At 71.9% G+C, this 56,189-nt stretch carries 56 protein-coding genes (2 of these 56 running past the window's edge); 29 read left to right on the top strand and 27 right to left on the bottom strand.

The window, feature by feature from the left end:
• Positions 1-12 carry the beginning of a response regulator gene (locus FLL47_RS17455; RefSeq protein ID WP_144121547.1) on the bottom strand. The gene continues 381 nt to the left of window position 1, outside the view, so only the first 12 of its 393 coding nucleotides appear in the window; it begins with the start codon at positions 10-12; the stop codon falls past the left edge of the window.
• The gene (locus tag FLL47_RS17450; RefSeq protein WP_425457717.1) at positions 9-1,016 is read right to left on the bottom strand and encodes a cytochrome c oxidase assembly protein; all 1,008 of its coding nucleotides are present in this window, start codon (positions 1,014-1,016) and stop codon (positions 9-11) included. Before FLL47_RS17450 ends, FLL47_RS17455 begins: the two co-directional genes overlap by 4 nt.
• Before the next feature lie 129 nt (positions 1,017-1,145).
• Between FLL47_RS17450 and ctaE the strand changes: the two genes are divergently transcribed.
• The 5 genes from ctaE to FLL47_RS17425 all read left to right on the top strand — a co-directional run bounded on the left by ctaE (position 1,146) and on the right by FLL47_RS17425 (position 6,981).
• Positions 1,146-1,751, top strand: a complete 606-nt coding sequence (ctaE, locus tag FLL47_RS17445) for an aa3-type cytochrome oxidase subunit III (RefSeq protein ID WP_144121545.1) — start codon at positions 1,146-1,148, stop codon at positions 1,749-1,751.
• Between the two features lie 8 nt (positions 1,752-1,759).
• Complete coding sequence (gene qcrC, locus FLL47_RS17440; protein ID WP_144121544.1) at positions 1,760-2,572, top strand: cytochrome bc1 complex diheme cytochrome c subunit; 813 nt, start codon at positions 1,760-1,762, stop codon at positions 2,570-2,572.
• A complete protein-coding gene (qcrA, locus tag FLL47_RS17435) occupies positions 2,569-3,645 on the top strand; it encodes a cytochrome bc1 complex Rieske iron-sulfur subunit (RefSeq protein ID WP_144121543.1) in 1,077 nt (358 codons plus the stop codon). Before qcrC ends, qcrA begins: the two co-directional genes overlap by 4 nt.
• 2 nt (positions 3,646-3,647) lie before the next feature.
• Positions 3,648-5,237, top strand: a complete 1,590-nt coding sequence (gene qcrB / locus FLL47_RS17430) for a cytochrome bc1 complex cytochrome b subunit (protein WP_144121542.1) — start codon at positions 3,648-3,650, stop codon at positions 5,235-5,237.
• 541 nt (positions 5,238-5,778) lie between these two features.
• Positions 5,779-6,981 (top strand): cytochrome P450, encoded by a 1,203-nt coding sequence (locus FLL47_RS17425; RefSeq protein ID WP_144121541.1) that lies wholly within the window; start codon positions 5,779-5,781, stop codon positions 6,979-6,981.
• Positions 6,982-7,008: 27 nt separating this feature from the next.
• On the opposite strand, the gene FLL47_RS17420 is transcribed toward FLL47_RS17425, so the two are convergent.
• From FLL47_RS17420 to FLL47_RS17395, 6 genes are all read right to left on the bottom strand, one after another.
• Positions 7,009-7,845 (bottom strand): alpha/beta hydrolase family protein, encoded by an 837-nt coding sequence (locus tag FLL47_RS17420; protein ID WP_144121540.1) that lies wholly within the window; start codon positions 7,843-7,845, stop codon positions 7,009-7,011.
• An 89-nt stretch (positions 7,846-7,934) separates the two neighbouring features.
• Entirely contained in the window at positions 7,935-8,210 is a 276-nt protein-coding gene (locus FLL47_RS17415; protein WP_144121539.1) for an Lrp/AsnC family transcriptional regulator, read from the bottom strand.
• 108 nt (positions 8,211-8,318) lie between these two features.
• A complete protein-coding gene (locus FLL47_RS17410; protein ID WP_144121538.1) occupies positions 8,319-9,146 on the bottom strand; it encodes a nucleotidyltransferase family protein in 828 nt (275 codons plus the stop codon).
• Positions 9,143-9,688: an NUDIX hydrolase gene (locus FLL47_RS17405; protein ID WP_425457708.1), complete on the bottom strand. Its 546-nt coding sequence runs from the start codon at positions 9,686-9,688 to the stop codon at positions 9,143-9,145. The genes FLL47_RS17410 and FLL47_RS17405 overlap by 4 nt, the downstream gene beginning before the upstream one ends.
• Before the next feature lie 40 nt (positions 9,689-9,728).
• Entirely contained in the window at positions 9,729-11,669 is a 1,941-nt protein-coding gene (locus FLL47_RS17400; protein ID WP_425457707.1) for a RelA/SpoT family protein, read from the bottom strand.
• A 290-nt stretch (positions 11,670-11,959) separates the two neighbouring features.
• Positions 11,960-13,627, bottom strand: coding sequence for a DEDD exonuclease domain-containing protein (locus FLL47_RS17395; protein ID WP_246158115.1), 1,668 nt, complete (start codon positions 13,625-13,627; stop codon positions 11,960-11,962).
• Between the two features lie 179 nt (positions 13,628-13,806).
• On the opposite strand from FLL47_RS17395, the gene FLL47_RS17390 reads away from it, so the two are divergent.
• The 3 genes from FLL47_RS17390 to FLL47_RS17380 all read left to right on the top strand — a co-directional run bounded on the left by FLL47_RS17390 (position 13,807) and on the right by FLL47_RS17380 (position 17,798).
• On the top strand, positions 13,807-15,171 hold the full coding sequence (locus FLL47_RS17390) for an NYN domain-containing protein (RefSeq protein WP_144121536.1): 1,365 nt from the start codon (positions 13,807-13,809) through the stop codon (positions 15,169-15,171).
• A gap of 132 nt (positions 15,172-15,303) precedes the next feature.
• Positions 15,304-16,545, top strand: a complete 1,242-nt coding sequence (locus tag FLL47_RS17385) for a M48 family metallopeptidase (protein ID WP_144121535.1) — start codon at positions 15,304-15,306, stop codon at positions 16,543-16,545.
• 122 nt (positions 16,546-16,667) lie between these two features.
• A complete protein-coding gene (locus FLL47_RS17380) occupies positions 16,668-17,798 on the top strand; it encodes a glycosyltransferase family 4 protein (protein WP_144121534.1) in 1,131 nt (376 codons plus the stop codon).
• 188 nt (positions 17,799-17,986) lie between these two features.
• Here the strand turns inward: FLL47_RS17380 and FLL47_RS17375 are convergent, their stop codons facing one another.
• From FLL47_RS17375 to FLL47_RS17355, 5 genes are all read right to left on the bottom strand, one after another.
• Positions 17,987-19,465, bottom strand: coding sequence for a glutamate-cysteine ligase family protein (locus tag FLL47_RS17375; RefSeq protein WP_144121533.1), 1,479 nt, complete (start codon positions 19,463-19,465; stop codon positions 17,987-17,989).
• A gap of 151 nt (positions 19,466-19,616) precedes the next feature.
• Positions 19,617-20,135, bottom strand: coding sequence for an HIT family protein (locus FLL47_RS17370; RefSeq protein ID WP_144121532.1), 519 nt, complete (start codon positions 20,133-20,135; stop codon positions 19,617-19,619).
• The gene (locus FLL47_RS17365) at positions 20,135-20,806 is read right to left on the bottom strand and encodes a response regulator transcription factor (protein WP_120316171.1); all 672 of its coding nucleotides are present in this window, start codon (positions 20,804-20,806) and stop codon (positions 20,135-20,137) included. Before FLL47_RS17365 ends, FLL47_RS17370 begins: the two co-directional genes overlap by 1 nt.
• 53 nt (positions 20,807-20,859) lie before the next feature.
• The gene (locus FLL47_RS17360) at positions 20,860-22,575 is read right to left on the bottom strand and encodes a sensor histidine kinase (protein WP_144121531.1); all 1,716 of its coding nucleotides are present in this window, start codon (positions 22,573-22,575) and stop codon (positions 20,860-20,862) included.
• On the bottom strand, positions 22,556-24,340 hold the full coding sequence (locus FLL47_RS17355; protein WP_144121530.1) for an AMP-dependent synthetase/ligase: 1,785 nt from the start codon (positions 24,338-24,340) through the stop codon (positions 22,556-22,558). The genes FLL47_RS17360 and FLL47_RS17355 overlap by 20 nt, the downstream gene beginning before the upstream one ends.
• A 194-nt stretch (positions 24,341-24,534) precedes the next feature.
• Here FLL47_RS17355 and FLL47_RS17350 point away from each other — a divergent pair, with 194 nt between their 5' ends.
• From FLL47_RS17350 to FLL47_RS17325, 6 genes are all read left to right on the top strand, one after another.
• Entirely contained in the window at positions 24,535-24,978 is a 444-nt protein-coding gene (locus tag FLL47_RS17350; RefSeq protein ID WP_144121529.1) for an SRPBCC family protein, read from the top strand.
• 47 nt (positions 24,979-25,025) lie between these two features.
• Positions 25,026-25,517, top strand: coding sequence for a hypothetical protein (locus FLL47_RS42985; protein ID WP_186315775.1), 492 nt, complete (start codon positions 25,026-25,028; stop codon positions 25,515-25,517).
• Positions 25,518-25,641: 124 nt separating this feature from the next.
• On the top strand, positions 25,642-26,586 hold the full coding sequence (locus FLL47_RS17340) for an ROK family glucokinase (protein WP_144121528.1): 945 nt from the start codon (positions 25,642-25,644) through the stop codon (positions 26,584-26,586).
• Between the two features lie 126 nt (positions 26,587-26,712).
• Positions 26,713-27,384, top strand: coding sequence for an endonuclease/exonuclease/phosphatase family protein (locus FLL47_RS17335; RefSeq protein WP_186315774.1), 672 nt, complete (start codon positions 26,713-26,715; stop codon positions 27,382-27,384).
• A gap of 73 nt (positions 27,385-27,457) precedes the next feature.
• Positions 27,458-28,870, top strand: a complete 1,413-nt coding sequence (locus tag FLL47_RS17330; RefSeq protein ID WP_144121526.1) for a flavin-containing monooxygenase — start codon at positions 27,458-27,460, stop codon at positions 28,868-28,870.
• A gap of 5 nt (positions 28,871-28,875) precedes the next feature.
• Positions 28,876-29,649, top strand: coding sequence for an alpha/beta hydrolase (locus FLL47_RS17325; RefSeq protein ID WP_144121629.1), 774 nt, complete (start codon positions 28,876-28,878; stop codon positions 29,647-29,649).
• Positions 29,650-29,741: 92 nt separating this feature from the next.
• Here the strand turns inward: FLL47_RS17325 and FLL47_RS17320 are convergent, their stop codons facing one another.
• Positions 29,742-30,314 carry a DUF308 domain-containing protein gene (locus FLL47_RS17320; protein ID WP_144121525.1) on the bottom strand — a complete coding sequence of 191 codons (573 nt, stop codon included), beginning with the start codon at positions 30,312-30,314 and terminating at the stop codon, positions 29,742-29,744.
• A 195-nt stretch (positions 30,315-30,509) separates the two neighbouring features.
• Between FLL47_RS17320 and FLL47_RS17315 the strand changes: the two genes are divergently transcribed.
• On the top strand, positions 30,510-31,196 hold the full coding sequence (locus FLL47_RS17315; protein WP_144121628.1) for a lysophospholipid acyltransferase family protein: 687 nt from the start codon (positions 30,510-30,512) through the stop codon (positions 31,194-31,196).
• On the opposite strand, the gene FLL47_RS17310 is transcribed toward FLL47_RS17315, so the two are convergent.
• The gene (locus FLL47_RS17310) at positions 31,193-34,576 is read right to left on the bottom strand and encodes an AAA family ATPase (RefSeq protein ID WP_144121524.1); all 3,384 of its coding nucleotides are present in this window, start codon (positions 34,574-34,576) and stop codon (positions 31,193-31,195) included. The genes FLL47_RS17315 and FLL47_RS17310 overlap by 4 nt on opposite strands.
• Positions 34,577-34,834: 258 nt before the next feature.
• Here FLL47_RS17310 and FLL47_RS17305 point away from each other — a divergent pair, with 258 nt between their 5' ends.
• Positions 34,835-35,143, top strand: a complete 309-nt coding sequence (locus FLL47_RS17305) for a hypothetical protein (protein WP_144121523.1) — start codon at positions 34,835-34,837, stop codon at positions 35,141-35,143.
• Between the two features lie 96 nt (positions 35,144-35,239).
• On the opposite strand, the gene FLL47_RS17300 is transcribed toward FLL47_RS17305, so the two are convergent.
• Complete coding sequence (locus tag FLL47_RS17300) at positions 35,240-36,913, bottom strand: cellulose binding domain-containing protein (RefSeq protein ID WP_144121522.1); 1,674 nt, start codon at positions 36,911-36,913, stop codon at positions 35,240-35,242.
• A gap of 218 nt (positions 36,914-37,131) precedes the next feature.
• The gene (locus tag FLL47_RS17295; protein ID WP_144121521.1) at positions 37,132-37,824 is read right to left on the bottom strand and encodes a Crp/Fnr family transcriptional regulator; all 693 of its coding nucleotides are present in this window, start codon (positions 37,822-37,824) and stop codon (positions 37,132-37,134) included.
• A gap of 311 nt (positions 37,825-38,135) precedes the next feature.
• Here FLL47_RS17295 and FLL47_RS17290 point away from each other — a divergent pair, with 311 nt between their 5' ends.
• The gene (locus FLL47_RS17290) at positions 38,136-38,906 is read left to right on the top strand and encodes a phosphotransferase enzyme family protein (protein ID WP_246158052.1); all 771 of its coding nucleotides are present in this window, start codon (positions 38,136-38,138) and stop codon (positions 38,904-38,906) included.
• A 138-nt stretch (positions 38,907-39,044) separates the two neighbouring features.
• Here FLL47_RS17290 and FLL47_RS17285 read toward each other — a convergent pair whose 3' ends face one another.
• The gene (locus tag FLL47_RS17285; protein ID WP_144121519.1) at positions 39,045-39,872 is read right to left on the bottom strand and encodes a DUF1028 domain-containing protein; all 828 of its coding nucleotides are present in this window, start codon (positions 39,870-39,872) and stop codon (positions 39,045-39,047) included.
• 64 nt (positions 39,873-39,936) lie between these two features.
• Between FLL47_RS17285 and FLL47_RS17280 the strand changes: the two genes are divergently transcribed.
• The 4 genes from FLL47_RS17280 to FLL47_RS17265 all read left to right on the top strand — a co-directional run bounded on the left by FLL47_RS17280 (position 39,937) and on the right by FLL47_RS17265 (position 43,200).
• The gene (locus FLL47_RS17280; protein ID WP_144121627.1) at positions 39,937-40,473 is read left to right on the top strand and encodes a polyadenylate-specific 3'-exoribonuclease AS; all 537 of its coding nucleotides are present in this window, start codon (positions 39,937-39,939) and stop codon (positions 40,471-40,473) included.
• 264 nt (positions 40,474-40,737) lie between these two features.
• On the top strand, positions 40,738-41,763 hold the full coding sequence (locus FLL47_RS17275) for a 6-phosphofructokinase (RefSeq protein ID WP_144121518.1): 1,026 nt from the start codon (positions 40,738-40,740) through the stop codon (positions 41,761-41,763).
• 107 nt (positions 41,764-41,870) lie between these two features.
• A complete protein-coding gene (gene proC, locus FLL47_RS17270; protein WP_144121517.1) occupies positions 41,871-42,677 on the top strand; it encodes a pyrroline-5-carboxylate reductase in 807 nt (268 codons plus the stop codon).
• A gap of 154 nt (positions 42,678-42,831) precedes the next feature.
• Entirely contained in the window at positions 42,832-43,200 is a 369-nt protein-coding gene (locus FLL47_RS17265; RefSeq protein WP_144121516.1) for a hypothetical protein, read from the top strand.
• On the opposite strand, the gene FLL47_RS17260 is transcribed toward FLL47_RS17265, so the two are convergent.
• A complete protein-coding gene (locus tag FLL47_RS17260; protein WP_144121515.1) occupies positions 43,149-43,652 on the bottom strand; it encodes a hypothetical protein in 504 nt (167 codons plus the stop codon). The two genes, FLL47_RS17265 and FLL47_RS17260, sit on opposite strands and share 52 nt — an antisense overlap.
• A 187-nt stretch (positions 43,653-43,839) precedes the next feature.
• Between FLL47_RS17260 and FLL47_RS17255 the strand changes: the two genes are divergently transcribed.
• Positions 43,840-45,267, top strand: a complete 1,428-nt coding sequence (locus tag FLL47_RS17255; protein ID WP_144121514.1) for a class II 3-deoxy-7-phosphoheptulonate synthase — start codon at positions 43,840-43,842, stop codon at positions 45,265-45,267.
• A 200-nt stretch (positions 45,268-45,467) separates the two neighbouring features.
• Here FLL47_RS17255 and FLL47_RS17250 read toward each other — a convergent pair whose 3' ends face one another.
• Positions 45,468-46,079, bottom strand: a complete 612-nt coding sequence (locus tag FLL47_RS17250) for a hypothetical protein (protein WP_144121513.1) — start codon at positions 46,077-46,079, stop codon at positions 45,468-45,470.
• A gap of 92 nt (positions 46,080-46,171) precedes the next feature.
• Here FLL47_RS17250 and FLL47_RS17245 point away from each other — a divergent pair, with 92 nt between their 5' ends.
• From FLL47_RS17245 to FLL47_RS17235, 3 genes are read left to right on the top strand one after another with little or no spacing between them, the layout of a single operon-like run.
• On the top strand, positions 46,172-47,203 hold the full coding sequence (locus FLL47_RS17245; RefSeq protein WP_144121512.1) for a threonine aldolase family protein: 1,032 nt from the start codon (positions 46,172-46,174) through the stop codon (positions 47,201-47,203).
• 45 nt (positions 47,204-47,248) lie between these two features.
• A complete protein-coding gene (locus FLL47_RS17240; RefSeq protein WP_144121511.1) occupies positions 47,249-47,443 on the top strand; it encodes a type II toxin-antitoxin system VapB family antitoxin in 195 nt (64 codons plus the stop codon).
• Positions 47,431-47,850 carry a PIN domain-containing protein gene (locus FLL47_RS17235; protein ID WP_144121510.1) on the top strand — a complete coding sequence of 140 codons (420 nt, stop codon included), beginning with the start codon at positions 47,431-47,433 and terminating at the stop codon, positions 47,848-47,850. Before FLL47_RS17240 ends, FLL47_RS17235 begins: the two co-directional genes overlap by 13 nt.
• A gap of 96 nt (positions 47,851-47,946) precedes the next feature.
• Here FLL47_RS17235 and bfr read toward each other — a convergent pair whose 3' ends face one another.
• The 5 genes from bfr to FLL47_RS17210 form a co-directional block, all read right to left on the bottom strand.
• Positions 47,947-48,426 carry a bacterioferritin gene (gene bfr, locus FLL47_RS17230; protein WP_144121509.1) on the bottom strand — a complete coding sequence of 160 codons (480 nt, stop codon included), beginning with the start codon at positions 48,424-48,426 and terminating at the stop codon, positions 47,947-47,949.
• A 57-nt stretch (positions 48,427-48,483) separates the two neighbouring features.
• Complete coding sequence (locus tag FLL47_RS17225; RefSeq protein WP_144121508.1) at positions 48,484-48,672, bottom strand: (2Fe-2S)-binding protein; 189 nt, start codon at positions 48,670-48,672, stop codon at positions 48,484-48,486.
• 81 nt (positions 48,673-48,753) lie between these two features.
• Positions 48,754-49,593: a deoxyribonuclease IV gene (locus tag FLL47_RS17220; protein ID WP_425457706.1), complete on the bottom strand. Its 840-nt coding sequence runs from the start codon at positions 49,591-49,593 to the stop codon at positions 48,754-48,756.
• Positions 49,590-51,575 (bottom strand): Stk1 family PASTA domain-containing Ser/Thr kinase, encoded by a 1,986-nt coding sequence (pknB, locus tag FLL47_RS17215; RefSeq protein WP_144121506.1) that lies wholly within the window; start codon positions 51,573-51,575, stop codon positions 49,590-49,592. The genes FLL47_RS17220 and pknB overlap by 4 nt, the downstream gene beginning before the upstream one ends.
• An 84-nt stretch (positions 51,576-51,659) precedes the next feature.
• Entirely contained in the window at positions 51,660-52,301 is a 642-nt protein-coding gene (locus FLL47_RS17210; RefSeq protein ID WP_144121505.1) for a hypothetical protein, read from the bottom strand.
• Positions 52,302-52,385: 84 nt separating this feature from the next.
• Between FLL47_RS17210 and FLL47_RS17205 the strand changes: the two genes are divergently transcribed.
• Genes FLL47_RS17205 through FLL47_RS17195 form a run of 3 tightly spaced genes read left to right on the top strand, consistent with a single transcriptional unit; the run spans position 52,386 to position 53,370 of the window.
• Positions 52,386-52,745, top strand: coding sequence for an Rv2175c family DNA-binding protein (locus FLL47_RS17205; protein WP_144121504.1), 360 nt, complete (start codon positions 52,386-52,388; stop codon positions 52,743-52,745).
• A gap of 2 nt (positions 52,746-52,747) precedes the next feature.
• A complete protein-coding gene (locus FLL47_RS17200; RefSeq protein ID WP_246158050.1) occupies positions 52,748-53,065 on the top strand; it encodes a lycopene cyclase domain-containing protein in 318 nt (105 codons plus the stop codon).
• A complete protein-coding gene (locus FLL47_RS17195; protein ID WP_144121503.1) occupies positions 53,062-53,370 on the top strand; it encodes a lycopene cyclase domain-containing protein in 309 nt (102 codons plus the stop codon). The genes FLL47_RS17200 and FLL47_RS17195 overlap by 4 nt, the downstream gene beginning before the upstream one ends.
• Here the strand turns inward: FLL47_RS17195 and mptB are convergent.
• The gene (gene mptB / locus FLL47_RS17190; protein ID WP_144121502.1) at positions 53,315-54,919 is read right to left on the bottom strand and encodes a polyprenol phosphomannose-dependent alpha 1,6 mannosyltransferase MptB; all 1,605 of its coding nucleotides are present in this window, start codon (positions 54,917-54,919) and stop codon (positions 53,315-53,317) included. The two genes, FLL47_RS17195 and mptB, sit on opposite strands and share 56 nt — an antisense overlap.
• Positions 54,920-54,976: 57 nt before the next feature.
• On the opposite strand from mptB, the gene FLL47_RS17185 reads away from it, so the two are divergent.
• Positions 54,977-55,417 (top strand): guanyl-specific ribonuclease, encoded by a 441-nt coding sequence (locus FLL47_RS17185; protein WP_246158049.1) that lies wholly within the window; start codon positions 54,977-54,979, stop codon positions 55,415-55,417.
• A gap of 1 nt (position 55,418) precedes the next feature.
• On the opposite strand, the gene FLL47_RS17180 is transcribed toward FLL47_RS17185, so the two are convergent.
• Positions 55,419-56,189: the 3' portion of a polyprenyl synthetase family protein gene (locus FLL47_RS17180; protein WP_144121501.1), read on the bottom strand. Its footprint extends 300 nt past the window's final position; the window shows 771 of its 1,071 coding nt (coding positions 301-1,071); its start codon lies off the right edge, out of view; the stop codon is at positions 55,419-55,421.

Genomic DNA, 56,189 nt, shown 5'->3' with positions numbered 1-56,189 from the left:
CTTGGTACTCATGCGCTCATCCTAAGCGGTGGAGTGATCTCGTGGTCGTGCGGTGCGCCGTCCGCGTCGGCCTGCGCCGACACGGCCCGCGACACGCCATGCGCGGCGGCCTCGGCGGCGGCCTGTGCGGCCTCCTCGCGGTCCAGCTGGCGGTCGATGCGGGCGGCCTCCTGGCGGGACTGTTTGATCCACTGGACGACGAGGACCGCGAGCATGGTGACCGAGACGAGCTCGCCGCCCGCCCACAGCACGCCGCCCGCGGTCACCTGGTCGGCCCAGGGATCCATCCAGGACAGGCCCAGCGACGGATACCAGTCGCCGCCGAGGAGGGTCTTCTGCTGCATGATGGTGAGCCCCAGCACGGTGTGAAACGGGACACTCAACAGCATCAGCAGCGCGCGGGCCGGATACGGCCAGCGCCCCGGCAGCGGGTCGCGGCCCAGCAGGGGCCAGAAGAACAGGCAACCGGTGGCGATGAAGTGCGCATGCATCACCTCGTGCAGCCACTCGTGCCGCAGCGTCTGCTCGTACAGGCTGGTGAAATACAGCGCGAACGGGTTGGCCACGAAGATGCCGAACGCGACCAGCGGGAACGCCAGCACCGCGGCGACCTTGCTGTGCAGCACCGCCAGCAGCGTGCGGCGGGGGCGGGCGGGCAGCGTACGCAGGGCGAGGGTGACCGGCGCGCCCAGCGCCAGGAAGATCGGCGCGACCATGGACAGCGCCATGTGCTGCAGCATGTGCACCGACAGCAGCGTGGTGTCGTAGCCGCCGATGCCACTCACCGTGACCAGGGCCAACGTGCCCAGGCCGGGTCCGAGGAAGGCGATCGTGCGCCCCACCGGCCACCGGTCGCCGCGCACCCGCAGCCGGTGCGTGCCGTAGAGATACAGCGCACCCGCCAGCAGCAGACCGACCGCGAGCCACGAGTCGAGCCGGGCCCCGGTCACCAGGGTCGCCACCGTGAACGGCGGAGTCTCAGCGGTCAAGGTCGCAACGTTCGAGGTCAGCGCGATGAAATGATCGACAGGCGGCACCACCCGAGGCTAGACCGTGGACTTGTACGGCAGTTCGCCGGGTCGCGACACGCCGCCAACCAGGCACCCCGACGCTCGCCGATGCAGGTAGGGGGCAATAATGACCGCGTGACTGCCGCCTCAGCCATCGACAAGAGCAGGATCCACTCCCTGACCAGGCCCAACATGGTCAGCGTCGGGACGATCGTGTGGCTCTCCAGCGAACTCATGTTCTTCGCCGCGCTTTTCGCGATGTTCTTCGCGATCCGCGCCGCGGACTACGATCAGTGGATCCAGCACTCCCACGTGCTCAATCTCCCGTACGCCGCGACCTTCACGCTGATCCTGGTGCTGTCTTCCATCACCTGCCAGATCGGCGTCCTGCGCGCGGAGCGGGGTGACGTGTACGGGCTGCGGCTCTGGTTCACCATCACGTTCCTGATGGGCCTGACGTTCGTGCTCGGCCAGGTGAACGAGTACCGCGTGCTGGTCAGCGAGGGCATCAAGATCAACGCTGACGGGTTCGGGTCGATGTTCTACCTGACCACGGGCTTCCACGGCCTGCACGTGACAGGCGGTCTGATCGCCTTCATCATCTACTTGATCCGCACCACCATGGGCCGGTTCACGCCGGCGCAGGCGACCTCGGCGATCGTCGTGTCGTACTACTGGCACTTCGTCGACGTGGTCTGGATCGGCCTCTTCTTCATGATCTACCTGCTGGAGCGGATGTGAGCTCGGCCATGACATCAGACACCCCACGCCCGGCGGCGGGTGCGCCCAAGCAGCGCGGCCGGGCACGCCGGCGGCTGAACTCGGCGCTGCGCATGTTCGCCGCGCTGGTCTTCGCGGGCGGCATCTACGCGATCGTCGCACCCGGTGGAGCCCAGGGCGCCGCCCCGCTCACCCCGGCCGCCGAGGCCGGCAAGGCGCTGTACGACGTGAGCTGCATTACCTGCCACGGCGCGAACGCGCAGGGCGTGCCCGGCCGCGGCCCGAGCCTGATCGGCGTCGGTTCTGCGGCCGTCGAGTTCCAGGTGGAGACGGGCCGCATGCCGGCCGCCCGCCAGGAGGCGCAGGCCGAGCGCAAGGACCCGCATTACAACGTGGACCAGGCCCGGCAGCTCGGCGCCTTCATCCAGGAGCTGGGTGGCGGCCCGCAGCTCCCGGAGGGTGAGGACTTCGCGTCCAAGGGCAAGATCGCCCGCGGCGGTGAGCTGTACCGCATCAACTGCTCGTCCTGCCACGCCTTCTCCGGCGGTGGCGGCGCGCTGTCCAGCGGCAAGTACGCGCCGAGCCTGGAGCTGGCCACCGACCGGCAGATCTACGCGGCGATGCTCACCGGACCGCAGAACATGCCGGTCTTCGGTGACAACGAGCTGTCGCCGCAGGACAAGTTCGACATCATCGCCTACGTGCAGAACCTGAAGACCGACAGCGACCCGGGCGGCTGGGGCCTCGGCCGGTTCGGCCCGGTCACCGAAGGCCTGGCGATCTTCCTGGTCGGCGTCGTGGCTCTGGTTTTCGCAGCGCTGTGGATTGCGGGTAAGTCATGAGTGAGACGAACACCCAGGTGCGCGACGCCGCGGGCGTCGACCTGGCTAACCCGAACCTGACCCGGTTCGACATCGTGCGTGAGGGTGCGCGGCGCGACGGCGTGGAGATCGTCCACTACGAGCCGCAGTACCCGGCGGGCTCGAAGGGCGAGCGGCGCATGACCCGCATCGTCGCCTTCTTCTTCCTGTTCACCGGCATCATGTCGACCCTGTTCGTGGTCGCCTTCATCTGGTGGCCGTGGGAGTACGAGCTCGGCCCGCACGCCAGCAAGTACTACACCCCGGTCCTCGGCCTGACCCTGGGCCTGGCCCTGGTCGGCGTCGGTCTGGGCATCCTGACCTGGGGCAAGAAGCTGCTCCCGCACGAGATCGCGATCCAGGAGCGGCACGACGGCCCGTCGTCGCCGGAGGAGCAGAAGCTCACCGGCACCACGCTGCAGTTCATCGGCGAGGAGATGGGCCTGACCCGGCGCCCGCTGCTGAAGTTCTCGCTGCTGGGCCTGCTGCCTCTGGGCGCCGCGGCGGTGGCCGTTCCGGTGGGCATGCTGATCAAGGACCCGCACCACCCGGATGTGCTGTTCAAGACCGGGTTCGCGGGTGCCACGCCGACCAACCCGATCCGCCTGATGCACGACGACGGCACCCTGGTGCGGCCGGAGGAGGTGAGCACCGGTGGCCAGATCACGGTGTTCCCGAACATCCCGGGCGGCGCCAGCAACCACTACGCCGACTCGCCGACGCTGCTGATCCACCTGCGGGAGGACGACGCGGCAAAGCTGAACGGCCAGCTCTACACGATCAACCAGGGCAGCACCTGGAGCAGCTTCGTGGCCTACTCGAAGATCTGCACCCACGCGGGTTGCCCGGCGAGCCTGTACGAGCAGCAGACGAACCGCCTGCTCTGCCCGTGCCACCAGTCCCAGTTCCTCATCACCGACAACGCCCGGCCGATCTTCGGCCCGGCGACGCGGTCCCTGCCCATGCTGCCCATCAGCGTGGACAAGGAGGGCTACCTCGTGGCCACCGGCGACTACAAGGTGCCGGTCGGGCCGGCGTTCTGGGAGAAGGACTGACCATGAAGCGTCGCAAGCTTGACCTGAAAGCCCTACCGGGCAAGTCCGCGCAGGAGGTGGACACCCGGCTGCCGGTCGCGACCCCGTTGCGCGGCGTGCTGAACAAGGTGTTCCCCGACCACTGGTCGTTCCTGCTGGGCGAGATCGCGCTGTTCTCGTTCATCATCCTGCTGCTGACCGGCACGTTCCTCGCGCTGTTCTTCGAGCCCTCGCTGCAGGAGGTGCACTACGACGGCTCGTACCTGCCGCTGCAGGGCGTGCAGATGTCGCGGGCGTACGAGACGGCCCTGGACCTGTCGTTCGACGTGCGCGGCGGCCTGATCATGCGCCAGATGCACCACTGGTCGGCGCTGCTGTTCATGGCCGCGATCGTGGTGCACATGTTCCGGGTCTTCATGACCGGCGCGTTCCGCAAGCCGCGTGAGATCAACTGGATCATCGGCCTGAGCATGTTCTGGCTGGGCTTCACCGAGGGCTTCGCCGGCTACTCGCTGCCCGACGACGCGCTGTCCGGCACCGGCCTGCGCATCGCCTCGGCGATCATGCTGTCCATCCCGGTGATCGGCTCCTGGGTGACCACGTCGCTGTTCGGCGGCGAGTTCCCCGGCGAGATCATCCTGACCCGCCTGTACATCCTGCACGTGTTCCTGCTGCCGCTGATCCTGCTCGCACTGGTCTCCATCCACGTGGGCCTGGTCTTCGTGCAGAAGCACACGCAGTGGCCGGGCCCGGGCCGCACCAACAAGAACGTGGTCGGCGAGCGCATGTTCCCGCGCTACGCGATCAAGCAGGGCGGCTTCTTCATGCTCGTCTTCGCGGTCATCGCGCTGATGGGCGGCCTCTTCCAGATCAACCCGATCTGGCTGTTCGGCCCGTACGAGGCCGCGGTGGTGTCCGCGGGCAGCCAGCCCGACTGGTACGTCATGTTCCTCGACGGCTCGACCCGTCTGATGCCCGCGTGGGACATCAGGGTCCTCGGATACAACATCCCACCGCTGTTCTGGCCGACCGTGGTGCTGCCAGGCATCCTGTCGGTGGTGCCGATGGCGTACCCGTGGATCGAACGGCGCTGGAAGAAGGACTACGCGTCGCACAACCTGCTGCAGCGTCCGCGTGACGTGCCGGACCGCACCGGTCTGGCCGCTATGGCGCTCACGTTCTACCTGGTGCTGACGATCTCCGGCGGTAACGACATCTTCGCCGACAAGTTCCACATCAGCCTGAACGCGATGACCTGGGCGGGCCGCATCGGCATCCTGGTCCTGCCGCCGCTGGCGTACTACTTCGCGCGCCGTCTCTCGCTGGGCCTCCAGCAGCACGACCGCGAGGTGCTGGCGCACGGCGTCGAGACCGGCATCATCAAGCGGCTGCCGGACGGCCGGTTCGTCGAGGTGCACCAGCCGCTGGTCGCTCCCGACGAGCACGGCCACACCGACCTGCCGTACGTGGGCTGGACGGTGCCGAAGAAGATGAACCGCCTCGGCGCGCTGGGGCCGGCCGTCCGCGGCTTCTTCCGGCCGATCGAGCAGGCGCCGCCGCCGCAGCAGGAGCAGGAGCAGCCGCGCGACGAGATCACCAGCGGCAAGCACTGACCCCACAACGGTCGATCAGCGAAGGGCACCCGCCGTACGGCGGGTGCCCTTCGTCGTCGAGTGAGGCCGCGTGCCCACCGTCACATGGAGGTACGCCCTGTTCGCAGGGTTTTCAGAGGAAGCCGTGACATAGTCGTGGCTCATTCGACGTCGGCGCGCGCCGATGCGGCGCCGACCGGCTGCTGGCCCTGGACAGCGGGCCGGAGGGCGATGCGGTGCGGCCCGGCGCACGACCCATCCCCAGGAGGCGACCCATGTTCACGGCATACCAGGACGGCAAGCGCGGCACGAGCACCGCACCGGCACAGCGCAGGCCCGCCGTTTCCGAGGGTGTCACGCGTCACGCGATCTCAACCGCGCGTGGGCCGTGAACTGCTGTGCGTCGACCCACACCGGCTCGGGCTGCCGTCCGATGTCGCTGATGCCCAACTGAGGCGGCGAACCAGGACGGCCTGTCGCCCGATGCCGCGCAGCCCCCGCCGGGCGGTGTACCGGTGCGTCGTACTCTTCCCTCAGGACGCGGTGGCGCAGGGGAGCGGCGATGCAGGACGCACTGGCGGCGATGCAGGCACTCGCCACGGCAGAAGGCCGGGCCGACCCCTACCCGCACTACGAACGGCTGCGGTCGGCCGGCCCGGTGGTGCCGCTGGGCGACGGGTTCGCCGTCGTCACCGGGTATGCCGAGGCCGACCAGGTGCTGCGCGACGCCTCGTTCCGGGTCACCGACGCCGTCGCGCTGGACCGGGCGATGCCCGGCTGGCGCACCGCCGCCTCCTGGCAGTGGCTGAGCCGCACCATGCTGTGGCGCAACGCGCCCGACCACACCCGGCTGCGGCGGCTGGCCGGGTCGGCGTTCACCGCCCGGCGCGTCGCGGCGCTGCGCGCCGACGTCACCGCGCTCACCGAGGAGCTCATCGAGCCGATCGCGGCCTCGGGCGGGCCGGTGGACTTCATGGACGCCGTGGCGTATCCGCTGCCGGTGTCGGTGATCTGCGCCCTGCTGGGCGTGCCCGGCGCCGACCGGGACTGGTTCCGGCCACGGGCGCAGGATCTGACCCTGGCCCTGGAGGTGTTCGCGGGCGACCCGCAGGAGCTGGCCCGCGCCGACGCCGCGAGCGAGGAGCTGGCGGAGTACTTCGTCGACCTGCTGGCGCGGCGGCAGCGCGAGCCGGGCGACGACATGATCAGTGAGCTGCTGGCGGCCGGCGCGGACGGCCGGATCGGCGGCGCGGAACTCGTCGCGCACCTGGTGCTGCTGTTGGTCGCCGGCTTCGAGACGACGACCAACCTGCTCGGCAACGGACTGGCGATGCTGCTCGACCGGCCGGAGCAGACGGCCCGGCTGCGCGCGGACCCGGCGCTGTCGGGCGCGTACATCGAGGAGATGCTGCGCCTGGACCCGCCCGTGCAGGTGACTTCGCGCTACGCCGGGCAGGACACCGAGCTGGCCGGGGTGCCGCTGCCCGAGGGCACGGAGGTGCTGGTGGTGCTCGCCGCGACGGGCCGGGACCCGCGCCGCTTCGCCGCGCCGGACAGCTTCCTGCCGGACCGTCCGTCCGTGCCGTCGCTGTCCTTCGGCGCGGGCGCGCACTACTGCCTCGGTGCCCCGCTGGCCCGGCTGGAGGCCCAGGTCGCCTTCCCGCTGCTCCTGGAGAAGCTGCCCCACCTGCGTTCCGCCGGCGTGCCCACCCGCCGCGACCGCCTCGGCTTCCGCGGCTACGCCACGCTGCCCGTCGCCGCCTGACCACTGCGCTCTGCGGCGTCGCGGCGGTCAGTGGCGGACCGGCAGCCAGGCGGTGATACGGGGGGCCAGGGCGGCGCCGGCCTTGACCCACTTGAAGTGGTCCAGGGGAGCGGACGCGTCGGCGGTGGTGAGGTGGTCGCGGTGGACCTGCGCCCCGGGCAGCGCGGCGATCAGGTGGTCGGTGGTCTCGGGCGGGGTGTACTGGTCGTCGTCGACGCTGATCGCGAGGACCGGCAGGTCCACCTGGGACAGGCCCGGCTGTGCGCCCAGGTGGGCGGGGAACAGGCCGTGGCGGGCCGTGTAGGCCCAGTCCTTGATGACGCCGCGGGCCTGGCGGCCACCGAAGCCCCAGCCGGGCCAGACCCGCAGCACGGCGGAGACGGCGTTGACGAACTGGGTCATGGCGAGCACGCCCAACCGCTGTGCGCGGGGGTAGGCGCGCCAGTACGGCAGCCCGACCGCGATCAGGACCAGCCCGTCCACGCTGTGGCCGGCCCCGCGGGCGGCCTCGCGGGCCAGGTGCAGCACGCAGGCCTGCCCGCCCAGCGAGTGTCCGAGCAGGACCGTGCGCCGTCCGGCGCGGTGTTCGGCCAGCGCGTCCAGCACCGCGGCGACGTCGTCGGCCAGCTCGATGTAGCCGTACCGGCTGTCCCGTCCGGGGCGCGGCGCGCTGGTGCCGGTGCCGCGCAGGTCGGCGACCGCGACGCCCAGGCCGGCCTCGTTGAGGGAGTGCGCGAAGCGGGTGTAGTAACCGGCCGGCACGCCCATCGCCGGGAAGATGACGACCAGGGCCGCGTCGGGGGCCTGCGCCGGGTGGAGCTGGACGCCGAGCCGGTCGCTGCCGCGGTGCACGGTGAGCTGCATGGCAGCAGCCTAGACCGCGACATTACTCGCAAGTAAGAACCGCCGGGTGTGATGCGGGCCGCTCGGCGTGGTCCACCTCCGCCGACCGCTCAGAAGCCGATGGCGAACGCCTGCTCCAGGTCGTGGCGTGAGTACGAGCGGAACGCGATGTGGGTGTCGGTGTTGAGCACGCCGGGCACCTTGGAGATGCCGCCCGCGATGACCTCGGCGATGTGGTCGAATTCGCGCACCCGGATGATGGCGATGAGGTCGACGCCGCCCGCGACGGAGTACACCTCGCTGACGCCCTCCAGGTTGGCCAGCTCCTCGGCGACCTCCGGGATCGCGTCGGTCGCGCAGTCGATGAGAACGATCGCTGTGATCACCGGGGACTCCTCGCGTCGTGCGTCTGCCGATCATGAAGTTGTGGACGCGACACGCCGTCGACCCGTGCCACAAGTCCATGATCACCGTATCGGTCCTACGGGGCCATGCTATGCCGCGGGGACGGTGAGGTTCCGGCCTACCCGGATCACGCGGTGCAGGGTCTCGTGCGGGGCGACGTACGCGCCGGGCCACAGCACGCAGTCGCGGACGGCACCGTCCACCCGCGAGCCGTCGCCGAGCACGCTGCCGTGGGCCTCGCCGGCGACCCGCACGTCGTCGCCGAACAGGTTGCCGCCGCGGGCGGCGTGCAGGTTGGCGGCGAGGTAGTCGGCGGGCGTGCCGCAGTCCAGATACAGGCCCGGCAGCGGGATCACGTCCAGGCGTCCGGTCTGCTCGGCCGGCCGCCAGGTGGTTCGGGCCAGCTCGCCCGGCTTGTCGGGCAGCGCGGCGACGTCGGCGGCGGTCAGCAGCGACGCGCCCGCGAAGTTGTAGCCGTGGAACGGGTCGGGCAGACCCGACTTGACGCCGTGCATCCGCACCCGCTTGCCGTCCCAGCCGGTCAGCAGGGCGGCCAGGTCTTCGGGGGCGTCGGCGGCGACGTACGCGTCGGCGTTGAGCACCAGCACCGCCCGCCCGTCGATCCAGCCGTGCAGGTTGCCCAACGCCCCGGCGGTGCCCAGCGGCTCCTCCTCGAAGGACAGCCGCACCCGGCCGTCGACGTGCTCGTCGATCTGCCCGGCCAGCCAGTGCGTGTTGACCGCCACCCGGTCCGGCCCGGCCAGCCCGACCTCGGCCAGCCGGTCGAGCGTGCGGTCCAGCAGCGTCATGTTGCCGACCGGCACCAGGGCCTTGGGCCGCAGCATGGTCAGCGGCCGCAGCCGGGTGCCGAGCCCCGCGGCGAGCACCACGGCGCAGACATCGTCAGGGGCTCTCACCGCGCCACGTCCACGCTGTCGCGCAGGTGCGCCTCCGGGCCGATGCCGTAGTGGCCGAGCAGCCGGGCCGTCGCCGGGGTCACCACGGGCAGCTCGTCGAGGGCGTACCAGCGGGCCTCCCACACCTCGGCCCCGTCCACGCTGAGCGGGGTGCGGGCGGCGGGCACCCGGGCGGTGAAGACCATGTCCACCCAGTGCCCGCGGTGGTGCACCACCGCGTTCGGCACCGCCGGGCTGACCTGATCGAGGGTGAGTCGGATGCCGGTCTCCTCGGCCGCCTCGCGGCAGGCCCCGACGATCGGGGCCTCCCGCCGCTCCAGCAGCCCCGCGGGCAGCGTCCAGCCGCGGCCCGGGGGCTGGCGTAGCAGCAGGATGCGATCCGGGCCGGCGGCCTCGCTGTCGAAGATGAGCACCACCGAGCCCACCGAGTAGCGGGCCGTCACCAGCTTCACCATGCGGTTACGCCAGCGCGGCGGGATCCGGTAGAAGACGCCGTAGCCGAACGAGACCATCTTCAGGCGCAGCGGTGAGCGCCGGTTCACCGGACAACCCTGCGGGACTCGCCGACTCGCTCCTCGTTCTTCACCTTGCCAGGCTAGTCGACGAGCGTCGTGGCGGCGTGTCAGCGGCGTCGCGGCGCGGGGCGGCGACGTTCACCAGGGGCGTGCGGGCGGCCTCGTTCTGGTTGTCGACGCTGGCGATGAGCTGGTCGACGATGGTGTCCGCGGACACCCGGTGCTCGGCCACCGCGATCAGCAGCGTGTCGAGATCGGGGTAGTCCAGCGCCTGGGCGAGGCTGATCAGCCGCTGCTCGTCGGCGAGCGCCCGGTCGCGCCGGCGCAGCGCCAGCCCGATCGCGGCCCGGCCGAGCTGCAGGCGGTCGCTGACGGTGCCCGCGGCGACCTCGGGATCGGTGAACCGGCGGCTCAGCCGCAGTCGCGCGTTGGGCGACTTGACGAACTCCAGCCACTCCCGGCGCGGGCCGGGATGGTTGCGCGCCCGGCTGACCAGGATGTCCACCACGTCGCCATCGGTCAGCGCGGCGTTGAGCGGGGTCAGCACCCCGTTCACGGTCGCCGCGACACAGCGGTCGCCGGTGCGGGTGCCCAGCTCGTATGCCACGTCCACCGGGCTCGCGCCCTCGGGCAGCAGCAACTGGCGTCCCCAGGCGAAGACCTGGATCTGCTGCTCGGCGAGGTCGCAGCGCAGGGTCTCGACGAACTGCACCGCGTCCGGCGCGGCCTGCTCCAGGTCCAGCGCCCGGCGCAGCCAGGCGTGCTCGCCGTGCTGGCGCGGTGCGGGCGCGACCTCCCGGGCCGCGGTGCGCGGGTTGAACACGCGCAGCGCCCCGCTGCGCCGCGACGGGCGGGTCGGGTAGCGGAACGGGGCCACCACGCCGTACTCGACCGCGCGGTGCATCTGCTCGGTGCGGATCAGGACCTCGACCATCTGGTCGCCGGGGCCCAGCACGGTGGTGTGCAGCGAGCGGTAGAGGTTGTTCTTCGGCGCGGCGATGAAGTCCTTGAACCGGCCGGGGATCGGCTTCCACTGCTGGTGCACCGCGCACAGGGCGGCGTAGCAGTCGGGGTCGTCGCCGTCGAGGATCACCACGATGCGGGGCAGGTCCATCGGCACGGGGCTGCCGGCCTGCTGGGTGTCCTTCCAGATCGAGTAGTAGTGCCGCGGGCGCGGCTTCACCCGGCCGTCGAGCTTCTCCCGGCGCAGCGCACCCGAGCCCAGCGTGACCAGGTTCTGGACGTAGCCGTTCCAGTCCGGGCGGTTGGCGACCATGCCGTCGATGCGCTCGTATTCCTCCGGGTCGAGGAAGAGCAGCACCTTGTCCTCGAGCTCGCGCTTGAGCGCCTGGATGCCGAGCCGGTCGCAGAGCGGCACCAGCACCTCGCGGGTCGCGCCGGCGATGCGGGCGCGCGAGGCCGCCGAGCGGGCGTCGAGGGTCTGCATGTTGTGCAGCCGGTCGGCGAGTTTGATGACGAGCACCCGGATGTCCTGCCCCGCGGCGACGATCATCTTGCGGATGGTCTCGGCCTCCGCGCGGGCGCCGAAGTGCGCCTTGTCGAACTTGGTGACCCCGTCGACCAGGTGCGCGACGTCCGGGCCGAAGTCCTCGCGCAGTTGCGCCAGGGTGTAGTCGGTGTCCTCGACGGTGTCGTGCAGCAACGCCGCGACCAGGGTGGTGCCGTCCATGCCGAGGTGGGCCAGGATCTCCGCGACGGCCAGTGGGTGGGTGATGTACGGATCGCCGCTTTTTCGCATCTGGCCGTGGTGCATGCGCTCGGCGACGCGGTAGGCGCGGCGCAGCAGGGTGACGTCCGAGCCCGAATGGACCTGGCGATGGGCCTTGATCAGAGCGGTGACCGGATCGGCCGGAGCGGGCGTCTTCTCGCGCGCGTTCGGCCAGCTGAGCATCGTTCGGAGCCGGGTGGTGAGCATGCTCTCCCCGGCCCGGCCGGTTACCGGAATCCCCGTCGCCACCGTGGCGGCTTCCGCGTCCACTGAGGACACCCCCCTCACCGCGTGGAGGTGGAGCGTCGCGCGGCACGTACGAGGCCTCGACGCCCCGTCACGACTGCCCACTTCCGAGAGATCTCTGGATATCGCTCCATAGCCTAGTAACGAACGTCGCAGCCGAATGGTCAAGACCTTTCATGCGTTCGGTCAAGTAATGGCCGAACGGCCCTATCTCCCGGCGACCGCTCTGCGGCCTTAATCGGTGACATCCTCCGCATTCGCTCCGGATGTCACCGAGCGGCCCGCAACCGCGGTCGCCTGTGCGGCCGGCAACCGCGGTCGCCTCAGCGCGCGCTCGTCAGGAGCATCTTCCACCGTGCCGCGCCCCGGGCCGGGGAGGCCCAGCCCGATGTCGCCTCCACCAGGCGGGTCTCCGGGCGCTCGAGCCAGTCCAGGATCCGCTCGGTCTCCTCGGGCGTGGCCGCGGGCGTCGGGCCGGGCGCGGCGAGCACCGTCTCGGCGGTGGGCCGCAGCACGTCGAGGGTCCGTCGCGGATGGACACCGGGCTCCGCGGTCGCCGCGGCGGCCAGCCGGCCCCGGCGCACGATGGCGATCTCCCACGCGTTGCGCTCGGTGCGCCGGGCCGCGATCAGCTCCTCGATCGAGGTGAGCGCGGCCAGCCGCTGCATGCGTACGGCCGCGCGCAGGAACGCGGCGAGCCGGTCGCGTACCGCCGCGGCGTCCTCGTAGCGCTGCGCGTCGGACAGCCTGCGGATGCGGGCCAGCAGCGGGTCCACCACCGCGTCCGGGTCGCCGTCGAACGCGGCCCGCAGCGGCGCGGCGGCCTGCGCGTCGTACTCCTCGACGCTGATCGTGAGCTGGCAGGGGGCCGGACACTTGCCGAGCTCGGCCAGCGCGCAGGCGGGGGAGGCCTTGCGGGCCGACAGCCGCGGCGTGCACTGGCGCAGTGGCAGCGCCTCGTGGATCGCGTCCACCGCCGCCTGCGCCGTCGCCCGCCCGGCGAACGGGCCCAGGTAGGACCCGCCATCGGCGGTCAGCTGCCGGACCACGGACAGCCGGGGAAAGGCCTCCGCGGTCAGCTTCAGCCACTGGACCCGCTCCGGGTGCTTGGAACGCCGGTTGTACGGCGGCGCGTGCGCCGCGATCAGCCGCAGCTCGCGGACCTGTGCCTCCAGCGCGTGGGCGCATTCGACCGCGTCGACCCGCACGGCCGCGCCGAGCATCTCCTTGATCCGGGCCCGGCGTTCGGCCGCGGTGAAGTAGCTGCGCACCCGGGTGGCGATGTCGTTGGAGGTGCCCACGTAGAGCGGGCGGTCGTCGGCGGCCCGGAACAGGTAGACCCCCGGCGCGTGCGGCAGGTTCTCGGCCAGGTGCTTCTTGGCCCGCTGCACCGGCGCGACGGCCTTGACGAACTCGATGGTGTCGCCGAGCGTGTGCACCTTGTGCCCGCCGAGCCGGGCGATCAGCGCGTGCAGCACACCGACGGTGGCCCGCGCGTCGGCCATCGCCCGGTGATTGGGCTGGTCGCCGACTCGGAAGTAGGCGGCCAGGGTGCCCAGCTTGTTGTTGGGCACCTCGTCGCGCAGCAGCACCCGGCGGGCCAGTGCGACGGTGTCCACCACCCGGGGGTTGGGCCAGCGGTAGCCGTGCGCGGCACAGGCCGCCTTCAGGAAACCGGTGTCGTAGGGCGCGTTGTGCGCGACCAGGACCGCGCCGGACAGGAACTCCAGCAGTGAGGGCAGCACGGACTCGATCGGCGGGGCCTCGACCGTCATCGCGGTGGTGATGCCGGTCAGCACCGTGATGAACGGGGGGATGGGCACCCCGGGGTTGATCAGCGTGCCGAAGGAGCCCAGCTCCTCACCGCCGCGCACCTTGACCGCGCCGATCTCGGTGATGCCGCCGCCGTCGGGCGCGCCGCCCGTGGTCTCCAGGTCGAGCACCACGAACGTGGTGTGCCGCAGGTCGAGCTGCAGCGGATCGGCCAGCATGCCGTCGAGGGTCGGCTGTTCGAATCGGTCACCGGGCGCGGCGGGGCGCGCGGACGGCACCTGGGACGGGGACGGCACAGACCGGACGCTAAACGTCCGGTACGACATGGGTGGTCGGCGGAGACGCCGAGCCGCGAACCTGAGCGACAAGATCGGTAAGTCGGTGGAACACTAGGACCATGTCAGCCGCAGAACTTTCGTTCGATGCCTCCTCCGGGGACCCGGTGGGGGCGGCTGACTTCGTGCCCGAGCCGATCCTGCCCGAGCCCATCCGCCAGCGGGTGGTCGCCCTGACAGCGGCGGTGCTGACCGCACTGCCCAACGACGAGATGCCCGTCGCGCTACGCAAGGTCGCCAAATTCGCGCCCAATCGCCGGGCCCGGCTCGGCGGCGCGGCCATCGCGGCGCAGCTCACCGCCGACTCGGTGTTCCGGCAGCGGATCAGCGGCCGGGTGCTGACCGACGCGGGCGAGCTGGGCGCGGCGGTGCTCGGCGGCATGGCGCCGGCCGCCGCCGACCCGATCGAGGTCGCCGCGCTGGCCTACCTGGCCCGTCCCACGGGCTGGCGCGAGCTGGTCGATGCCGCCGGCCAGGCGGTCGCCGCCGAGGCGGAGAGCACGGCCGTCGCCGAGCACATCCGCGACGCCGAGGCGCGGGCCGCCCGCGCCGAGCACGACCGCGCCGTGGCCCGGGTCGAGGCCGACAAGCTGCGCGACGAGCTGGCCCGGGTGCGCGACGAGCTCGGTCAGCTGCGCGAGGAGGCCCGCGCGAGCGGCAAGGCGCTGCGCGAGACGCAGGCCCAGCTCAAACGTGCCAGTGAACTGCTCTCCATCGAGAAGGGCCGGGCCGCCAAGGGGCACGGCGACCACGAGGCCGAGCTGCGCCGGCTGCGGGCCAGGCTGGCCGACGCCGAGGCGGTCGCGGGGGACGCGCGCCAGGCCGCCCGCGACACCCGCGCCGTCGACGAGGCACGGCTGTGGCTGCTGCTGGAGACCATCGGCCAGGCCGCCGTGGGGCTGCGCCGGGAGCTGGCGCTGGATCCGGCGAAGGTGCTGCCGGGGGACACGGTCGCCGCGGCGTACGCGGACATGGCCGGCGCCCCCACCGCGACCAACCGGGCCACCGACGCCGACGACCCGGCCCGACTGGCCCAGCTGCTCGCCCTGCCCAAGGCGCACCTGGTCGTCGACGGCTACAACGTGACCAAGCGCGGCTTCGCCGAGATGTCGCTGGAGCAGCAGCGCAACCGGCTGGTCAGCGGCATGGGCGGGGTCGCCGCGCAGACCGGCGCCGAGGTGACCGTGGTCTTCGACGGGGCCGAGCGGGTGCACGGCCTGCCCGCCCCGCCGCGCGGGGTGCGGGTGCTGTTCTCGCGCAAGGGCGAGACCGCCGACGAGGTGATCCGCCGCCTGGTCCGGGCCGAGCCGCCGGGCCGCCCCGTCGTGGTGGTCTCCTCCGACCGCGAGGTCGCCGACGGCGTCCGCCGCCACGGCGCCTACCCCATGAACTCGGAGTCCCTGGTCCGCCGCCTCGCCCGCAGCTGACCGGGTCCGCCCGGCCGGGCAGAACTGCAGTTTCGGGGAAAGCGCACGAACCGGTCGCGATGAGCGTGCAGTTGCCCCGAAACTGCACGGCGGGCCACCGGATGCGAAGGCCGGCGGCCGTACGATCGGGCGATGACGGTGCGGGGCTGGGCCTGGGTGGCGTTGGTCGTCCTATGTGCTGCGGTGGCGGTGGCGGTGGCGATGCTGGTGCCGTGGCATCGGCCGCCCGCGCCGCGGGCCGATCAGCTCGCCGCGCTGGCCGGGCTGCCCGCGGACCGGGTCGCCGAGGCCCGGCAGCTGCGCGGCGAGCTGCGCTGGATCACCTACCCGGCGATGCTGGTCGGGCTGGCCGTGGCGCTAGTGCTGGGGCTGACCCCGCTGGGCTCCTGGCTGGTGGGGCTGGTGCCCGGACCGTGGCTGGCCAAGGTACTCGGCGGCGGGCTGCTGGTGCTGCTGGCCGCGGACCTGATCACGCTGCCGTTCGCGGCCTGGCGGCACACCGTGGCGGTGCGCTACGGGCTGTCCACCCAGGACTGGGGCGGCTGGGCGGTCGACCTGCTCAAGGGGTACGCCGTCGCCGCGGTGCTCGGCGCCGTCGCCCTGCTCGGCTTCTACGGCCTGACCCGGCTGCTGCCGAACTGGTGGTGGGCGGTCGGCGCGGTCGGCGCCGCCGGGCTGGTGGTGCTGCTCAGCTTCGTGTTCCCGGTGCTGGTCGAGCCGGTCTTCAACAAGTTCACGCCGATGGCCGACGGGCCGCTGCGCACCGAACTCATGGAGCTGGCCCAGCGGGACGGGGTGCCGGTGCGCGACGTGCTCGTCGCCGACGCGTCCCGGCGCACCACCGCGCTCAACGCGTACGTCAGCGGCATCGGCCCGACCCGGCGCATCGTCGTCTACGACACGCTGCTGCGGGAGGCCCCGCAGTCCGAGGTCGTCGCCGTCGCCGCGCACGAGCTGGGGCACGCCAAGCGCGGTGACGTGGTCATCGGCACCGTCATCGGCGCGCTCGGCGCGTCCGTCTTCGTGGTCGGCCTCTACCTGCTCGGGGCGTGGGGCTGGCTGCTGCGGCGGGCCGGGGTCGAGTCGATCGCCGAGCCACGTGCGATCGGCCTGCTGCTGGCGATCGCCACGGTGGGCGGGCTGGTGGCGGGGCCGGCGCAGGCGTACGTGTCCCGGCTGATCGAGGCGCGCGCCGACGAGCACGCGCTGGAGCTGACCGGGGACCCGGCCGGCTTCGAGCAGATGCAGGGGCGGCTTTCCCTGGTCAACCTCGGCGACCCGGACCCGCCCGCCTGGGAGCAGGCCCTCTTCGGCAGCCACCCCACCACCGTGGAACGCATGGCCGCTGCCCGCGCCTACGCCCGCGACCACTGAACCCGCGGCGCGGCTCAAGATCGGCTTTTGGTGTCATGATCTGCGGTTGGACTGCAGATCATGACACCAAACCGCGATCTCCGCGTTGCCGGGCGGGGATCGGACGCCGGTAGGCTGCGCGAATGCGCACGCTGCTGGTGACCAACGACTTCCCGCCCCGCCCCGGGGGCATCCAGCAGTTCCTGCACAACCTCGCGATCCGCCAGCCCGACGGCGAGCTGGTCGTCTACGCCTCGACCTGGCGCGACCCGAAGGCGTTCGACGCCGAGCAGCCGTATCCGGTGGTCCGGGACCGGACCGGGGTGCTGCTGCCCACAGCGCGGGTGGCCCGGCGGGTCGCGGAGCTGGCCCGCGCGGAGGGCTGTGACCGGGTCTGGTTCGGCGCGGCCGCGCCGCTCGGGCTGCTGGCCCAGGGCCTGCGCAGGCGGGCCGGGGTGCGGCGGGCCGTGGGCGTCACGCACGGGCACGAGATCGGCTGGGCGGCGCTGCCGGGCGCGCGCAGCGCGCTGCGCCGCATCGCCGACGGCAACGACGTGCTCACCTACCTCGGCGAATATCAGCGCGTGCGGCTGGCCAGGGCGCTGGGGGAGCGGACCAGCCTGCAGCGGCTGGCGCCCGGCGTCGACTCGGAGACGTTCCACCCGGACGTGGACGGAGCGGCTGTGCGGGCCCGACACGGGCTGACCGACCGCCCGGTGATCGTGTGCGTCTCCCGGCTGGTGCCGCGCAAGGGCCAGGACATGCTGATCCGCGCTCTCCCGGCGGTGCGCCGGGCGATCCCGGACGCGGCTCTGCTGCTGGTCAGCGGCGGCCCGTACCGGCCGACCCTGCAGCGGATGGCCCGCGAGCTGGACGTGGCCGACCACGTCGTGCTGACCGGCTCGGTGCCGTGGGCGGAGCTGCCGATGCACTACGCGGCCGGGGACGTCTTCGCGATGCCGTGCCGCACCCGCAACCACGGGCTGGACGTGGAGGGACTCGGCATCGTCTACCTGGAAGCCTCCGCGGTGGGCCTGCCGGTGATCGCCGGCGACTCCGGGGGTGCGCCCGATGCCGTGCGGGACGGCGAGACCGGATACGTGGTGCCCGGCCGGGACGTGGATGCGCTCGCCGCCCGGCTGGTCGAGCTGCTGTCCGACGAGGCGCTGCGGGCCAAGATGGGCGCGGCGGGCCGCGGCTGGGTCGAGCAGGAGTGGGGCTGGGATCTGCAAGCCCGCCGCCTGCGCTCGCTGCTGTCAGGCGACACTGCCTGACACCGCGCCGACTCCGCCAGAACCACCCGAACGGCCGACCCGGATCGTGCGCCTCCTGCCCGCCCACCGAAGCGCGCGGGCTCGCTCGGACGGCGGTTTCGGGGAAAATGCGCCAACCGGCCGTGCGATGGGTGCACTTTCCGTGAAACTGCGGCGCCGCGGCGCGGCCCGTTCGGCGCCCGACGGGGTCAGTCCTCGCGGGGCCACTCGTGCACGGGGATGTTCTCGTGCATGTGGGTCATGTAGCGCAGGAGCATCTCGCGTAGGGCTTCGGAGCGTTCCATGCCGCCGCGTTCCAGGCGGTGCACCGTGTCGATCTGCCAGGTCGCGCCGTTGCGGCGGAGCAGGCAGCGCTGCTCGATGATGCCCAGCAGCCGGTCCCGCTCGCGCGCTTCCACGCCCCAGCTCTCCAGGCCCTGGTGCGCCAGCGGCAGCAGGCGCCGCAGCACCAGCTCGTACGCGGTGAGGTAGCCGAGATCAGGCCAGAAAAGGTGGGCGCCGATGCCCTGCCGGGCGCCGGTGTAGAAGTTCTCGTCGGCCTGTTTGAACGGCATCCGGGACCACACCGGCAGGCCGCCCTCGGCCAGGGTGCGCACCAGGCCGAACCAGAACGCGGCGTTGGCCATGATGTCGATGACGGTGGGGCCTGCGGGAAGCACCCGGTTCTCGACCCGGACGTGCGGCATGCCGTCGGAGACGTCGTACACCGGGCGGTTCCAGCGGTAGATGGTGCCGTTGTGCAGGCGCAGCTCGGTCAGCTCGGGCACCTCGCCGCCGGCGAGCTGGTCGGCGGGGTCGTCCTCGGTGCTGATCGGCAGCAGCGCGGGGAAGTAGCGGACGTTCTCCTCGAACAGGTCGAAGACCGAGGTGATCCAGCGTTCGCCGAACCAGACCCGGGGGCGTACCCCCTGGGTTTTGATCTCTTCGGGCCGGGTGTCGGTGGCCTGTTTGAACAGGGGGATGCGGGTCTCGTGCCACAGCTCGTGCCCGAACAGGAAGGGCGAGTTGGCGGCGATGGCCAGCTGCACCCCGGCGATGGCCTGGGCGGCGTTCCAGTACGCCCCGAACTGGGCCGGGCTGACCTGCAGGTGCAGCTGGGCGCTGGTGCAGGCGGCCTCCGGCGCGATGGTGTCGGCGGTGACGGTGAGCGGGTCCGGCCCGTCGATGCTGATGCGCAGGTCCTCGCCGCGGGCGGCGAACACCTGCTCGTTGATGAGCGCGTAGCGGGGGTTGGCCGACAGCGCCTCGCCGGTCAGGTGCTCCGGGCGCAGCGTGGGCAGAATCCCGATCATGGCGGTGTGCGCGCCGACCGTGCGCGCCTTGTCCTCGGCGGCGTTCAGGCTGGCCCGGATCTGCTCCTCGTACGCGGTCAGCCCGCCCTTGGCCAGTTCCCGGGGCGGAATGTTGATCTCGATGTTGAACTGGCCGAGTTCGGTCACGAACGACGGGTCGGCGATGGCGGCGAGCACGTCCGCGTTGCGCATCGACGGCAGGCCCTGCTCGTCGACGAGGTTGAGCTCGATCTCCAGCCCGGTGAGCGGGCGCTCGAACTCGAACTGGGACTCGCCCAGCATCAGCGCGAACACGTCCAGGCACCGGCGGACCTTCTCCCGGTACCTCGCGCGGTCCGCGCGGGTGAAGACGTGCTGGTGCACTTTCTCGCCCATCGGGCGCTCACCGCCCCTCAGCGGGATCCTCCGCTAATGTCCCATAGATCCCGGGCGGGCGCGAGCCGGACGGGCCAAGCGGCCCCTGACGCAGCGGGAGCGCCCGATCGGCGATCGGACGCTCCCGGACAGCTCGGGCAGCTCAGGCAGCTCAGGCCAGACGGGCCAGCTCGGCCGTGATGGCCTCGCGGAGCTGGTCGTACTCCTCCGCCTTCGGGGAGGCGAGGGTGTCGTGCTCCTCGGCGAAACGCACCTCGTTCGGGTACCGCCACACCGGAGCGTCGCGGAACTCCCGGGCCTCCCACGAGTAGCGGGGGTGGATGTGCGCGTGCAGGTGGTGCAGCGAGTTGCCGAGGATCTCGTAGTTGAGCCGGCGGAACGCGGGGTCGAAACCGTTGCAGGCGGCGAAGACCGCCTCACCGAGCAGGCCCATGTCGGCCAGGAAGTCCGCACGCTGGGTGCGGCTCAGGTCGGTGAGGTGGTCGGCACCGTCCACATCGGACAGCAGCACGCAGTATCCAGGCAGGTGCTGCGTGTCGCCGAAGACGGCGTACCCGCTGTTCAGCTTGGCCATGACGAGGGGGTTGTCGCCGCGCCGGGCAGCACCCAGCCGGTCGGTCCGCCAGTCGGTGAGCAGCTCGTCGCCGCTGGCGTGGGCGTGCCGGCCCATCAGGACAGGTTGGGGGCGTCGGGCGCCTGCAGCAGGCCGAGGCGCAGCGCGGTCATCAGGGCCTGGGCGCGGTTGGCGGCGCCCAGCTTCTCGTAGAGCTTCGAGATGTGCGTCTTGGCCGTCGACTCGCTGACGAACAGCTGCTTGGCGATGCCGGAAACGCTCATGCCCTCGGCCAGCAGCTTCAGCACCTGGCCCTCGCGCGGGCTCAGCTGCGGGCCGCTCGGGGTCAGTCGGCGCTTCATGGCCTCGGCCAGGTCGGCGGCGGTGAACGCGCTGGGTGCGCTGGCCGCGTGGCGGGCCGCCGCGACGACCTCGTCGGCCGGGGCGGTCTTGGGCACGAACGCGCTGGCACCGGCCTCGAGCGCGCCGAAGAGCTGGTCGTCACCGGCGTACATGGTGAGCACCACGATGCCCATCGTCGAGCTGGACTTGCGCAGCGTGCGGGTGGCCTCCAGGCCGCTGCCGTCGGGCAGGCGGAGATCCATGATCACTACGTCGGGGTGCAGGGCGCCGGCCTGGCGTACCGCCTCGGCCGCGGTGCTGGCCTCGCCGACCACCTCGAACTGGCGGTCCCGCTCGAACGCGTGGCGAAGCCCCTTGCGGATCAGGTCATGGTCGTCGACGAGCAGGACCTTGGTTCGTCCTGTCGGCACAGTACTAGTGGACATGCCCGCTTTCTCCCCTTCTGGCACCCGCGCTCTGGCTGTGCGGGTGACACACGTTATCGCGTCGCCCGGCCTTCTTGTCGAGAGGAACCGCCCACGACCACGGCGACGGTGGTCCCGACCGGGTCTCGAGGCCTGATCTCGAGTCGGCCCCGGATACGTTCCGCCCTCTCCGCCATGATCGCAAGACCGTAGCGTCCGTCGGTACGCTCATCGGGTATGCCCCGGCCGTCGTCGGACACCTCGATCAGGCCGTACGGCGGGTCGACAGTGCAGGTCACCCATAGATTCGCGGCGTTCGCGTGCTTTCGGGCGTTGGTGATCGCCTCCTGCGCGATCCGCAGCAGCTCGGACTCGATCGAGGCCGGCAACCGGCCCGCCTCGTCCAGCGACAGGTTCACCTTCAGCCCGGCCTGGTTGCCCGAGATGCGGGCGAACTCGGCGATGGCCGCGGTGAGCCCGCCGTGCCGGTCCACCTCGCTGCGCAGCTCGAACAGGCTCAGCCGCAGCTCGGTGATGACCCGGGTGATCTCGGCGCGGAGCACCCGCAGCTCCTCGGCGGTGTCCTTGGCCTCCTCGGGCAGGGTCGCCTGCGCGTTGTCCACGCCGTACCCGATCATCACGAGTTCCTGGGCGACGCCGTCGTGGATCTCGCGGGCCAGCCGCTGGCGCTCCTCGTTGGTGGCTATCGAGCGCACCTCCTCGAACAGCAGCGCGGCCTCCAGCCGCAGCGCCGCCGGGGTGGCCGCGGAGACGATCCGGCCGGTCAGCGCGGGCGGGTAGCCGTTCGTGCCGTCGCGCTCCAGAGCCACCAGGCCGACCGTGCGCACACCGGCGATCAAGGGCACCACCAGGGCCGATACCGGCCCGGTCTGATCGAAGGAGCGCAGCTGGGAACGCCCGGAGACCTGCGGCTGCTGGCTGGCCCACGCGTCGGCGATGGCCGAGTCGGCGTCGAGGCTGGTCTCCCAGGCGGCCCGGGTCGAGGTGTCGTCGGCCTCCACGCCGAACTGGGCCAGCACCACCAGTCGGCCCGCGCCGCTGGCGGCCAGCACCGCGGCCCGCTGGGGCCGCCCGATCGGGCGCAGCTCCTCGAGCAGGTGCTCGGCGATGCTGCCCGGGTCGAGGGTCGCTCCGGGCAGCTGGCGGGCCACCTGGCGCAGCTGGGTGAGCAGCCGGGTGGCCTCGGCGTAGGGCTGCGGGGTGCGGCGGATCAGCGCGGCCCGCTGCATGGCGCCGGTGGTGATGGTGCCGACCGCGGCCAGGATCAGCCACTGCGCGCAGGCGGCCAGGTAGCCGAAGTGGCTCAGCTGCCGGGTGCCGTCGGGCAGCACGGTCAGCCAGCCCGCCACCGCCAGCGTCACCGCGGCGGTGCTGAGCAGCCCGGCCGACTCCAGCGGTCGGTGGTTGAGCATCGCCGCGGTGATCGGCACGGCCAGGTAGGGCAGGATCGCCGAGGCGCCTGCCCCGTCCGAGAGCGAGTACATCTGGTCGGCGGCCAGCGCGATGGCGCTCGCGCCCAGGCCGACCAGCACCGTCTCGGCGAACCGGCCCAGCGGCGCGAGCACCGCGTGCCGTGGTGTGAGCACCCCCGGCAGCCCGGCCAGCGCCAGCAGGGCGACCCAGCGCAGCTCCGACCAGTCCTTGGTGGCGGCCATGATGAGCACGCCCACCAGCAGCAGCATGGTGCCGCGTACGGCGATCGCGATCAGCTGCGAGGCCGGTATACGCCGCATCCGGCGCTTGGGGCGCTCAGCGGTGGTAGATGGCATCGATCTCCTCCGCGTACTCCTTCATCACGACCGCGCGCTTGACCTTCAGCGACGGGGTCAGTTCGCCGGTTGCCTCGGTGAAGTCACGAGGCAGGATCGTGAAGACCTTAATGCCTTCGGCCGCCGACACCGCCTTGTTGGCCTCGGTGATCGCGGCCTGAATCTCGGCGCGCAGGTCGGCGTCGTCGACCAGTGCCGAAACGGGCGTGTCCGGACGGTCGCGCGCGGCCAGCCAGCTCGGCAGCGCCTCCGGGTCGACGGTGACCAGTGCGGCGATGAACGGCTGCCGGTCGCCCACCACCATGCACTGGCTGACCAGCGCGTGGGCGCGGACCCGGTCCTCCAGCACGGCCGGCGCGACGTTCTTGCCGCCCGCCGTCACGATGATCTCTTTCTTGCGCCCGGTGATGCGCAGGAAACCATCGGCGTCGAGCGAGCCCAGGTCTCCGGTGTGGAACCAGCCGTCGGCGTCGATCGCCTCGGCGGTGGCCGCCGGGTTGTTCCAGTACCCGGGGAAGATGACCTCGCCGCGGGCCAGGATCTCGCCGTCGTCGGCGATGCCGATGGTCACCCCGGGCAGCGGCTGGCCGACCGTGCCGATCCGCTGCGCACCGGCCCGGTTGAAGGTGATCGCGGGCGACGTCTCGGTCAGGCCGTAGCCCTCCAGCACGTTGAGCCCCACGCCGCGGAAGAAGTGGCCCAGCCGGTCGCCCAGCGGCGCGCCGCCGGAGATCGCGCTGTGGCAGCGTCCGCCCAGCGCGGCCCGCAGCTTGCCGTAGACGAGCTTGTCGAAGACCGTGTGCCGCAGCCGCAGGCCCAGGCCGGGCCCGCCGGGCGTCTCCAAAGCCTGGCTGTACGCGATCGCGACGGCCTCGGCCCGGTCGAAGATCGCGCCTTTGCCGCCGCTGTGCGCCTTCTGCCGGGCGCTGTTGTAGACCTTCTCGAACACCCGCGGCACGCTCAGCAGGAACGTCGGCTTGAACGCGCCCAGGTCGTCGATCAGGTTCTTCACGTCGGCGGTGTGGCTGGTGCGCACCCGGCCCTGCACGACACCGATCTGGAGCAGCCGCGCGAACGCGTGCGCCAGCGGCAGGAACAGCACCGTCGAGGAGCCCTCCTGGAACAGGATGTCCAGCGCCGGGATGGCGTTGCCGATGTCGGAGAGCATGTTGCGGTGCGTCAGCACGCAGCCCTTGGGCCGGCCGGTGGTGCCCGAGGTGTAGACGATGGTGGCCGGGTCGTCGGCGCTGCCGGACTTGCGGCGCACCTCGATCTCGGCGGGGTCGACGTCCGCGCCCCGGGTGACCAGCGTGGACAGGTCGCCGCCCTCGATCTGCCACAGTCGCGGCAGGTCGGTGGCGGCCTCGCGCACGGTCGCGGTGTGCGCGGCCGTCTCGGTGAAGCAGCCCACCGCACCGGAGTCGGCCAGGATCCACCGCACCTGCTCGGCGCTGGAGGTCTCGTAGATCGGCACGGTGACCGCGCCGCAGGCCCAGATCGCGTAGTCGATCAGCGTCCACTCGAACCGGGTGCGGCTCATCAGGGCCACCCGGTCACCCGGCTGCACACCCGCGGCGACCAGGCCGCTCGCCAGCGCCACGACCTCCGCCTTGAACTCCGCGGCGGTGACGTCCGCCCAGCCGGATCCCGCGCGGCGGGAGAACTGCACCAGCTGGGGCGTCTGTGCCGCGTTGTCCCACACCGGGTCGGTCAAGCGGTCCACGTCGTCGACGATCACCGCCGGGGCCTGCGAAAACTGCCGCACCAAACGCTCCTTGAGCTGCTCATTCGGGCACCTGGCGCGTCCGCGCCGCCCAGCGGCGCGCGCCGCTGCCGCCCCCGGCACTGTAGAACGTCGTCCCGGTCGCTCTGCAAACGCTGTCCCAGTTGCGACGGGTTGGCGTCCGCTCGTCGTGGCGGGTCGGCTATGCCCCGGCCGCTACGGGTAGCCTGCTGTTCATGGCGGAATCCTCCTCCCAGTCGATCGTGATCAACGCCGACCCGGCCCGCATCGCCGAGGTCATCTGCGACTACCCCTCGTATCCCCGGTGGACCCAGGCCATCAAGGCCGCTGAGGTGCTCGAGGAGTACGAGGACGGTTACCCGGCCACCGTGCGCTTCGTCATCGACGCGGGCATCGTGCAGGACGAGTACACCCTGCGCTACGACTACGCCGAGGACATCTCGCGGATCGAGTGGCACCTGGTCGCGCCGTCCAAGATGCAGAAGGCGCAGGACGGGTCCTATGACATCACCGACAACGGCGACGGCACCTGCACGGTGACCTACACGCTGTCGGTGGATCTCTCGATCGGCATGCTGGGCATGTTCAAGAAGAAGGCCGAAAAGGCGATCATGGATACCGCTTTGAAGGAGCTCAAGAAGCAGGTCGAGGCGGCCTGAGCATGGACATCTCGCCGGGCACTGCCCGAGAGGAGGCGGAGCGGCTGGTGGCGGCGGTGCTCGCGGCCGCGACGCTGGCTGCCAACGCCAACCCGCACCTGGCCACGGGCTCCCCGGAGTGCTGCGTGTGTCCACTCTGCAAGGTGATCGCGGCGGTTCGTGACCCCGACCCGGAACTGGTCGAGCGGGTCGCGACCGGAGCCGGCGACCTGGCCGCCGGCCTGGCCAGCTTCCTGCGCAGCGTCTCCACGCACCAGCCCGGCAAGGGCGACACGTGGCGCGAGGCCACGGCGGAGGAGGCCGGCGCCGAGGGCGACACGCCGACGGATTCGGCGCGGCCCGCCGCGGCGGAGGGCGTCCCGACGGCTTCGGCCACCCGACCGATCGCGAAGAAGGCGGTCAAGAAGATCGTCAAGAAAGCTGTCGCCAACCCGACACCAGGTGTTTCCGAGCCGGAAACCTCGCCGTCACCCGGTCGGGTTAAGGCAGCAAAAAAGGCCGTCCGCAAGGCGGAGCCGCACCCACCGCCGGAGTTGTGACATCGATCTTCGGCGGGCGACGCTCGCGGGAGGTCCTTCCGGCGTTAGGGTGTTGCCCAAGTAGCACGGCGTGGGCTCCCCAAAAGCGTCACCGCCGGCAAGCCCAGCAAGAAAGGGTTCGGCCGTGGCACTCACCATCGGCGTGGACATCGGTGGCACCAAGGTGCTCGGCGGTGTGGTCGATCCTGACGGCACCGTGATCGCGACATGCCGTCGCGACACCCCGGCCGGCGACGTCGCCGCGACCCGGGACGTGATCATCGATGTGGTGAAGGATCTGTCCGCCGAGCATACGGTGGACGCGGTCGGCATCGGCGCCGCCGGATGGATTGACGCGACCCGGTCCACGGTGCTCTTCGCACCGAATCTGGCCTGGCGTGACGAACCGCTGCGGGACTACGTCGCCAAGGCGGTGAACCTGCCCGTGGTGGTGGAGAACGACGCGAACGTGGCGGCGTGGGCGGAATTCCGCTACGGCGCGGCGGCCGACGCCGAGGACTCGATGGTGATGTTCACCGTCGGCACCGGCATCGGCGGCGGCATCGTGCTCGGCGGCGGTCTCGTGCGCGGCGCGCACGGCATCGCGGCCGAGATCGGCCACATGCTCGCGGTGCCCGACGGCCATGTCTGCGGGTGCGGCCGGCACGGCTGCATCGAGCAGTACGCCAGCGGCAACGCCCTGGTCCGCTTCGCCCGGGCGGGTGCGCAGGCCGAGCCGGAGCGGGCGGCACTGCTGCTGGGCAAGGCCGACGGCAAGGTGGAGAACATCACCGGTCCGATCGTGACCGCGGCGGCGCAGGCCGGCGACGAGGTGGCGATCGACGCGTTCACGCAGATCGGATACTGGCTGGGCCAGGGTCTGGCCGACCTGGTGCAGATCCTCGACCCGCAGGTGCTGGTCGTCGGCGGCGGCGTCATCGACGCCGGAGACCTGCTGATGACCCCCGCCCGCCAGTCCTACCTGGACAGCCTCGCCCAGCGCGGCCGCCTCCCCGTAGCCGAACTACGCGCCGCCAAAATGGGCAACGTCGCAGGCCTCGTCGGCGCCGCCGACCTCGCCCGCCTCTGACCCCACCACCCGGCACCCCATCCACCCGCTTCGGCGCGGTGATCATGAACTTGTGGCACGGCTCGACGGCGTGTCGCGGCCATAACTTCATGATCATCGTGGCGGGGGTGGGGCATGCTGGGCGGCATGTCGGTGCGGGTGGTGTCGTACAACGTGCATTCGTTGCGGGACGACCTCTCCGCGCTGTCGGCGGTGGTGCGGGGGCTGGCGCCGGATGTGCTGATCGTGCAGGAGGCGCCGCGGCGCTGGCGGTGGCGGACCAAGTGCGCCGATCTGGCGGCGTCGTTCGGCATGGTCATGGCGGTGGGGGGCATGCCCAGCCTGGGCAATGTGATCATGACCAGCCTGCGGGTGCGGGTGCTCGACCAGTGGTGCATGCGCTACCCGCTCACCCCGGGCCGTCACATGCGTGGCGCGTGTTTCGCCCGCCTCGAAATTCCGGGGCGGGCGCCTTTCGTGGTGGTCGGGTCGCACCTGTCGACCGACGACGCCGAGCGCCCGGCCCAGGCGGCGCTGCTCAAGCCCGCGCTGGCGCTGGACGACCCGGTCGTCGTGGGACTGGACCTCAACGAGTGCCCCGACGGCAGTTCCTGGCAGCTGCTCACCGACCGGCTGGCCGACGCCGCGGCGCTGGCCGACCTGGAGGACCGGCACACGTTCCCCACCCCGAACCCGACCCGGCGGATCGACGCCATTCTTCTCGACCCGCGCCTCGAGCTGCGGCGATATCGGGTGATCACGTCAGACGAGGCAGACCGGGCCAGTGACCACTACCCCCTGGTCGTCGACATCGTCTAGGAATCCGCGCTTTACAACCTCTGCCGCATACGGGAAAGATGCTCTGCGTCTTACCTAGTCGTGGAGGTCGCGGGTGACGTATTCGGCCGGTTACGGCGATCCCGAGTCGGGTGGTCCCGCGACGGCGTGGCGTGACGGCTGGCCGGTCTACGACCGCAGCGGCACGGTCTGCGTCATCGGCGCGGGCCCCAGCGGGTTGACCGCGATGAAGAACCTCAAGGAGCAGGGGTTCGGCGTCGACTGCTACGAGCGCGACACCAGCGTCGGCGGGGCCTGGAACTGGCGGCACGACCGCAGCCCGGTGTACGCGAGCACGCACCTGATCTCGTCGAAGCCGTTCAGCCAGTTCCCGGACTTCCCGATGCCGGACAGCTGGCCGGACTACCCCAAGCACAGCCAGGTGCTGGAATACCTGGAGCACTACGCCGACCACTTCGACCTCAAGCCGCACATCTGGTTCGGCACCGAGGTCGTCAAGGTCGAGCCCGCCGAGGGCGAGCGCTGGGACGTGACCACGCGCAGCACCGGCGGCTACGGCGGCGAGCGCATCCATCGCTACGCGGCGGTGGTCATCGCCAACGGCCACAACTGGTCCCCCAAGCGCCCCGAGTACGAGGGCCTGGAGGACTTCAAGGGCGAGGTGATCCACGCCGCGCAGTTCAAGGACGCCGCGCAGCTGCGCAACAAGAAGGTCCTGGTGATCGGGGCGGGCAACACCGGCTGCGACATCGCGGTGGAGGCGGCCCAGCAGGCCGCGCGCTGCTGGCACTCGACCCGGCGCGGTTACTGGTACACCCCGAAGTACACCCTGGGCCGCCCGGCCGACCAGGTGAACGACCTGATGCTGTGGCTGAAGCTGCCGCTGCGGGCCCGGCAGTTCCTGGCGCACCGGACGCTGAAGTCGACGGTCGGCGACCTGACCCGGTTCGGCCTGCCCAAGCCCGACCACAAGATCTACGAGACGCACACCATCGTCAACAGCCAGCTCGTCTACTACCTGGGCCACGGCGCGGTCTCGCCGGTGGGCGACGTGGCGCGCTTCCACCGCAACAGCGTGGAGCTCAAGGGCGGCGAGGTGATCGAGCCCGACCTGGTGGTGCTGGCCACCGGCTACCACCCGTCGTTCGATTTCATCGACGGCAACCTGCTCGGCGTCGACGCGTCGGGCCGTCCGCGGCTGGCCATGCACGCCTTCCCCAAGCGCCAGCCGACGCTGGCCGTGGCCGGGCTGCTGCAGCCGGACTCGGGGCTGTTCCCGCTGGTGCACTGGCAGATGGTGGCGTTCGCCCGGATGCTGCGGGTGCGCGAGGCGGCTCCGGCCAAGGCCGTCGCGGTGCAGCGGCGCCTGGAGGCCGAGCTCGACCGGCGGTGGACCACGGCGAAGGTGAAGGACTCGACCCGGCACTGGTTCGAGATCAGCCACACCACCTACCTCAAGGCCATCCAGCGCCTGCTCGACGAACTCAGCCTGGAGGGGGCCAAGTGAAGGTCATGCGCGCCCGCGAGTGGGCGTTCCCGATCGCACCGGTTCGCCGCGAGGTGCGCCGCGCCACCCCCGAGCTGGACGAGGGCAAGCCGCCCGTGCTGTTCGTGCCCGGGTTCGGCCACGGCGCGTGGGTGTTCGCCGAGCACTGGCTGGAGCACACCGCCGACCGCGGCTTCCCGGCGTACGCGGTGAGCCTGCGCGGGCACGGCGACAGCGCGAAGGCGCCGAAGGCCACGCTGCGGGCGTACGCCCACGACGTGGCCCAGGTCGCCGCCTCCCTGCCGCGCCGCGCGGTGATCGTGGGGCACGGGGCCGGCGCCCTGGTGACCGCGCACGCGTTGGCGCGTTACCCGGCCCGGGCCGCGGTGCTGCTGTCGCCGGTCTTCGGCGGGGCGGGCACCGCGCTGCGCAACCCGATGCTCAGCCTGCCGGCGCTGTTCGGCGGCGGCCTGCGCCTGCCGGCCGGGCAGCTGTTCAGTCGCGAGCTGCCGGCCAACGCCGCCCGCGGGTACGCCGCGCGCCTCGGCCGGGCCTCGACCCGGGCCCAGTGGCAGCTGCTGCGCGGCCGCACCCCGCAGCCGCCGGTGGGCGACCCGCCGGTGCTGGTGGTGGGCAGCCCGGACGACCGCATCGTGTCCGACACCGCGCTGCGCCGGGTGGCCCGCGGCTACGGCGGCGCGCCGCTGCTGTTCCCGGGCATGGGCCACGACCTGATGCTGGACACCCGCTGGCGGGAGCCGATCGACGCGATCCTGGACTGGCTGGAGAAGTCCGCTTAGACATGCGGAGCCCGCTCCGCGGCCTTAATCGGTGTTCAGCCTCCGCTTCGCTCCGGCTGAACACCGAGCGCCCGCTCCGACGGGCTCCTGACCTAGACGACCGCCCCGTCGTCGGGCGGCAGTTCGTCGTCCTCGTCGCCGGGGCGCAGCCGCATGATCAGCGCGGTGGCCCCGCCGAGGATGCAGACCAGGGCGAACAGCATGCTCACCCGATCGTTGAAGGGCAGCAGCCCGGTGTCGAAGAACAGCACGAACCCGAAGACGATCGACAGCACGGCGACGATCGCGGCGAACGGCACCCGCGGCAGCGGCGGGGGCGGCGGCGGCACGAACTCCTCGGGCGTGTCGTCGGGCAGCCCGCTGCCGAACGAGTCGAGCGAGTCGAGCAGCGACGGGTCGCCGGGGGAGACCCCGCGGGGGTCGCCGGTCAGCGCGGGGCGGTTGAGGATCGGGCCGCCGGCGGGCCACACCGGTCCGGCCGGCGCGGGCGGGGCGGTGGGGGGCTCCTCACCGGCGGGCCAGGACCGGGCGGTCAGCGGTGTGTCGAAACCGGCGACGATGCGAGCGAACTCGGCATCCACCTGTTCGGGCGTCGCCTCGTTGCCGGACGGCCCGGGACGCGCAGGTTCGGCCGGCGTGCGGTCCGGATCGTCCGTGGCTGGCACCTGGCACACTCCTTGGCGGGATAGGGGCTCGTCGTGGGGCCGGTGGGCATCGCTTCAAATCCTGACACGTGACACCCGTGTTCCGGCAGTAGGCTCTGCGATGCATGCCACAAACTCGGTATGTCCCGGCCGGCCCCTCCGAGCCGGATCGTCAAGCGCCACACCACGTTCGCCGATCGACTTGGACGGGACTCAGTGCTCTACTGGCTGCTGAAATACATCTTCCTCGGCCCCCTGCTGCGGTTGATCTTCAGGCCGCAGGTCGAGGGTCTCGAACATGTGCCGGACCGGGGCCCGGCGATCCTCGCCAGCAACCATCTCTCGTTCTCCGACTCCATCTTCATGCCCCTGGTGGTGAAGCGGAAGGTCACATTCGTGGCCAAAGCGGAATACTTCACCGGCAAGGGCGTCAAGGGCTGGCTGACGAAGATGTTCTTCGTGGGCACCGGCACCATCCCGGTGGACCGCTCCGGCGGCCGCGCCGCGCAGGCCGCCCTGGACACCCAGCTGCGCGTGCTGCGCGCGGGCGGCCTGGCCGGCATCTACCCGGAGGGCACCCGCTCGCCCGACGGGCGGCTGTTCCGGGGCAAGACCGGGGTCGCCCGGCTGGCGCTGGAGAGTGGCGCGACGGTGGTGCCGGTGGCGATGCTCAACTCCGACGTGGTGCAGCCCACCGGCAAGCTCATCCCGAAGGTGATGCGGGTGAAGATCCGCTTCGGGGCGCCGCTGGACTTCTCCCGGTACGCGGGCATGGCCGGGGACCGGTTCGTCGAGCGCGCGATCACCGACGAGATCATGTACGACGTGATGGAGCTCTCCGGCCGCGAATACGTCGACACGTACGCCGTGAAGATCAAGAACGTCGCGGCCGCGGGCGTCTAGCCCAGCAGCCCCTGCGCCCGGTTGCGGCCGGCGAACTCGTGCAGCTCGGCCAGGCCGACCTCGTCGAGCGTGCCCGCCCGTGCGGCCCAGGCCAGCGAGAGCATCCGGTTGCTGGCGTCGCCGATCCGGGCGAAGTGCACAGCCGCCTCGACGTGCTCGCCAGCGACGGTGGCCAGGGCCGCCCGGACCCACGGCGTACGCCGCGGCGAGCGCGCCAGCATCGCCCGCACCCGGGCCCGCTCGCCGTCTCCGAGCAGCGCGGCCGCGTGCCCGGCGGCCGCCACCCACTCGCCGAACGGCAGCATCACCCGGGCCTGCCAGTCCCGCTCCAGCTCGCCGAGCAGCGAGGCGGCCTCCTCGGCCCGGCCCTGCAGGGCCCGGCACAGCGCGGCCGGCGCGGCGGCGCCCCGCAGCACCCGGTGGAACCCGCTGCGCCGGGCGAAGTAGAGCATCTTCTCGATGGCGTCGTCGTCGGGCTCCTCGCCGCGCAGCACCCGGATCCAGGACGAGGTGAGCACGGACATGGCGTCCCACTCGGCCGCGTTGGAGCGCATCGTCTCGCCGATGGCCCGCACCTGGGTGTCCCAGTCCCCGGCGAAGAAGGCGTCGGCCGCCTCGCGGTGGAAATTGGTGGCCAGGCTCAGCCCGCCCGCGATGTCCACCGTGCGCTGCTCGGTGAGCAGCCGGTGGTGCCGGGCCAGGTCGCCCTCCTCCAGGCAGGCCCAGGCGAAGTTCTGCACCGCCCGGCGGCGGCTGGTCAGCCGGTGCTCGCGGCAGTGCTCGGTGAGCAGCTCCAGCTCGCTGAACCCGGTCGGATCGCCCGCGATGTAGCGCGCCGTGGCGGAGGTGATGCGGGCGTTGGCGTGCACCTCGGCCAGGCCGAGCCGGTCGGCGATGTCGGCGGCGGCCTCGGCGGCGGCGATCGCCGGCTCGGCCTCGTAGTTCATCATGTGCACCCGGGCCAGCTCCAGCAGCGCCTCGGCCTTCTCCAGGGTCTCCGGCAGCTCCTCGTAGCGCTCGACCGCGGCGTCCAGGTGGGCCAGCGTGGCGGCGCGGTCCGCGCGGCTCCACGCGATGGTGCCGAGCAGCGTCAGCGCGCGGGCGGCGCCGGCCCGCTCGCCGAGCCGGTCCAGCTCCTCAGCCAGCTCGGCCAGCCGCTGCGGGCCGCCGCTGTCGCCGAACGACTCCCCGGACCGGAACAGCGACAGCTCGGCGGCGAACAGGTCCAGCAGCGGGTCGTGCGTCAGCTTCAGGCTGAGCGCGCGGTCGAGCAGCGTCGCCGCGGCGTCCAGGGCGTGCAGGGCGTACGCACGCCGGGCCGCCCGGTGCAGCGCGGCCCGTGCCGCCGGCGCGTACGGCTCGGGGTCCATGCCCAGCGTCCGGGCGATCTCGTGGGCCGCCCAGCGGTGGTTGGCCAGCACCTCGGCGAGGTCGGTGGCCCGGTTGTCGGTGATCTGCTCCAGCCAGTCGGCGGTGCGCTGATGCCGGGTGACCCGCTCGGTGCGCGGCAGCCGCTGGTAGCAGACGTCGCGGACCAGCACGTGGCGGAACGCGTACTCCGGCTCGCCGGCCATCGCCGAGGTCGGGTGCTCGGCGACCAGGTCGCGCTGCTGCAGCCGCTGCAGCGACCGGGTCACCACGTCGACGGGCAGACCCAGCGCCCCGGCCACCGCGCCCGGCCAGAACTGGGTGCCCACCACGGCGGCGGCCTGCAGCACCGAGCGGTCGGTCGGGTCCAGCAGGTCGAGCCGGTTGGCGATGACGGCCTGCACGGTCTGCGGCATCGGGGTGGCGTCGCCGTCGGCCAGCGCCCAGTTGCCGCCGACCGGGCGCAGCTCGCCCCGCTCGACCAGCATGCGGACGAACTCGTGGGCGTAGAGCGGGTTGCCGCCGGCGAGTTCCACCAGCGGGGCGACCCCGGTGGCGGGGAACACGGCCTGGCCGAACATCAGCCGGTACATGGCGGCGATGTGCTCGTCGTGCATCGGGCCCAGCGACACCGAGACGGTGCCGGTCACCGCGCTGGTCCAGCCCGGGCGGCGCTCGCGCAGCTCGGGCCGGGCGGTGGCGACGACGAGCAGCGGCACACCGGGGCCGATGCTGCCGAGCATCTCGACGAACCGCAGCATGGCCTCGTCGGCCCAGTGCATGTCCTCGAAGACCAGCACGGTCGGGTTGGCCGTCGTCATGGCCAGCAGGAAGCGCCGCCACGCCGACTCGGTCTCGCCCGGGGTCAGGCCGGCGCCGGGCAGGCCCACCAGCGGGCCGAGCGCGTCACCCAGCCGGGCCGCCTCCAGCTCCCCGCACATGGTCCGCAGGGCGCTCTCCAGCCGGTTGCGGGCGGTCGGCTCGTCGTCGGTGTCGAGGATGCCGACCTGCGCCTTCACGATCTCGGCCAGCGCCGCGTAGGTCACGTTCTCGCCGAACGGCGGGCAGTGCCCGACCCGCCAGCACACCGCGGTCTCCGGGATGCGCTCAGCGTGGCGGGCCAGCTCGCGCAACAGCCGGCTCTTGCCGATGCCGGCCGGTCCGAACACGGTGACCAGCTGCGGGCTGCGGTCGCGGATGGTGCGGTGCAGCGCGGTGACCAGCAGACCCCGCTCGTGGTCGCGGTTGACCATCGGAGTGGACTCGTCCCGGTCGCGCCGCTGCAGCCGCGCGGACACCGCGAGGAAGACGCGGCTGCTGGTGCTGCGGCCCTTGAGGGTCTGCGGGGCCAGCTCGTCGTACTCGATGTCGTCGGCGGTGGCGCGGGCGGTCTCGGCGCACACGATCACCGCGCCCGGCGCGGCGGCCGACTGCAGCCGGGCGGCCGTGTTGACCACGTCGCCGGCCACGATGGCCTGCCCGCCGTCGCGCGCCGCGTCGACGTCGACCAGCGCCTCGCCGGTGGCCACCCCGGCCCGGAAGGTCGCCGCGTCGGCCAGCGGCCCGCGGCCGAGCACGCGTTGTGCCTCCAGCCCGGCCCGCACCGCGCGCAGCGCGTCGGTCTCGGTGGCGACCGGCGCGCCGAAGATGGCCATCACCGCGTCGCCGATGTACTTCTCGACCACCCCGCCGAACTGGCGGACCACCTGGCGCACCGCGCTGAAGTACTCCTGCTGCAGGGTGCGGACCTGCTCCGGATCGGATTGCTCGGCGTACGTGGTGAAGCCGACCATGTCGACGAACAGCACGCTGACCTGCCGCCGGTCCTCCCGTGCGGGCGGGCCCTGCGCCGCCGCCAGCGGGTTGCCGCAGCCGGTGCAGAAGAGGTCGCCGAAAGCCACCGTACGTCCGCAATGGACGCAAGGTGGGGTGAGGTTCGCCCCGCAGCCGCCGCAGAACCTGTCGTCCGGGCCGGCCGCGCGGGAGCAGTGCGCGCAGGTTGGGGTCTTCACGTCTCCGCCAGGTCGCCGGAGGTCCAGTATGGCCTGACCACCCGGGTCGATTCCTTACCGCTGTAGCTAACGCGACAAGGGGTCCGCACCAACACCGCCGCGCGGCTACAGTTTCGTGCACTGACGACCGCGGCCTGCGCGCCGGGGTCTCGGGTGGCGCTGGTGGCGAGTGAACGGGGTCCCGCCGGATGGTGGGCCGCCGGTGCGCGTCGCCAGCGGACGCTAACCAATCGATGGTCGTGCGTGGGAGGCCGAACGATGTTGGTGCGACTGGCGCTCGCCTGGACCGATCCCTTCGGGATCGCGCACGGCGTGGGCGAGCTTGTGGACATCGACGTGGTCACCCTCGCCGAGCTCGAGGAGCAGGGAGTGGTGGAGAACATGACCGAAATTCAGCCGACGCCGGACCAGCCGCAGAAGGCGTGGGTCGGCCCCGGCGCCCCGCCGACCGGTGACAAGGCGTGGGTCGGCCCCGGGTCGCCGCCCGCCGAGGAGAAGGCTTGGGTGGGCCCTGGCGCGCCGCCCAAGGACGACGAGCCGGAGCCCGAGCCGGAGCCGATCGTCTGACGCGTCACGGCGCGCGACGGCCCGGCAGCGGGCCGGGTGGAGGCGAGCACACGCAGGGCGGTCCGGGAAACCGGCCGCCCTGCGTGCTGTCCGGGTTCAGCTCGCGGTGCAGGACACCCCGTTGAGCTTCACGTTGCTCGGGGCGGTGGACGGGCCGGAGCCGGTGAAGCTCACCGTCCAGCTCTGCGCGGGCGCCAGGTTCGGGGCCCAGCCGGGGGCGTTGACCGTCACCGTGCCGCCGCTGCTGGTGAACGTGCCGTTCCAGCCGTTGACGATCACCTGGCCGTTGCCGAGCGTGAAGGTCAGCACCCAGTTGGTGAACGTGGTGTTACCGGTGTTGGTCAGCACCAGCGAGGCGTTGTAGCCGTTGGGCCACGCGTTGTCGATCCGGTACAGCGCCCGGCAGCTGGTCCCGGTGTTCGGGCTGGGACTCGTGCTCGGGCTCGGCGACACGCTGGGCGACGGGCTCGCGCTGCGGCTGGGGCTGGGACTGGCGCTCGGGCTCGCGCTGGGCGACGGGCTCACCGACGGCGACGGGCTCACCGAGCGAGACGGGCTGGCGCTCGGCGACGGGTCGACGACGCCGCTCTTGGCCTTCATGTTCGCCGAGTGCTGCCGGAACACGGCGTGCTCGGGGCAGCCCTGGCCGGAGTCGAAGCCGCCGCAGTTGCTGTTGGCGGGGAACCACCAGAACGCGTCGCCGTCGCCGCCGGAGGCCTCCATCTCGGCGTACATCTCGGACCACCAGGTGGTCTTGTCGTCGTGCACGTTCCACTCACCGAGGAAGAACGGCTTGCCGACGACGGTGTGCGCGTCGCTGATCCAGCGCCGCAGCAGGGCGCGCGCCGAGGCGTAGTTCAAGCCGGCCCAGCCCTCGGTGGGGTACATGTGCCCCGAGGTGAAGTCGATGTACGGCGAGGACTGGATGTAGGTCCACGGGCCGCCGGAGTCGCCGCCGTAGCCGTACTTCGTCTCCTGGCCCTCCTGGCCCGTACCCAGCAGGTGGTTCGGGTCCAGGCTCTTGACCAGCGCGCCCATCTCGTCGACCCAGGCCCGCAGGGTGGTGCCGGTGGTGTTCTCGTTGGGCGTGGCGTCGGGGTAGCGGGGCTCGTTCATGAGCTCCCAGGCCAGAATGGTGGGGTCGTTCTTCCAGGCCACCCCGGTGAACGAGTTCGTCCTGGTCAGGGCCTTGGTGACGTAGTTGCGGTACTGCGTGAAGCAGCCCGGGCAGGCGGTCTTGTTGAAGAAGCGCCAGCGGTTGGCGTATCCGGTGGGCAGGCCCTCCCAGGACAGGCGCTTGTCGATGCCGCCGTACGCCTCCCAGAAGTTCTCGAACACGGGGATGAGCCGGATGTTGTGGTCCCGGGCGGACTTCATGACGTAGTCGAAGAGGATGAACGCCTCCTCGGTGTAGACGCCCTCGGCCGCCTCGAAGCCCATCCAGTCCTCGTGGCTGAACATCCACAGCCGCAGCACCGACACGTTGTCGCTCCGCAGCCGGGTCATGTGGGCATCGATCTTGGCCTTGTCCACGTACTGCTCGCCGGGCAGCCAGTCGTAGCCGAAGGTGAACACGTCGTAGGTGTTGGTGCCGGCGAAGTAGTACGGCTTGCCGTCCAGGCAGAAGCGGATGCCGCAGCGGGTGACGAAGCTGTCGCGCGGGTCGGCCGCCTGGGCGGCGGGGGAACCGACGAACGGCAGGGCCAGGGCCAGCGTGGCCGTGACCGCCGCCAGTGCGGCGAGCAGGGCACGCCGTGGAGAACGGGACATGGGGACTCCTTGGGAACGCGGCCGGTCTCAGCGATGCGGGCACATCGCGGGCGATGGGAACGGCCGTCAATGGAAGCGCTCCCATATTAGGGCGCGACCCCGCCGAGGTAAAGCGGTTCAGTAGAGGCAGAACCCGTTGCGCGGCAACGTGCTCCGGGCATGGCCGAGGCCCCGGCCCGGCTGCGGGGGCAGCGGGCGCGGGGCCTCGGGTGCGGCTGTCAGCGGTCCTGCATGCCGGCGCGGCGGCGCAGCGCGGGGACGTCCATCACCACGATCCGGCGGCCCTCGGTGCGCAGCCATCCCCGGCTGGCGAAGGAGCCGATCGCCTGGTTCACGCTCTGCCGGGAGCCGCCCGCCATCTCGGCCAGCTGGCTCTGGTTCAGCTCGATCGTGATCATCGGGGCCTGGCTCTCCCCGGCCAGCCGCACCAGCGTCTTGGCGACGCGGCCGGGCAGGTCGAGGAAGACATGGTCGGCGTTCTGCTCGGTCAGCCGGCGGATCAGCGCGCCCAGCGAGCGCATGACCGCGTCGAGGATGCGCGGGTTGGAGTGCACCAGCTCCATGAACGCGCCGCGCGACAGCGCCAGCGCGGTGCAGTCCTCCAGGGCCTCGCACGAAGCCGAGCGTGCCGAACCGTCCAGAAGGGACACCTCGCCGAGCACGTCCGGCGGGCGCAGCACGGACAGCACCGCGCGCTCGCCAGTCGGAGAGGTGCGGAAGATGGCCACCGATCCGCGCTTGAGCACGATGAGGGACTCGCCGGGGTCGTTCTCGACGAACAGCAGCTGCCCCTTGCGGAAGGTGCGCGGCACCGCCGCGGCGATCACCCGCTGCCGTACCTCAGGCTCCAGACCAGCGAACATGTCCACCCCGGTGAGCGCGTCCGCAGCTTCCGGAATGCGAATCTCCACCGTCTACCCCTTCCGTGTTCCCACCCCCGCCGACGCACACGGTCGTGGCGGTCGGCGCAACCCTGGACAGATCATCGCGTGCGTGAGCCGCCACGTCCACTCCGTGCGTCGCCATCGGAGGCTGTCCATCGACGAATCTGCCGCAACGCAGACACCTCCGACGGATACGACAGCGTGCTGCCACATGTGATAATCCGCCCGTGCTGGCTGACGATACGATCCGCACGACACTTCGTACGTCATGGCACCTTCAGCCGGACGGCTGCACTCCGCTGGACGGTGAGCCGACGACATCGACCAGGTCGGTTGCCGTGGGTGACCGGCGGTACCTGGCGGTCCTGGTGGCGGGCCTGGAACGGCCCCGGTTCGAGGCGGGGCTGGCCGCGGCCGAACATCTTGCCCGGCAGGGTCTCGACACGGGAGCCCCGGTGCGCGCCGCGGACGGCGCGCTGTGCGTGCCCGCCGGCGAGTACGTGCTCGCACTCGTGGAGTTCGTGCCCGGCCGCCCGCTCGACGGCGCGGACCCGGTGGATCAGCAGTGGTGGGGCGACCGGCTCGGGGCGGCCCACCGCGGGCTGGCCGGGTTCCGGCATTCCGGGCTGCCCGCCTGGCACCCGCTGCGGCCGGACGCATCGTATCTGTCCGTGGCGGCCTGGTTGCGGCCCGCGATCGCCGGCGCGGTCACGGCGTTGACGAAGCTGCAGGTCACCGACCGGCTCACGGTCGGCCCGCTGCACGGCGACCCGCGCCCGGAGGCGTTCCGGCTGGACCCCGCAACGGGCCGGATCGGGCTGGTCAGCTGGGGTCGGGCACTGGCCGGGCCGCTGATGTACGACGTCGCCTCGGCCGTCCGGCACGCGGGCGGCCCGGCGCACGCGCACGAGTTGCTGTCGGCGTACGAGGACGCGGGCCCGGTGCCGGTCGCCGAGATCGAGGGCAGCCTCGACACCCTGCTGCGCTTCCGCTGGGCGATGGAGGCCGACGAGTGCGCCCGCGCCCTGGCGGCGCTACCCCCCGACAGCCCCGCCGAACACTGGCGCACCCGCCTCGACCAGGCCCGATTCGCCCTCCTGAACGACTAGCCCACCCACCCACCCACCCACCCACCCACCACCGCCGCCCACGCCAGGCGGGTGCAGTTTCGGGGAAAGTGCACGAATCATCGACCCCATTCCTGCACTTTCCCCGAAACTGCACCCGGGGAGGGCGGGGGTGCGGGGTTAGGAGGTGCGGAGGTGGGTTAGCACCAGAGGGTCGATGTGGCCGGGGACCATGCGCTCCTCGAGGTTCTCGATGCCGGCCCAGTCGGACAGGGCGGCGTCGAGATCGGACCGGGTGTGGCCGCGGGCGGCCAGCAGGGCGCGGACCTCGTCGGCGACGGCGTCGCGCAGGGGCAGCAGGGTGGCCGGGTCGGGCTTGTCGAACAGCAGCGTGTGGACGTCGAGCAGGCGGGCCAGCTCGGCGCACGGGTCGGGGTGGTCGTCCACGCGCAGGTCCACCACGACGTCGCCGGTGCCGCCGTAGCCCTGCCCGGGGGCGACGACGAACAGCGCCGCGCTCTGCCGCCCGCGCTTGTCGCCGCCCGCGCCGTCGCCCGCGCGCAGCGCCGCGAGCAGCCGCCGCGCCAGCGCCGCCGACGGTTCCGAGGACAGCCAGGCGGTCTCCATCGCGGCGACCACCTCCGGTCCGGCGAGGATGTTGCCCTGGATCGCGTACCCGTCGCCGGTGCGGCCGCCGGCCCAGCCGTGGCAGTCCGCCCCGGTGAACGTCGCGCCGTCGCCGCTGCGGCCCACGACGCCGAGCTGGCGGGAGTCGCGTCCCGGGTCGGCGGCGGTCAGCCCGGCCACCACGTCGGGCGCCGCGGTGCCGGTGCGCAGCAGGGCCAGCCCCTGCGGCCGGTAGGCCAGGTTGGCGTAGGACTGGGTGGCCAGCGCGCCGAGGGCGGCCTCCGCGGCGGGCACGACAGCCCCGACGGCCAGGAATTTGCTGGCTACGGCGACCCCGTGTGCGAGCCCGTCGGCCGAACGCGCGACGATCGAGAACGTCATGGCGCTCAGGGTAGGGGTCCGCGGCGCCGGGCGCACAGCAGAGATCCTCACGACAGGGGAAGACGTGGCCTACCGCTATTTCTACGACTGCGAGTTCATCGAGGACGGAGTCACCATCGACCTGGTCTCGATCGGCGTGGTCGACGAGTTCGGCCGGGAGTTCTACGCCGTCTCCACCGAGTTCGACCCGTCCCGGGCCATCCCCTGGGTGCGCGACAACGTGCTGAACCTGCTGCCGTCCCCGGCGGACAAGGCGTGGCGCTCGCGCGAGCGCATCCGCACCGAGCTGCTGGAGTTCATGACCGAGCCGTTGCAGGGCCGGCCGCAGGAGACGATCGAGCTGTGGGCCTGGTACGGCGCGTACGACCACGTGTGCCTGGCGCAGCTGTGGGGGCCGATGGTGACGCTGCCGCGGGCCATCCCGCGCTTCACCAAGGAGCTGCGCCAGCTGTGGGACGACAAGGGGCGTCCGACGCTGCCCGAGGCGGCGACGGCCCGGCACGACGCGCTCGTCGACGCCCGGCACAACCTGGCGCGCTGGCGCGCGATGACGGCGCGTAAGCGCAAGGACGCCAAACCACCCGTGGTGGACGCCGGGTGAAGGGCCGGTGACAGGCCGGGGCGGCACAGCCCGGCCTGCCGCGGGCCTGTCACGCACGGGTAACCTTGCCATGACGACACTGTTGCGCTCGCCTGGTGATCGGCTTGCGGCCCCGACATGTGGACAGCGGCGGGGCGTGCTGGCCTTAGCCTGGTGATCCCAGTACAGTGCGCATTTGCGGCCCGCCCCGGCCGGCAGCGTAGCCGTGATCACTCGTCTCCCGGGGCCCGGCAACTGACTACCCGTAATCGGGAGGACGAGAAAATGCGTATCGGCGTACTCACCGGCGGCGGCGACTGCCCCGGTCTCAACGCGGTCATCCGCGCCGTGGTCCGCAAGGGCGTGGGCACCTACGGGCACGAGTTCGTCGGGTTCCGCGACGGCTGGAAGGGACCGCTGGAGGGCATCACCCGCCCGCTCGGCATCCCGGAGGTCCGCGGCATCCTGCCGCGCGGCGGCACGATCCTGGGCTCGTCCCGCACCAACCCCTTCAAGATCGAAGGCGGCGTGGAGCGGATCAAGCAGAACCTGGCCGACATGGGCGTGGACGCGCTCGTGGCGATCGGCGGCGAGGACACCCTCGGGGTGGCCACCAAGCTGACCGAGCTGGGCGTGAACGTCGTCGGCGTGCCGAAGACGATCGACAACGACCTGGGCGCGACCGACTTCACGTTCGGTTTCGACACCGCGGTCAACATCGCCATGGAGGCGATCGACCGGCTGCACACCACGGCCGAGTCGCACCACCGCACCGTGGTCGTCGAGGTCATGGGCCGTCACGCGGGCTGGATCGCACTGCACGCGGGCCTGGCCGGTGGCGCGAACGTGATCCTGCTCCCCGAGCAGAAGTTCGACCTGGACAAGGTCGTCGAGCACGTGGAGACCCGGTTCAAGACCAACTACTCGCCGATCATCGTGATCTCCGAGGGCGCCATGCCGACCGACGGTGACATGATCACCATCAACGGCGAGCTGGACGCGTTCGGCCACGTGCGCCTCGGCGGCATCGGCAACTGGCTGGCCGACCAGCTGGAGAAGCGCACCGGCAAGGAGGCGCGCGCGGTCGTGCTGGGCCACACCCAGCGCGGTGGCACGCCCACCGCCTTCGACCGGGTCCTCGCCACCCGCTTCGGCCTGCACGCCATCGATGCCGTGCACGAGGGCGACTTCGGCAAGATGGTCGCCCTGCGCAGCACCGACATCGTCCGCGTCCCGCTCGCCGACGCCACCCGCGAGCTCAAGACCGTCCCCCTCCACCGCTACACCGAGGCCGAGGCCTTCTTCGGCTGAGCCAGACCCTTGCGCGGGTTGATCATGAACTTATGGCACGGGTCGACGGTGTGTCGCGTCCATAACTTCATGATCAACCCGCTTTCGCTTGCTGGAGGGGAGCACGGATGTACACCGTTGCCGTGATCGGGGCGGGGAAGATCGGGGAGGTGCTGCTGTCCGGGCTGGTGAAGGCCGGGTGGCCGGTGGACCAGATCGTCGCGACGGCGCGGCGGGAGGAGCGGGCCGAGCAGCTGCGCAACCGGTACGGCATCAGGGTGCTGGACAACGCCGAGGCGGTGGCCGTCGCCGACGTGGTGGCGATCGCGGTCAAGCCGCAGGACGCCGGCGCGCTGATGGCCGACCTGGGGCCGCAGATCCCGGCCGGGAAGCTGGTCATCTCGCTGTGCGCCGGACTGCCCACGGGGTTCTTCACCAAGTGGCTGGCCGAGGGCACGCCGGTGGTGCGGGTCATGACGAACACGCCTGCCCTGGTGGACGAGGCGATGACGGCCATCTCCGCCGGACCGCACGCCACCGCGCACCACCTGGCCATCGCCGAGGAGCTGTTCTCGCCGCTGGGCCGCACCATCCGGGTCCCGGAGAGCCAGCAGGACGCGGTCACCGCGCTGTCCGGCTCCGGCCCGGCGTACTTCTACTTCCTGGTCGAGGCGATGACCGACGCGGGCATCCTGCTCGGGCTGCCGCGCCAGGTCGCGCACGACCTCATCGTGCAGACCGCGATCGGCTCGGCCATCATGCTGCGCGACTCGGGGGAGCACCCGGTGAAGCTGCGCGAGGCGGTCACCTCGCCCGCGGGCACCACCATCTCGGCCATCCGCGAGCTGGAGAACCACGGTGTACGCGCGGCGTTCCTGGCCGCGCTGGAAGCCGCCCGGGACCGGGCGAAGGAGATCGCCGACCAGGCCGCGTGACCACGGACGCGTGATCCCGTCACCCCCGCAGGCTCATTCACGCCTGCGGGGGTTCCTGCTGTTCGGACTGTCGCTTTAGGCTCAGAACAGGGAGTTTGAGCCGAACCCCCGGCCCCGTAGCTCCGCCCTCGGAGCCACACGCAAGGAGACGGCCATGCGACGTGCCGCAACAGTCATCGGGACCACCCTCGCCGCCCTCATGATCTCCGCCCCGGCCTATGCGTACGCGCACGACCGGGTCACCAACCCCGTGCTGCACGCGATCCTCGACGTGCTCACCCTCGCGGTCGTCACCGCTCCGGTGTGGACCGCCTTCGCCTGGTCCCGTGGCCGCCGCTCGGCAGCGCTGATGCTGCTGATCGGGCTGGTGCAGATCCCGGCGGGGGTGCTGGCGTTCGTGCCCATCCCCGACCCGGTGCTGCACTCGGTGGCCCTGGTCACCAGCCTCGCCATCACGGTCACCTCGATCGTCTACGTACGGCGCGAGGCCGCCGTCGCGGCGACGGTCGAAGCGGTCGGCTGAGAGACCCGCTGCCGGGGCGACCCGGCGGACGGAGAGGACCCGCTGTCGGCTGTGTGCGACGAGTCGCGGACGGCCGGCGGCGGTACAGCGCAACCGCCCGATCCGGTGCCGCCGGGTCGGGCGGCGGTGCGCAGGGCCATCCGCTCGCCGTCCAGGTCCAGTTCCAGCTGCTCGCCGCTGCGCCGCACGCGCGGGCAGCCCGGATGCGGTGCACTCCAGACCCCGTCGGTACGCCGGTACGCCGTCCACCGGCAGTGCTCCTCCCCGACGTACCCCCAGGCCATGAACAGCTCGCTGCCCAGGTAGCGGTAGAGCCCCACGGTGGCGGTGCGCCCGTCCTCGGACCGGCGGAAGAACTCCCCGGTCAGCCCCGGCACGACGTGCCCCTCGAGGTCGATGTCGGACACGGTCCGGTGCGGCGCGTACTCGCCCAGCCGCGGCAAGGTGGTCATGCCTCCTCCTCGCGGTGCTCGTCGTCGCCATGACTTGTCGTCGACATGATTCGCTCGCTGTGCTCGCTCATATCCGATCAACGACGCCGCGCCCTGGCGGGGACACGTTCGCGCAGGCTGATCTCAGGGGGCGGAATGCGCCACGTCGGCTGCGGGCGGCGGTGGACGCGGCCTTACCCTTGAGCCCATGCGCCACGAATGGCATGAGCTCAGGCACCCCGGTCTCGAACTGGGCGACAACCGGCAGCCCGGCGAGTCCGGCGTCACCATCGGGCGGCCCACCAGCCTCGCCTCGGCGGAGGACCTCGGCCTGGACCACTGGCGCACCCTGCCGCGGGCGCAGATGCCGCCGTGGGAGGACTACAGCGAGGTCGAGCAGGTGTGCCGGGTGCTGGACTCGGTGCCCTCCGTCGTCGCGCCCTACGAGGTCGACCAGCTGCGCCAGCGCCTGGCCCAGGTCTGCGAGGGCAAGGCGTTCCTGCTGCAGGGCGGCGACTGCGCCGAGACGTTCGCAGACAACACCGAGCACCATCTGCTGGCCAACGCCCGCACCCTGCTGCAGATGGCGGTGGTGCTGACGTACGGCGCAAGCATGCCGGTCGTCAAGGTGGCCCGGGTGGCCGGGCAGTACACGAAGCCGCGCTCGCAGGCGCTGGACTCGCTCGGCCTGCCCGCGTACCGCGGTGACATGATCAACTCATTGGAGCCGACGCCGGAGGCCCGCGTCGCCGACCCGCAGCGCATGATCCGGGCGTACGCCAACGCGGCGGCCGCGATGAACATGCTGCGCGCGTACCTGGGCGGCGGCCTGGGCGACCTGCACGCGGTGCACGACTGGAACCGCGACTTCGTGCGCACCTCCGCCTTCGGTGAGCGCTACGAGGCCATCGCCCGTGAGATCGACCGGGCGCTCGCGTTCATCCGCGCCTGCGGCATGACCGACGAGGAGGCCCTGCGCACGGTCACCCTCTACGCCTCGCACGAGGCACTGGCGCTGGAGTACGACCGGGCGCTCACCCGTATCGCCGACGGCCGGGCGTACGGCCTGTCCGGCCACTTCCTGTGGGTCGGCGAGCGCACCCGCGACCTGGACGGCGCGCACCTGGACTTCATCTCCCGCATCGCCAACCCGATCGGCGTGAAGCTCGGCCCGACCACCACGCCCGAATACGCGCTGCGCCTGTGCGAGATGCTCAACCCGGACAACATCCCGGGCAAGCTCACGCTGATCAGCCGGATGGGCAACCACCAGGTCCGCGACAGCCTGCCCCGGCTGGTCGAGACGGTGCGCGACAACGGCGCGAAGGTCGTCTGGCAGTGCGACCCGATGCACGGCAACACCCACGAGTCGTCCAACGGGTACAAGACCCGCCACTTCGACCGCATCGTCGACGAGGTGCTGGGCTACTTCGAGGTGCACAAGATGCTGGGCACCCACCCGGGCGGCATCCACATCGAGCTGACCGGCGAGGACGTCACCGAGTGCCTGGGCGGCGCGCAGGCGCTGGTCGACTCCGACCTGCCCGGCCGGTACGAGACCGCCTGCGACCCCCGACTGAACACCCAGCAGTCCCTGGAGCTGGCCTTCCTCGTCGCGGAGATGCTCCGCGGCTGAGCCGCCGCGTCGCACCGGCCCCGACGGGGCCGGTGCGGCGGCAGCCGCCCGGGGGAGACGGCGCGAAGCCCTGCTCGGGCCCGTCCGGGGGGGGGCGCGGCGCCGGGGCGCCCCCGCCGCCCCCCCCCGCCCCCGCGGGGGCGGGTGCGACGGCAGCAGCCCGGGGTCGACGGCTCGAAGCCGTGCCAGGGCCGGGCCGGTCAGTTCTCGTAGTAGGACGAGGTGCCCACCACGGTGCAGTCCGTGCCGGGCACCTGGAACCCCATCGCATAGCCGAGCGGCACCCGCTGCTGCCGCCCGGTGCCGAGCACGCTGAACCGCACCGGGATGGTCTTGAACCAGGCCCGGCCGCACGCCTCCCAGGGCCGCTCCTCCAGCGTGATGTGCAGGAAGATCAGCAGGTCCTCGCCTGCGCCGACGTCCAGCGGCGCGAAGGCGGTGGCGGACTCCTCACAGAAGCAGCGGGACCGCTCCACCGCCGCGGCGTCGGCCACGAGGACCTTCTCGATGTCGTAGATGAGGCTCTCGTCGGGGATGCCGGTGACTCGGACGGGCAGCGGGCCGGGATTGTGCACCGAGAAGGCGATCACATGCCGAGCGCCGGCCTGGAACGGGTGGCGGATCTCCTCGTAGTCGGCGGCGACGTAACTAGTGCCGCCCCGCGCCGCCCCGCCGAACGCGCCGTGATCCAGCGTGTGGGAGCGCGCCGTGACCTGCCACGCCGAGACGCCCAGGGCGATGAGGCCGACCAGGGCGACGGCCAGCCACATCCGGCGGCGGGAGGTGCGAACTGGCGTCGGAGCGTCGGTCATGGCGAGCAGCGTAGGGGTTGATCGCCAAACGCCGCTGTCCCGGGATCCGGGCCGGTCGGCGTCCACCCGGCGTGATGCGGTAGGAACGAGGCATGACGCAACTGGTTGATCTTCGCAGCGACACCGTCACCAAGCCGACCGCCGCGATGCGGGCCGCGATGGCCTCCGCCGAGGTCGGTGACGACGTGTACGCCGAGGACCCGACCGTCAACGCGCTGGAGCGCAAGGTCGCCGCGATGTTCGGCCACGAGGCGGCGCTGTTCGCCCCGACCGGCTCGATGGCCAACCAGATCGCGCTGCAGCTGGTCGTGCCGCCCGCGCAGGAGCTGCTGTGCGACGCGAACGCGCACGTGGTGACGTACGAGATCGGCGCGGCCGCGGCCATCGGCGGCATCTCCAGCCGCACCTGGCCCTTCGCGGGCGGTCTCATCGACGTGGACCAGGTCGCCGCGATGATCCGCCCGGACGGCTATCACGCGGTGCCGACGCGGGCGCTCGCGGTGGAGCAGACGCACAACATGGCCGGTGGCGTCGTCATCGGGCTGGACACGCTGCGCGCGCTGCGCGAGGTCGCCGACACGGCGGGAATCGCGATGCACTGCGACGGCGCGCGGATCTGGCACGCGCACGTCGCCGACGGGGTGCCGCTGGCGGAGTACGGCGCGCTGTTCGACACGCTCTCGGTGTGCCTGTCCAAGGGCCTGGGCGCGCCGGTCGGCTCGCTGGTCGTGGGCAGCGCCGAGAAGATCGCCAAGGCGCGCTGGATCCGCAAGCGCATGGGCGGCGGGATGCGCCAGGCGGGCATCCTCGCCGCGGCAGGCATCCACGCGCTGGACAACCACCTGGAGCGGCTCGCCGAGGATCACGTCCGGGCGCGGCGGCTCGCCGAGGCGCTGATGCCGTACGGCGTGGTGGACCTGGACCGGGTGCGCACCAACCTCGTCATCCTCGACCTGGCCAAGACGGCTCTGGACGCGCCCACGCTGGTCGCCCGGGCCCGGGAGCAGGGAGTGCTGCTCGGTGCGCTGGGGCCGCGTACCGGCCGCCTCATCACGCACCTGGACGTCGACGACGCAGGTACCGACCGAGTGATCGACGTGCTGGTGGCCGCCCTCCGCGCTTGATATCTTTATCGGAGCGGATTTGATATCAAGCGTCAGGGGTAGGCCATGCGTACTGTGATCGACATCGATGACGAGGCACTGGCTGAGGCGTCCGCCGAGCTGGGCACGACGACGAAGGTCGCCACGGTGAACGAGGCATTGCGGCTCGCCGCGGCTCGTCGCCGTACAGAGGAATACTTGCAGCTACTGCGCGATCTCGAGCTGACCGAGGAGGATCGCGCGCAGGCGTGGCGGAGCTGATGCTCTTCCTCGCGGACAAGTCTGCCCACGAGCTCGCACGCCGCGACGAGAAGGCGGGCCGCGCCTTCGAGACGCTGGCAGTGACGGGCCTGCTGGCCACCTGCGCCATGGTGGAACTCGAGATCTTGTACTCGGCGCGCAACCGTGCCGAGCACAAGATCCTCAGGGCCTACCTCCGTGAGCACTGTGTCTGGCTGGAGACCGCTGATGCAGTGTTGATCGGTGCCGTGGATCTGCAGGAGGAGCTGTTCGACCGCGGGATGGGACGCAAGCCCCTCCCGGATCTGGTCATCGCCTCGGTGGCCGTCCACCACGATGCGGTGCTGGTGCACAACGACCGCGATTTCGCGGACATCGCCACCGTCGCACCGGCCCTGCGGCAGCGATGGATCGTCCCACCCGGCTGAGCCGGCCTTACCTGTCGGCGAGCCCCCGGACACGTGACGGGCCGGTGCGATACGGCACCGGCCCGTTCCACGTTCTTCGGCAAGTCTGAGACCCGGTCAGGGTTCCGGGTGTTCCGTGACGTTCTGGAGGTAGAGGCCCTCGCCGAGACTCGCGATCAGGGCGAGCTGAGTCTCCAGGTAGTCGATGTGGTGCTCCTCGTCCTTGAGGATGTCCTCGAAGATGTTGGCCGAGGTCACGTCACCGACCGAGCGCATGTACTCGATGCCGAGGCGCAGCCGCTCCACGGCCTCGACCTCGACCTTCATGTCGCACTCGAACTGTTCCTTGACGGTCTCACCGATGCGCAGCGCGAAGAGCTTCTGGAAGTTCGGCAGGCCGTCGAGGAACAGAATCCGCTCGGCGAGGCGGTCGGCGTGCTTCATCTCGTCGATCGACTCGTGCCGGGTGTACTTCGCGAGCTTCGTGTATCCCCAGTTCTCCTGCATGCGGTAGTGCAGCCAGTACTGGTTGATCGCGGTGAGCTCGGCGGTCAGTTGCTCGTTCAGGAACTCTATGACTCGGGCGTCGCCTTGCATGGTGAACTAACCCCCCACGGGAACTCGTATAGGGGGTAATCTACGCGGGTTGTCCGTTTATGTACCGATAGACACGAGCGTGTCGGCGTTCTCCTCGTCGATCAGGTCGTAGATGCGGTCGATGCAGGAACCGCATCCGGTCCCCGCGCCACATGCCTGGCCGACGGAGTCCTCGCAGCGTGCGCCCGCTCGGATCACCGAGCGCACTTCGCACTCACGAACCCGTTCACAGATGCAAACGAACACAGCAGGGACCCTTCGGCACTGGAGGAGTGAGGCTCCGATCAAGCAAGCCTTGCCTCAGTAAGGGTGCCCTAAAGGAAATACCTAGCGCAAGCCCCTGAGCAGGGAAATGTCAGCGGCGTGCGTCTCACCGGGTGTCTCGACGATGATCGGCACACCGGCGACGGCCGGGTGGCGGAACATCTCGGCGAACGCCTCCGAGCCGATCATGCCTTTGCCGATGGCCTCGTGCCGGTCCCTGGTGGACCCCAACGGGTCCTTGGAGTCGTTGGCGTGCACCAGGCCCAGCCGGTCCGGACCGCAGACCTCCACCAGGGAGTCCAGGGTGAGCGTCATGCCGCCCGGCTTGGCCAGGTCGTGCCCGGCCGCCCAGGCGTGGCACGTGTCGAAGCACACGCCCAGCCGCGGGTGGCGGTCCACCGCGTCGAGATACGGCCCCAGGTCCTCCACCCGGGCCGCCAGCGAGCGCCCACCGCCCGCGCTGGGCTCGACCAGCAGCCGCGGGCCGTCGTCGGGCAGCGCGTCCAGCAGGGGCAGCAGCACCTCGCGGACCTGGCGCATCGCCGCCGGGGTGTGCTCGGCGTCGACCGAGGAGCCGGCGTGGAAGACCACCCCGTGCGCGCCGATCGCCGCGGCCCGCAGCAGCGCGTGCGCCAGCACCTCGCGGGACTGCTCCACCGTCGCGGCGGTGGGGGAGCCGATGTTCACCAGCAGCGAGGCGTGCACGTACGACGGGACCTGCCGGGTGTGGCAGCCGGCGGTGAAGGCCTCGTCCTGGCGCGGGTCGCCGGCCGGGCGGGCCCAGCCCCGCGGGTTGCCCACGTAGACCTGCACCGCTCCGGCCGAGACCGCGTCGATGTAGGCCAGGGCGGCCTTGGCCAGCCCGCCGGCCGTCGGCGCGTGCGCGCCCACCGCGTTCGTCATCCCAGCTGACATTCGATCACCACGTGCTGTCCCTGCTGTACCGCCGTGTTCGGGGCGGGGTCCTGGTTCACGACCTTGAACCAGTTCTTGTCGCCGAGCACCCCGCGGACCTCGACCTGCAGCCCCAACGAGGCCAGCAGACCCTCGGCGTCGCCGCAGCGCGCGTTGCGCACCTCCGGCATGGCCTTGAGGTTCTGATTGTTGCTGACCTGCAGTTTCACCTCGTCGTTGGGCTCCGCGCCGGCGCCGTTGGCGGGTGTCTGCTTTACCACGATATCGAACGGCTTGTCGGATTCCACCCGCTCTACGACCACCCGCAGGCCCATCTTCTGCAGGATGTCGGTGGCTTCGGCGATCGACTTGCCCTCGACGAACGGCACGCTCAGCGGGGCCTTGCCCTTGCTGACCACGACCTTGACCTCGGTGCCGGGCTTGACTTCGGTGTCGGCCTTGGGATCGGTCGACAGCACGGTTCCCTTCGGGGCGAGGTCGTCGTACTTCTCCGCGAGCTTCACCGCCTTCAGCTTCAGCGGCGCGGCCTGCAGGTCGGCGACGGCCAGCTCCCAGGACTTGCCGATCACGTCGGGCACCAGGTAACGCTCGGGACCGGCGGACAGTGTCAGCACCACCGTGCCGCCGCGCACCACCCGCTGTCCGGGCGTCGGATTCTGCACGAGCACGACGTCCTTGGGCACGTCCTCGCGGTACTGCGGCTCCAGGTACTCGTACTTCAGGCCCGCGTTCGTCAGCGTGGTGATCGCCTGGTCCTTGGTCAGGTTCAACAGCTGCGGCGTCACCTCGTAGCGGCCGAAGCCGAGCCACCAGCCGCCGGTCAGCACCAGCAGTACCAGCACGACCGCGCCGGCGGTCAGCGCCGTGCGGCCCCGCGGGTCGGCCATCAGCTGCCGGTACTTCGCCTTGATCCGGTCGACCGGGCTGCTCGGGGCCGGCGCCGGGGCGCGGCGGCGCGAGCGCGGCGCGGGCTGCGCGTCGGGCAGCCGGGCCCAGGACGGGCGCTCGTGGGGCACGACGTGGCTGACCACGACGGTCTCCTGCGCCACCGGCCGCATCCGCTGCGTGGTGGTGCTCGCGGTGACGTTCTCCCGGGCCGCCTGCACGGCCGCCAGCAGCGCGCCGGCGTCGGTGGGGCGGCCGCCGGGGGAGCGGCGGGTCGCGGAGGCGACCAGCTCGTCCAGCGCCGGGGGCAGGCCCGCGACGATGCGTGACGGTGGCGGCACGTCCCGGTCCACGTGCTGCCAGGCCACCTCGACGGGGCGCTCGGCGTCGTAGGGCACGCGGCCGGTGAGCATCTCGAACAGCACGATCCCGGCGCTGTACACGTCGCTGCGCGGGTCGGCGTGGCCGTCGGTGACCAGTTCGGGGGCGACGTAGGCGACGGTCGCCATGAGCTGCCCGCCGCTGGCGTCGTCGGCGCTGGCCTCGACGGCGCGGGCCAGGCCGAAGTCGGCCACCTTCGCGACGGCGTCGATGAGATTGTGGCTGCCGCCGGTGGGCGCCTCGGCGACCAGCACGTTCTCGGGCTTGACGTCGCGGTGCACCAGGCCGGCGCGGTGTGCCGCGGCCAGCGCCGCCAGCACCTGCTCCATCACGGCGAGTGCCTCGACCGGGGTGAGCCGGCGGCGCTCGGCGAGGATGTCGCGCAGCGTGCGGCCGCGCACGTACTCCATCACCAGGTAGGGCAGGCCGGCGTGGATGCCCTGGTCGTAGACGGCCACGACGTTGGGATGGGTCAGCCGGGCGATGGTCTTGGCCTCGTCGGTGAAGCGGTCGAGGCTGAACGCCTGGCCGGCGGCATCGCGTACCTGCGCCGGGTGAATGATCTTCAGAGCGACGGTGCGCTCCAGGCGCTCGTCCACTGCTGTGTAGACGGTCGCCATGCCACCACGAGCTACGCGACCGCGGATGCGGTAGCGCCCGTCGACGAGTGTGCCGAGTAGTGGATCGGCGACCTGAGTGTCCATCGCAGCGCAGTCTAAGTCAGCCGACGGCCTGCGTCGTACACCCGCGCGTGCGATCGCGTCGCGATCGGGTGTTTCTGCTGCATGTCAGGGGGTCACCGGGTCCTTGTGGGTGTCCGGCGGGACCGGATCAACCGGGTGCGAGGTGTCCGGCATCACGATCGCGGACGCCGATGCCGGCGCGGACGCCGAAGCGGACGTGGACGCCGAGACGGACGGGCTGGGGCAGGGCGACGGGCTCGGTGAGGGCGACGGCGACGGCTTGTGCGACGGTGAGGGTGTCGGCGACGACTCGCAGTCGCACGGGGTCGGCGTGGGCGAGGGCGTGCGCCGCGGGCTGGGACCCGGCGTGACGATCTGGCCGGCCGGTGCGTCTTTCACCCGATCGGTGGGACTGGGTGTCGCGTTCGTCTGCCGCCACGGCACCGGCTCCGCGGAGCCCGCGGGCACGGTCACGTGCGGCAGGGCACCGGGCAGGCGCTCGTCGCCGAGCAGGGCGTCCACCCCGGCCGCGATCGCGTAGTAGCCGCCGACCCCGACCGAGGCCAGCACCAGCGCGCCTGTGGCGAGCACGACACGATGGCGGGCCCGGGGCGGCTGGGGGTCCGGCCCGTCACCGACCGCGGGCATCTCGGCGGTGTCGCCCTTCATCCGGCGCCGGGCGAGGTCGTAGCGCAGCGAACGGCGTGCGCCGTCGATCTCCCGCTTGATCATCTGCCAGGGATTCATCAAAGGCTCCTCTCCTCGGCCGCCACGGCGGCCGGGACGGGGATGCGGTGGTGGGCCCGGTCGGCGACGTGGCAAGGTGTGGAGGTGGCCGAAACTTCGCACTCGACGACCGACGCACCCACGACCTGGCTGCCCCTGCCGGACGTGGCCGAGCGCCTCGGCCTGTCGATCCTCAAGGTGCACCAGCTGATCAAGGACGGCTCGCTGCTGGCCGTACGCCATGAGGGCGTGCGCCAGGTGCCTGCGGAGCTGGTGGCCAACGACATCGTGCTCAAGCACCTTCCCGGCGTGCTGACGTTGCTGCGCGACGCCGGGTTCAACGACGATGAGGCCGTGCGGTGGCTCTACACCGCCGACGACACGCTTCCGGGGACGCCCGCGGCGGCGCTGGGCGGCGACAAGGCCCGCGAGGTGAAGCGCCGGGCCCAGGCCGTGGCCTTCTGACGGTGTACGCGTACCTGGCGGTGCTGCTCGGCTGCCTGCTGTGCGCGCTGTGGCTGGAGCCGGTGCTGCGGGTCGGGGTGCTGCGCCAGTGGCGGCGGCTGCTGGGAGTCGCGGTGCCCGTGGTGCTGGTTTTCGGTGCGTGGGACCTCGCCGCGATCGCGGCCGGACACTGGTCCTTCGACCATGACCAGGTGCTGGGCGTATGGCTGCCCGGCGGGATGCCGCTGGAGGAGCTGCTGTTCTTCCTGGCGGTGCCGCTGTGCGCGATCCTCGGCTTCGAGGCCGTGCGCAAGGTGCTGGACCGGGCCGGGCGCTCGTGACCTACACCGCGGCCGCTGTGCTCGGCCTGGCCGGTGCGGTGGCGGTCGACCTGCTGGTGTTGCGCACCCGGGTGCTGCTGAGCCCGGTGTTCTGGGCGACCTATCCGATCGTGCTGGTGTTCCAGCTGCTCAGCAACGGGGTGCTGACCGGGCGCGGGGTGGTCCGTTACGCGCCCGAGGCGATCACGGGCCTGCGCGTCGCGTACGCCCCCGTCGAGGACCTGGTGTTCGGCTTCGCGCTGGTGCTGTTCACGCTGTCGCTCTGGGTCTGGACCGGACGGCGGCGACGATCAGCGCGGCCGTGACCGCGAACGCGCCGACCGCCTTGGTCAGCACCGGCACCCCGAGCCCGTTGGGCAGCGTCAGGAACGCGCAGACCGCGGCCGCCACAGCCAGCCACCTCCGCCGTCGCGGATCCGTCTCCGCGGCCGCGAGCACGGCCAGCGGCGCCAGCGCGTACCACGGATAGAACACCGGCCCGAGCAGCGCCGTCGCGGCCATCACCCACCCGCACGCCCGCACCACCGCCCCGGCGTCACCCCGCCGCCGCCACGCGTGCACCAACCCCCACACCCCGACCGCCACCAGCGCCACCAGCCCCGACGCCCGCCCCACGGCCACCGCCGCATCGACCCACTCGCCCCGCCCGACCAGCCGCAACACATAGCCCGCAGCCATACCGACCGCCGTCGGCGGCGAACTCCACTGCACCAGCTCCCCGGTCCCGCGCAGCGCCGAAACCCACCCCAGGCCCAGCCCGCTCACCACACTCACCCCAGCGAACGCGGCAACCCCCGCAACCGCCCCCGCCCACCACCGCCGCCCCAGCAACACCAGCACGAACGGCACCACCACCACCGCCGTCACCTTGACCCCCACCGCCCCCGCCACCAAGCCCCCCACCCCAACCGCCCCCCACCACGCCCCCGCCCCGCCCGCGCGGGGACGATCTTGCGCGGCCTGTGGGGACGACACGCCCGAACCGGGCAAAGGGGCGACAGTTCGCGCAAGATCGTCGCGATCTCGGGTGGTCAGGGTCAGGGCGAGGGCGGTGACGGTGAGGGCGGCGACCAGGGCGTCGTTGTGGAGAGCGGAGAGGGCATGGACGGCGGTCAGGGGGGTGAGCAGGGCGAGCCAGTAGGCGGCGGGCACGGGGACGCCGCAGGCGCGGGCCAGGGGCGGTAGGGCGAGGGCGAGCAGGGCCAGTGCGGCGAGGGTGAGCATGCGCAGGCCTGCCAGCGCGCCGATCAGGCCGCCGAGGCCGGTCACGGCGGCGGTCAGCAGCACCGCGACGGGGCCGTAGGGGGTCGGGGTGTGCCACCAGAGTTCCGGGACGGCCGAGGTCCAAGGACAGCCGCCGTCGGCGACACCCATCGTGTACGGGTCCAGGCCCGCCCGCCACAGCCAGCCCTGGCAGGCGTACGCGTAAGCGTCGCGGCTGCCCAGCGGCGGCGCGACCAGCAGCGGCGCGGCCCACGCCGCCCCGATCGCCAGCAGCCGCCACGCCGGGCCGGCCCACCGGCCCACCGTGCCGGGTCGACCCGACGTGCCCGTGCGGCCCGCCGGGCCGGCGCCCCGCGCGCCCTCGGCCAGGTCAGGTCCCGACCTGCCGGTGATCAGATCCCCGGCCCGGCCCAGCCGCCACCATGCGGCCGTCCAGCCGGCCATACCGACCAGCCAGCACGCCAGCCCCAGCAGGAAACTCCCGGGCACCGCACCGAACCCGCCCAGCCGCAGCCCGGGTCCGGGGTCGCCGCCGGGCAGCGCGCCCGCCAGGTACGCCGAGGCGGCCAGCAGCACGCCCGAGACGCAGCCCAGGGCGACGGCGGCACGGGAGGCGGCGTGGGGGAGCACCCGTTGATGATTCCACGGTCCTTGATCGCACCCACGCGACACCGCACACTCCCTGATGTGGACAGGTATGCGACGCGGCGCAACATCACGATCGCCGCCGTGGTGGCGGTGCTGCTGATCGCCCTCATGGCGCTGGTGGGGTACTGCGCGCGTACCGCCATGACGCCCTCCGGCGAGGGCGGCGCGCCCGCCGCGTCGGGCGGCCGGACCCCGGTGTCGGGGCTGCCCACGGTGCCTCTGCGCGACCTGCCCAAGGAGGCGGTCGCCACGGTCGCGCTGATCGACGCGAACGGGCCGTTCCCCTACGACAAGGACGGCACCGTGTTCGGCAATCTGGAGGGCATCCTGCCCCGGCAGCCGCGCGGCTACTACCGCGAGTACACGGTGCCCACGCCGGGTTCACGCGACCGCGGTGCGCGGCGGCTGGTGGCGGGCCGCGACGGGGACATCTACTACACCGACGACCACTACGACAGCTTCCGGCAGGTGCTGCGGTAGCTCAGGTGGCGCGGTGCACCGCGGCGTCGGCCAGCTCGCGCAGCATCTCGGCCGCCTCGGGCTCGACCGGCGCGGCCTCCAGCGCGGCGAGCGCCGTCGTGGTCAGCTCGGCGATGTACGTCTCCGTGCGGGCCAGCGCGCCCGACTCCGTGATGATCCGGCGCAGCTGCGCCACGCCGGCCTCGTCGAGATCGGGCCTGCCCAGCGCGGCGGCGAGCGTGTCGCGGTCCGCGGGCGCGGCGTGCGCGAGCGCCATGACGATGAGATAGGTCCGCTTGCCTTCACGCAGGTCGTCCCCGGCCGGTTTGCCCGTGGCCACCGGATCGCCGAACACCCCGAGCACGTCGTCGCGCAGCTGGAACGCCTCGCCCAGCGGCAGCCCGAAGGCCGAGTAAGCCTGGCTCAGCGCGGCGGGGGCGTCGGCCAGTGCGGCCCCCAGCAGCAGCGGGTGCTCGACGGTGTACTTCGCCGACTTGAACCGGGCCACCTGCGACGCCCGTTCCACCGAGGTGTCCGCCGAGGCCTGGGTGAGCACGTCGAGGTACTGCCCGATCATGACCTCGGTGCGCATCAGGTCGAAGACCGGCCGCGCCCGCGCCACGGTCACCGGGTCGAGCCCACCCGCGTGCAGCATCTCGTCCGACCAGACCAGGCACAGGTCACCGAGCAGGATCGCGGCCGCCGCGCCGAACCCGGCCGCCCCGCCCTGCCAGTTCTCGCGGTCGTGCAGCATCGCGAACCGGCGGTGCACCGCCGGCTCGCCGCGGCGGGT

This window comes from Catellatospora sichuanensis, from assembly GCF_007483665.1.
GTDB lineage: Bacteria > Actinomycetota > Actinomycetes > Mycobacteriales > Micromonosporaceae > Catellatospora > Catellatospora sichuanensis.
This window is presented reverse-complemented; position numbering and strand designations above follow the sequence as displayed.

What these genes read in the sequence shown, in the direction of transcription:
- qcrC (WP_144121544.1), top strand. Translation starts at nt 1,760, where the DNA reads ATGACATCAGACACCCCACGCCCGGCGGCGGGTGCGCCCAAGCAGCGC.
- qcrA (WP_144121543.1), top strand. Translation starts at nt 2,569, where the DNA reads ATGAGTGAGACGAACACCCAGGTGCGCGACGCCGCGGGCGTCGACCTG.
- qcrB (WP_144121542.1), top strand. Translation starts at nt 3,648, where the DNA reads ATGAAGCGTCGCAAGCTTGACCTGAAAGCCCTACCGGGCAAGTCCGCG.
- FLL47_RS17425 (WP_144121541.1), top strand. Translation starts at nt 5,779, where the DNA reads ATGCAGGACGCACTGGCGGCGATGCAGGCACTCGCCACGGCAGAAGGC.
- FLL47_RS17420 (WP_144121540.1), bottom strand. Translation starts at nt 7,845, where the DNA reads ATGCAGCTCACCGTGCACCGCGGCAGCGACCGGCTCGGCGTCCAGCTC.
- FLL47_RS17395 (WP_246158115.1), bottom strand. Translation starts at nt 13,627, where the DNA reads ATGCTGGCCGATCCGCTGCAGCTCGACCTGCGGCACACCACGTTCGTG.
- FLL47_RS17390 (WP_144121536.1), top strand. Translation starts at nt 13,807, where the DNA reads ATGTCAGCCGCAGAACTTTCGTTCGATGCCTCCTCCGGGGACCCGGTG.
- FLL47_RS17385 (WP_144121535.1), top strand. Translation starts at nt 15,304, where the DNA reads ATGACGGTGCGGGGCTGGGCCTGGGTGGCGTTGGTCGTCCTATGTGCT.
- FLL47_RS17380 (WP_144121534.1), top strand. Translation starts at nt 16,668, where the DNA reads ATGCGCACGCTGCTGGTGACCAACGACTTCCCGCCCCGCCCCGGGGGC.
- FLL47_RS17375 (WP_144121533.1), bottom strand. Translation starts at nt 19,465, where the DNA reads ATGGGCGAGAAAGTGCACCAGCACGTCTTCACCCGCGCGGACCGCGCG.
- FLL47_RS17370 (WP_144121532.1), bottom strand. Translation starts at nt 20,135, where the DNA reads ATGGGCCGGCACGCCCACGCCAGCGGCGACGAGCTGCTCACCGACTGG.
- FLL47_RS17365 (WP_120316171.1), bottom strand. Translation starts at nt 20,806, where the DNA reads ATGTCCACTAGTACTGTGCCGACAGGACGAACCAAGGTCCTGCTCGTC.
- FLL47_RS17360 (WP_144121531.1), bottom strand. Translation starts at nt 22,575, where the DNA reads ATGCCATCTACCACCGCTGAGCGCCCCAAGCGCCGGATGCGGCGTATA.
- FLL47_RS17350 (WP_144121529.1), top strand. Translation starts at nt 24,535, where the DNA reads ATGGCGGAATCCTCCTCCCAGTCGATCGTGATCAACGCCGACCCGGCC.
- FLL47_RS17335 (WP_186315774.1), top strand. Translation starts at nt 26,713, where the DNA reads ATGTCGGTGCGGGTGGTGTCGTACAACGTGCATTCGTTGCGGGACGAC.
- FLL47_RS17325 (WP_144121629.1), top strand. Translation starts at nt 28,876, where the DNA reads ATGCGCGCCCGCGAGTGGGCGTTCCCGATCGCACCGGTTCGCCGCGAG.
- FLL47_RS17305 (WP_144121523.1), top strand. Translation starts at nt 34,835, where the DNA reads ATGTTGGTGCGACTGGCGCTCGCCTGGACCGATCCCTTCGGGATCGCG.
- FLL47_RS17300 (WP_144121522.1), bottom strand. Translation starts at nt 36,913, where the DNA reads ATGTCCCGTTCTCCACGGCGTGCCCTGCTCGCCGCACTGGCGGCGGTC.
- FLL47_RS17285 (WP_144121519.1), bottom strand. Translation starts at nt 39,872, where the DNA reads ATGACGTTCTCGATCGTCGCGCGTTCGGCCGACGGGCTCGCACACGGG.
- FLL47_RS17275 (WP_144121518.1), top strand. Translation starts at nt 40,738, where the DNA reads ATGCGTATCGGCGTACTCACCGGCGGCGGCGACTGCCCCGGTCTCAAC.
- proC (WP_144121517.1), top strand. Translation starts at nt 41,871, where the DNA reads ATGTACACCGTTGCCGTGATCGGGGCGGGGAAGATCGGGGAGGTGCTG.
- FLL47_RS17265 (WP_144121516.1), top strand. Translation starts at nt 42,832, where the DNA reads ATGCGACGTGCCGCAACAGTCATCGGGACCACCCTCGCCGCCCTCATG.
- FLL47_RS17260 (WP_144121515.1), bottom strand. Translation starts at nt 43,652, where the DNA reads ATGACCACCTTGCCGCGGCTGGGCGAGTACGCGCCGCACCGGACCGTG.
- FLL47_RS17255 (WP_144121514.1), top strand. Translation starts at nt 43,840, where the DNA reads ATGCGCCACGAATGGCATGAGCTCAGGCACCCCGGTCTCGAACTGGGC.
- FLL47_RS17250 (WP_144121513.1), bottom strand. Translation starts at nt 46,079, where the DNA reads ATGACCGACGCTCCGACGCCAGTTCGCACCTCCCGCCGCCGGATGTGG.
- FLL47_RS17245 (WP_144121512.1), top strand. Translation starts at nt 46,172, where the DNA reads ATGACGCAACTGGTTGATCTTCGCAGCGACACCGTCACCAAGCCGACC.
- FLL47_RS17240 (WP_144121511.1), top strand. Translation starts at nt 47,249, where the DNA reads ATGCGTACTGTGATCGACATCGATGACGAGGCACTGGCTGAGGCGTCC.
- bfr (WP_144121509.1), bottom strand. Translation starts at nt 48,426, where the DNA reads ATGCAAGGCGACGCCCGAGTCATAGAGTTCCTGAACGAGCAACTGACC.
- FLL47_RS17220 (WP_425457706.1), bottom strand. Translation starts at nt 49,593, where the DNA reads ATGACGAACGCGGTGGGCGCGCACGCGCCGACGGCCGGCGGGCTGGCC.
- pknB (WP_144121506.1), bottom strand. Translation starts at nt 51,575, where the DNA reads ATGGACACTCAGGTCGCCGATCCACTACTCGGCACACTCGTCGACGGG.
- FLL47_RS17210 (WP_144121505.1), bottom strand. Translation starts at nt 52,301, where the DNA reads ATGAATCCCTGGCAGATGATCAAGCGGGAGATCGACGGCGCACGCCGT.